The sequence below is a fragment of the Paenirhodobacter populi genome (assembly GCF_004022215.1).
In the GTDB taxonomy this organism is placed as follows: Bacteria; Pseudomonadota; Alphaproteobacteria; order Rhodobacterales; family Rhodobacteraceae; genus Rhodobacter; species Rhodobacter populi.
Map to the genome: position 1 here is coordinate 1 of NZ_SAUZ01000018.1, position 56,840 is coordinate 56,840.

Sequence of the window (56,840 nt, forward strand, 5' to 3'; positions counted from 1 at the left end):
ACCGGGACGGTGAAGCTGCCGGAAGGCACCGAGATGGTGATGCCGGGCGACAACCTGAAGTTCACCGTCGAGCTGATCGCCCCGATCGCGATGGAAGAGAAGCTCCGCTTCGCCATCCGCGAAGGCGGCCGCACCGTCGGCGCCGGCGTGGTCTCCAAGATCCTCAAGTGATCTGAGATCATCGAACCCGAAAAGGCCGCCTCCGGGCGGCCTTTTTCATGTCGGGAAGGCCCCGGCGGGCAGGGCATCGGATATGCGTGCCCTTCCGCCATATCCCCGGACAAGGGAGCAGCGCCGAATCCCCCACGATCCGCGAGAGTGCAGGGGCTGCTCGACGGGAATGTGCGGATCAGCGACCGGCGCGAAGGGCCGGAATGCCCTCAAACGAAGAAGATGCCCGCGATGGCGAGCGCCACCAGCGAGAGCCCAGCCGCCCAGCAGAACGGCTTCCTGTTCACGACGGGCGACGAGATATGACACTTTCCGCATCGGCTGGCGCCGAACCGGATCGGGTGTCCGCAACGTTCGCAGTAGAACAGTCTCAGGGGCATATATTGATTCCATAAGTGTGTGTGAAAAACAGGCACTCATGAAGGACATGCACAAAGAATAAGGCAATTTTTTGAGAGCGGAAAGCATTCCTGTCACATTCGGCCAAACTCCGCCGGGTGATCTGCGCCAGGGAGATGGGACGCAGGGTCAGCCATGATCCTGTGCGTTAAGGGGAGTGACATAAAACCCCAGACAACCACCCGGGTGGCCGCTCAGGGGAACCGGGCATGGTTTTTCCGGTTGTCCCTTCATGGCCGAGGGGACTTTCGCCGATGGGCGGAAAATCTGTCACTACGGCTAATATTAATGATCAATGAATCATGATATAATTCGAGCCTGTATGTAAGATTCTCTGTTGATTGGATCTTGCAGGGTTGTGAGTGATTTTGTTCTCCCCCCGTTTATAAGCTCTCCCGAACATGAGGATCATTCATGAAACTTCGTTTTGCGGCCTCCGTCGCCGGCTTTGCGCTGCTCGCCTCCTCCCTTACCGCCAGCGCCGCGTCCATCATCCTTGGTGATTTCAACGTCGAACAATACGTGGAGGCCAACCCCCGCCAGGGTCAGGTTTCCAGCTCCGAGGTCTATTCGCCCTCCGCCGTGAAGGTGGGTGGCTATCGCAGCCTCAGCGTCACGAATGCGAACGGCCGTACGGGCGGAACCTCCCTGGAGTCCGCAGACGGCTATCTTGACTTCAGCAACTCGGCGCGGACGTCGGGCACCGGAACGGTGCTTTGGGACGGGATCGGCTCGACCGGGCTTGGCGGGGTCGATCTCACCGATGGCGGGACCAACAATGCGCTGTTTCTCGATGTCATTTTTGCCGATGCGAATCTGACGCTCAGCTTCAGCGTGACGGACACGGCGGGTTTCACCTCGACCATTTCAAAGACCGTCGCGGAATCCCTTCTGGAACCGACGAGCCTGTCGTTCCTGTTTTCCGACTTCAGCGGATCTGCGAACTTCAGTAGCCTGAACTCGATCTCGCTGATCCTGACCGGGACCACGCAGGGCCTCGATGCCTCGATCGATACCGTTTATGCGGCGTCGACCCTTCCGGCCGTGCCCCTTCCGGCGGCGGGCTGGCTGATGGTTGGTGGTTTGGCCGCGCTTGGCGTCATGAAACGTCGCAAGAGCTGACCCCCACATCTGCAACGGAAATCCCCCGCAGGAAGGCTCCTTGCGGGGGATTTCTTATATTCTGATGGTTGTCCTGCGAAGAACGCTCATGCGTGCAAGGGGTCAGAACGCCCCTGGATGATCGGATATTGAAATCGGAAAAACTCAACGATTTCAATGGCAGGGGCAGAGGGACTCGAACCCGCGACCCTCGGTTTTGGAGACCGATGCTCTACCAACTGAGCTATACCCCTGCGGTGCCGCCTGATTATGGTTTTCGCAAACGGGCGTCAAGCGTCTATGCGCGGCCGGCGGGCGAATCTTTGATGAATTTCCGCCCCGGACGGGCGCATGAGTCCCCGAAAAGCCGCCATTCCTCCGCCAGATCGCCGCGAAATGCCCGGATATTGGCGCGGGCACCCGACTTCTCCCCAGATTTTGTGGTTCTCCCACGAGTTATCCACGAAATTGCGCTTTACAGACGGTCGAAGCGTCCCCACGATATGGTGTAGAAGAACCGCAGACACCCCAGATATCTGGTTCAGGACGAACTCTGGGGGCGTGCCGCGGCACATGATACGGAACAGGGAGCTTGGGACATGGCGCTGATCGAGGACTACTTCTCCTCCGACGACATCCATCCGATCGACATGGTGGAAACGCTGGCCGAGGCCCATCAGTGGGATTTCGACCGGGTTACCGACGACCAGATCGCGATGATGGTCGAGGGCCAGTGGCGGACCTATTCCCTGACGCTCGCCTGGTCGGATCATGACGAAACGCTGCGGCTGATCTCGACCTTCGAGATCGATCCGCCGGCGGGCCGGGAACCGGCGCTTTACGACCTGCTCAACCGGATCAACGATCAGTGCTGGACCGGCGCCTTCACCTGGTGGCGGGAACAGAAGCTGATGGTCTGGCGGCACGGGCTGGTGCTTGCGGGCGGGCAGATGGCCAGCGCGGCGCAGGTCGACCGGATGATCGCCAATGCGGTTTCCGCCTCGGAACGCTTCTATCCGGCGATGCAGATGGCCTGCTGGGGCGACCAGACGCCTGAGGATGCGATGAAGGTCGCCATTGCAGAGGCCTATGGTCGCGCCTAACCTGTCTTCCCGGAACGGGAGACTTTCATGGATTTCAACGATATCGAAAGCCGCGGCCTGATCCTTCTGGGCGGCGGCAAGATGGGATCGGCGCTGCTGGCCGGCTGGCTGGGGCAGGGGCTGTCGCCGCGCGCGGTGCATGTGGTGACGCCGCATCCCTCGGACTGGCTTGTCTCGACGGGGGTGTCGCTGGCGGGGGACCTGCCCGATGACCCGGCGGTCGTGCTGATCGCCGTCAAGCCGCAGAAGATGGCCGAAGCATTGCCGCAGCTGGCGCGATTCGGGGGCGGGCGGACGCTGTTCGTTTCGGTTGCGGCGGGGCGGACGCTGGCGAGCTATGAGGCGATTCTGGGCGCGGGCACGCCGGTCGTGCGGGCGATGCCCAACACGCCCTCGGCCATCGGGCAGGGAATCACGGCGATCATCGGCAATGCCGCGGCGGGGGCCGTGGATCTGGCGCTGGCCGAGGGGCTTTTGCGCGCGGTGGGCGATGTGGTGCGTCTGGACGCCGAGGATCAGATGGATGCGGTGACCGCCGTTTCCGGATCGGGCCCGGCCTATGTTTTCCACCTGATCGAGACGTTGGCCGCCGCCGGTGAGGCCGAGGGGCTGCCCCCAGATCTCGCGCTGCGGCTGGCCAAGGCGACCGTGGCCGGGGCAGGGGCACTGGCGCTGCAATCCGGTGAAAGCCCGGCGCAGTTGCGGGTGAATGTCACCTCGCCCGGCGGCACGACGGCCGCGGCGCTGAATGTGCTGATGGATGAAAAGGCGGGCTTCCCCGCGCTGTTGCAACGGGCGGTGAAAGCCGCCGCCGACCGGGGACGGGAACTGGGCAAATGACGATAAGCTACGACGATTTCCAGAAGGTCGACATCCGCGTGGGCCGGATCGTGCAGGCCGACCCCTTCCCGCAGGCGCGCAAGCCGGCCTACAAGCTGACGATCGACTTCGGCCCCGAAATCGGCACGAAAAGATCCTCGGCCCAGATCACGAAACACTATGCGCCCGAGGCGCTGATCGGGCGGCAGGTGCTGGCGGTGGTGAACTTTCCGCCGCGCCAGATCGGCCCATTCATGTCCGAGGTCCTGACCCTCGGCCTGCCGGATGCCGAGGGCGAGGTTGTGCTGGTCGCTCCGGGGCAGGAGGTCCCGGACGGGGGGAGGCTGTTTTGATGAAACTTCTGGTAAGCCGGGCGCTGACGCCCCGGGTGGAAAAGCGTCTGGCGGAGGAATTCGACACCACATTCCGCAATGGCGCGACGCCGCTGAGTGAAAACGAGGCGCGCGCGGCGCTGGCGGAGTATGACGCGCTGTTGGTGACGCTGGGGGACAGGCTGACCGCTGCGGCCTTCGCCGGCGCGCCCAAGGCGCGGATCGTGGCCAATTTCGGCGTGGGCTATAACCATATCGACGTGGCGGCGGCGCGGGCGCAGGGGATCGCGGTCACCAACACGCCCGGCGCGGTGACGGATGCGACGGCGGATATCGCGCTGACGCTGATCCTGATGAGCGCGCGGCGCGCGGCGGAGGGGGATCGGTTCGTGCGGACGGGCGCCTGGACCGGCTGGACGCCGACGCAGTTCCTCGGTCAGCATGTGACGGGCAAGACGGTCGGCATCGTCGGGCTTGGCCGGATCGGCAAGGCGATCGCGCGGCGCTGCCATTTCGGTTTCGACATGCGGGTGCTGTTCCACAACCGCTCGACAGTGGCGGAACCGGGGCTGCCGGCGGAGCAGGTGCCGCTCGACGATCTGTTGGCCAAGGCGGATTTCGTGGTGATCGCGGTGCCCGCCTCGCCCGCGACGCATCACCTGATCGGCGCGGATCAGATCGTGCGGATGCAGCCGCATGCGCATCTGGTCAATATCGCGCGGGGCGACATCGTCGATGAAACCGCGCTGATCGCCGCGCTGCAGGCAGGGCAGATCGCGGGCGCCGGGCTCGACGTCTATGAGCACGAACCCGCGGTGCCCGAGGCTCTGCGCGCGTTGGACAACGTCACGCTGTTGCCGCATCTGGGCACGGCGGCGGAAGAGGTGCGCGATGCGATGGGGCTGATGGCGCTCGACAATCTCATCGCGGCACGCGACGGCAAGCCGGTGCCGAACGCGGTCTAGCCTTCCATCGCCGCGCGCCAGTGACGGCGGCAGAGCGAGACATAGGTTTCGTTGCCGCCGATCTGCACCTGCGCGCCCTCGCGCAAAGGCAGCCCGTCGGGGCCGAGCCGCACCACCATCGTCGCCTTGCGCCCGCAATGGCAGATGGTGCGGACCTCGCGCATTTCATCGGCCAGCGCCAGCAGCGCGGCGGAACCGGGGAACAGCTCGCCGCGAAAATCGACGCGCAGGCCGTAGCACATCACCGGCACATGCAGGTCATCGACCGCGCGGGCGAGCTGCCAGACCTGATCGCGCGACAGGAACTGCGCCTCGTCGATGAAGACGCAGGCGCAGGGGCCTTCGTCCAGCCGCGCGGCGATCATCCTGAACATGTCGGTGGTCACGTCGAAACAGGCGGCTTCGGCGGCGATGCCGATGCGGCTGGCGATCCGCCCCGTTCCCGCGCGCTGATCGAATCCGGCGGTGACCAGAAAGGTCCGCATCCCGCGTTCGATATAGTTGTGCGAGGCCTGAAGCAGGATCGTGCTCTTGCCCGCGTTCATCGTCGAATAATGGAAATAGAGCTTGGCCATGCCGTCTCCTAACGCGGAGCCCGGCCAGCGGCAAGAAGGCGCGCCCCCGATGGGGGCGCGCCGGAAATCAGGCGTTCGCCGGGGCGCGCGAACGGCGCGGCGCATTGCTGCCGCCCGGCTTCTTCGCGGCGGGACGGTTGCCCTTGGGCGCGCCCTGCGACTTCGGCGCCGGGCCGCGACGGACGGAGCGGTTGCCGCGCGGCGCGGGCTTCGACGCCGGGGTCCCGGCATGGGGTTCGCCGCCGATCACCGGGATCTTGGCGTTCATCGTCTTTTCGATGGCCTTCAGATCGTCCATCTCCGCCGGGGCGCAGAAGGCGACGGCACGGCCCTTGCGGCCGGCCCGCGCCGTCCGGCCGATGCGGTGGACGTAGTTTTCCGGCACGTTCGGCAGGTCGTAGTTGTAGACATGCGCGACCTCGGGGATATCCAGCCCGCGCGCGGCCACATCGGTCGCGACCAGCACCTGCACCTTGCCGGCGCGGAACTCGGCCAGCGCACGTTCCCGCTGGTTCTGCGACTTGTTGCCGTGGATCGCGGTGACCGAAAAGCCCCAGTTGTCCAGAAGCTTCGTCAGCTTGTCCGATCCATGCTTGGTGCGGTTGAAGACCACCGCCAGCTCGCCCGGATGCTTGCCCAGATATTCCGCCAGCAGCGCGGCCTTGTCGCCCTGATTGGTGAAATGCACCCATTGCTCGATCTTGTCGGCGACCTTGCCGGGGGGCGCGACCTGCACCCGGACCGGATCGGTCAGGTAGCTTTGGGCGAGTTCCTCCATCAGCTTCGGCATGGTGGCGGAAAACAGCATCGTCTGCCGGTCCGCCGGGATCAGCCGGGCGATGCGGCGCAGCGCATGGATGAAGCCGATGTCGAGCATCTGGTCCGCTTCGTCGAGCACAAGGTATTTCGTTTCCGACAGCACCAGCGCCCGACGCTCCAAAAGGTCGAGCAGGCGGCCCGGCGTCGCGATCAGCACATCGGTGCCCTTGGACAGCTTTTCGGTCTGCACGTTGATCGAGGCACCGCCCACGACGCGCTGGATCCGCACCGGCGCGCCGGTCGCGAAAGAGGTGAGGTTGTCAAAGATCTGGTTCGCCAGTTCCCGCGTCGGCGCCAGAACCAGCGCGCGCACGGTTTTCGGCGCCGGACGCTTGCCATAGGCGATGATGCGGGTCAGCATCGGCAGGCCGAAGGCCGCCGTCTTGCCGGTGCCGGTCTGCGCAAGGCCCAGCAGGTCGCGGCCACGCACGATCTGGGGAATGCCCTGCGCCTGGATCGGCGTCGGTTTCGTCAGGCCAAGGCCCGCAAGATTCTGCAAGAGGATCGGCGCAAGGCCGAGGTTGTCGAAGTTTTCCAAAGTAATGTCTTTCCTGGCGCCGAAAGGCGCGCAAACAGGGCCGGACCATCGGTCCGGCGAGGCGGGCGGGTGCGGAGAATTCTCCGCTGCCCCCCCGCGTGATGACAGGGCCGGGATATCCACTCCTTGCGCCGGGATTGCCCGGCCGGGCAACTGGACGCGCGCTGCTCACGCGGCAGCGGATTGCGGACCGGCTACATGTGGCGCAGCGCGGACCCAAAGTCAAGCATAACCGGAATCGGGCCGGATCGGCCTCACGCCCTGTCGGCGGTATCCATCCAGATCGTGACGGGGCCGTCGTTCAGCAGGCTCACCGCCATGTCGGCGCCGAATTCGCCGTTTTCGACCGGCAGGCCCAGATCGCGCAGCGCCTGCGAGAAGTGCAGATACAGCCGCTCGCCCGTTTCCGGCGCGGCGGCGGTGGAAAAGCCCGGACGGTTCCCGGTCGAGGTATCGGCGGCCAGCGTGAACTGGCTGACGACAAGGCAGGCCCCGCCGATATCAAGGACGGAGCGGTTCATCTTGCCCGCCTCATCGCGGAAGATCCGGCATTTCGCCACACGCGCGGCCAGCTTTTCGGCCTGCGTTTCGGTATCGTCCCGCATCGCGCAGACAAGGACCAGAAGACCGGGGCCGATCTCGCCGGTGACACGCCCGTCCACCTCGACTTTCGCGTGGCGGACGCGCTGCAACAGCGCCCTCATGCCAGCGCCTCGAGCTCCTCCGCCCAGGGAGGATTCGCCCCGGCGCGGGACACGGTGATCGAGGCCGCGGCGATGCCGAGCCGCAGGCAGGATTGCAGCAGCGCGGGGTCCGCCCCGGCAACCCCGGCCTTGTCCAGCATCCCCGCCCGCGCCAGCGCCGCCAGCACGCCCGCGTTGAACGTATCCCCGGCCCCCACCGTATCGACGACGGCGACCAGCTGCGCCGGGCAATAGACCCGGTCGGTCGCGGTGAAGGCATGGGCGCCCTTCGCCCCCTCGGTAATGAGCACGAGCTTCGGCCCGCTTGCCAGAATGCCCCGGACCAGCGTGTCGATATCCCCCGGCCCGCAGAGCCAGCGCAGATCCTCGTCCGACAGCTTCACGATATCCGAGGCGGCGATCATCCGCCCGATCCGGGCGCGATAGGTCGCCTCGTCGCGGATGAAGCCGGGGCGGATGTTCGGGTCGATCATCGTCAGGCGGTGCGGCGCCTCGCGCAGCAGCAGCGCCTCATAGGCCTCGGCGCAGGGCTCGACCGCCAGCGAGATCCCGCCAAAGAACATCGCGCGGATGCCCTCGGGCAGGTCGGGCAGCATTTCGGGGCGCAGCATCCGGCCCGCGGTATTCTCGTCGTAAAAGGCATAGCTCGCCTGTCCGCCCCGCAGCGTGACGAAGGCCAGCGTCGTCGGCCGTTCACAGCGGACGGAAAATTCGGTGCTGACGTTGGATTCGGTCAGCGCGGCGACCAGCGCATCGCCGAACAGGTCGGTCGAAATCCCGCACAGAAAGCCCGCCTCGCAGCCAAGCCGGCCAAGCGCGATCGCCGTGTTGAACACGGCACCGCCCGGATAGGGTGCAAAGGCCGCCTCGCCCGACACGCTTTCGCGCGGCAGCATGTCGATCAGCGCTTCACCGTTACACAGGATCATGGGGGCTCTCCGTTGCTCTCGGGCTCCGTTGCTTTCGGGGAACAGCACTACCGGCAGGGGCGGGACGGTGCAATCCCTTGCGGGCCGTCAACGGAAAGCACCGCTTTCATTGAGGTAATATAGCACACCCGCGACCAGCGCCGCCGCCGCGACCGCCGCCGCGATCTTCCACGGCGACCATGGCCGGTCGCCCTGCACCCGCCCGGTCTGGGCGTTGACGACGAACGTATAGGCCCGCCCCTGAAAGCGGTAGGCCGCGGTCCAGATCGGCAGCAGCACATGCTTGAACGTCTCGGCCGAGAATTCCGGATCCATATGGGTGATCTGCTGCGCATCGCCGCCGATGTCGCGGCGCACGTCGGACTGGATGACGCGGATCATTTCCGCCTGCGCGAGGTGGTGGCCCTCGCCCAGATCGACGGTATAGCCCTCGGCGTTGAAGCCTGCGAGGTAGCCCGGGCTGTAGACCGTCATCCCCGACAGGTCCCAGGGTTGCAGCCCGTTGACATGCGCGGGCGACAGCGTCCGCGCCGCATAGACCAGCACATCGTCGAAGGCGCGGCTCACGCGGCCGGAAACCGGCGTCCAGCGGATGCGCTGCACCTGTTCGGTGCGGATCTGCGGGCGGCCGTCGACCATCACCCGCACCTGCCGGGTTTCATAGTAGATCGTGCCGCGCTGCCCCGCGTAGCGGGTGCGGGTTTCCGCGTCGAAGGTCCAGAACGGCGCATAGACCCCGTTCATCCGCCGCCCCTTGCGGGCATATTGCGCAAGGCCCGAGGGGGCGAACCACAGGCTGCCGAGCCAGCGGCTCAGCGACGCGCGGGCGTCTTCCTCGCTCAGCTGAAAGGGCACCACGCCTTGCGGCTTGATCTGCCGCCGCGTGCCGGTGTCGGTGACCACGGGCGTGGCGCAGAACGGACATTCGGTGGCATGGGCGCCGCCCGACAGTTCGAACGAGGCGCCGCAGTTCGGGCACGAAAGGGTGCGGTTTTCCTCGAACTCGCCTTCGGGCAGGCGCGCCGACAGCCCCTGTTCCAGCGGCAGTTCCCGCAGCTGCGCCGCGCCTCGGCCGGTGGCGCGGGGGATGTCCTGCACATGGCCGCAATGGTCGCAGACAAGACGTTCCTGCCCCGGGGCGAATCGCAGATCCGCCCCGCAGGACTCGCAGGGGTAATGGAATTCGGCCCGGGTCCGGTCGACCCCGGATCTGGCGACGGTCGGCACCATGATCCGGCCTCAGGGATCGGTCTTCCCGGTCCCTGAGGCGGCGGGCGGCGGCGGCGGTGGCGCCACGGTGAACAGTTGCGCGAGGTCGGCGATCTCCTCGGCGTGTTTCCAGCCATCCTGACCCGGCGCCCAGACCCAGGAATCGCGGGCGAGGTGCCGTCGGCGGCCTGCCGGCCAAGGCTCGCCTTGCTGAACGGGCCGGTCGTCTGGCCATTCACCGCGACATGCCCGACCTTCTCGACGGCGGGTTGGGGCGGCGGGGGGGGGGGGGCCCCCCCCCCCCCGCCCCCCCCCCCCCCCCGCCCCACGGCGCCTGGCGAGAGCCAGGCGCAACCCCTCCCTGCGCAGACGCCGGAACATTGCCCCACGGCCCCCAGCCCGGCTGTTGCTGCTGGCCCATCTGCTGCGCGGCCATCTGATTGCCCATCGCCAGCCCCATGCCGGCCCCGATCGCGGCGCCCATGCCCTGTCCGGCGGCCGATCCCGGCTGGCCCATCGCCTCGGCGGCATTGTATTGCATGTAGCTGTGCAGATCGCCCACGATCCCCATCGAGGTGCGCTTGTCCAGCACCGCCTCCACTGCCTCGGGCAGCGAGATGTTCTCGATGTAGAATTCCGGGATCGACAGGCCGTAATTCGCCACCACCGGCCCGATCGCCCCGGTGATCAGCTTGCCCAGATCCGCCGTGTTCGCCGCCATGTCCAGCACCGGGATCGGCGAGCCCGCCACCACGCGCGAGAATTCCTGCACGATCACGTTGCGGATCTGATAGCTGATCTCGTCCGAGGTGAACTCGCCATCCGTGCCGACGATCTCGGCCATGAACTTCGCCGGATCCGTGACCCGCATCGAATAGGTGCCGAAGGCGCGCAGCCGCACCATGCCGAATTCGCTGTCGCGGCAGATCACCGGGTTCTTCGTGCCCCATTTCAGGTCGTTGAACCGGGTGGTGTTGACGAAATAGACCTCGGACTTGAAGGGCGATTTGAAGCCGTGGTCCCAATGCTGCAAGGTCGTCAGCACGGGCATGTTGTTGGTTTCGAGCATGTAGAGCCCGGGGCCGAAGACATCGGCGATCTGGCCTTCATGGACGAAGACCGCCGCCTGTCCCTCGCGCACCGTCAGCTTGGCGCCGTATTTGATCGCATGGCCATAGCGCTCGAACCGCCAGACCATCGTGTCGCGGGTATCATCCGTCCATTCGATGACGTCGATGAATTCGCCGGTGAGGAAGTCGAGAATTCCCATCTGGTTCTCCTATGCGTCGGGCCCCATGATCTCGGAGGCGATGGTTTCCACGATCGGGCGCGCCTCTTCCTCGGTCATGCCGGGGCGCAGGCGCGGATCGTAAAGGATTTTCAGCAGCATTTCATCATGCCGCGTGAGGAGCGAGAATTCCTCGTCGTCGTTGAAGATCGAGGGCCGCGCCTTCGGGCTGTCGTTGGCAAGGCCAAGCCCCTGCGCCAGTTCCTCGTGAAAGCAGGACTGCCGCAGGTCGCGCGGATGTTCGCCGCGGATCACCGCGACGGCCCGGTCATAGCGCCACTCGCCGCTGCGCGAAAAGGCGAAGACGACGCAGAAGGTCGAAGGCGCCAGTTCGGTGATCGCGGACACGGTCGCCGGGCTGATGCCGGGCACCAGTTGCGTCAGCCGCGGGCCGATAGCGCGGCGCTCATCCTCGTTCACCACCAGCACGGTGAAATTGCCGCCCGAGCGCGTCACCGACACCGGATGGCCGCTCGCCCGCGCAAGCTGGCCGGCATAGGCCTTGACCATCGCCCGGTCCTCGGCCCGCTGCGCCAGCGGCACCGAGGCGCCGAATTCCAGCGACATGGTCACCGGCGCCTCCCACCGGCGCAGCCGGCTGGGCATGACGCGCGCGATCATGCCGCCCGCCCGGCTGTCGTATTCGTCATAGAGCGCGATGGCGATGAAATCGTTGACCAGTTGCCACTTGGCGAAAGAGGCGTCGCGCGGCGCCACGTCCTTGCGCATCAGACCACGCGCCTTCAGCGTGCTTTCGACCTGCGCGTAATAGGCCTGCATCGCGCGGCTCACCTCGGCGCGCGGGGCGACGGCGCCGTTTTCGCCAAGATCCCCCGGCGCCGGAGGCGGCAGGGGGGAAACCTCGGGCGCGCCTTCGGGGCGCGGCTGCTGCGCCCCCCGGTCGGGCAGGGAAACGCAGCCCGACAGCGCGGCCGAAACCATCGCCGCCGCGCCGCAGGTCCACAGGCTCCGGCCCCGGTTCTGAAGGCAGGGGAACAGGTCCCGGCGCCCCATGATCAGGCCGCACCACCGGGTTGCGCCGACCGCGCCGAGGCAAGCGTGTCGCGCAGCTTCGCCTCCATCTCGATCAGGTCCTTTTCCGCCGCGGCGCGCTTGCGCTTGCCCTCGTCGGCGATGCGCAGGCTGTCCTCGATCGTGCCGATCAGCTCGGCATTCGCGGCCTTCACCGCCTCGATGTCAAAGATGCCGCGTTCCATTTCCGTGCGCACCTTTTCATTCGCCTGCCGCAGGTTTTTCGCATTCGCCGTCAGCAGGTCGTTCGTCAGGTCGGACGCCTGCCGCACCGCCGTCGCCGCCTCGGACGAGCGCTGGATCGTCACCGCCTGCGCCAGCTGCGTTTCCCACAGGGGCACGGTGTTCACCAGCGTCGAATTGATCTTCGTCACCAGCGACTTGTCATTCTCCTGCACCAGCCGGATCGAGGGCAGGGACTGCATCGTCACCTGCCGCGTCAGCTTCAGGTCATGCACCCGCCGTTCCAGATCGTCGCGCGCCGCGCGCAGGTCGCGCAGTTCCTGCGCCCGCAGCACCTTGTCCTGATCCGGGGCTGCATTCACCTCGGCCTCCTTCGCCGGGATCACCGTGGCGTCGACCTCCTTCAGCTTTTCCTCCCCCGCCGCGATATAGAGCGCGAGTTCGTCGTAAAAGCCGAGCGTCTTGTCATAGAGCAGGTCGAGCGACTTGATGTCCTTCAGCAGGCGGTGTTCGTGGCCCAGGAGATCGTCGGTGATCTTGTCGATCTGGGTCTGCACTTCCTCGAACCGCGACAGGAACTTGGCGAAGGGCGCGGTGCGGCCCAAAAGCTTTTCCCACCACGACCGTTCCCGCCGCACGTCAAGCTCGGACACAGAAAAGCCGCGCAGGGTGGTGACGATCTGCCCGAGGCTGTCGCCCGCCGGGCCGACGTCCTTGTTCTTCACATCGGCCAGCATTTCCTGCGAGATGCTTTGCAGTTCATTCTGCGCCTTCGCGCCGAAATAGATCACCGATGAGGTGTTCGACAGGTCGATCTCATTCATCCGGGCGCGGATTTCCGCCGCGACCGGGGCAGGGGCTTCGGCCAGCGGCACGACCTCCTGCGCGGGGGTGGCAAGTGCCGTGTTGGCCACGGTTTCGATTTCGGCGACGGCCTGCTGGGCCTTGTCACGGATGGATTCGGTCATGTCTTCCCCCGTTCGCGGCGCGCCGGTCGCTGCCGGTCGCCCGCCGTTGCATTTTCCGCAGGTCACTGGCCGGCGGATGGTTCCTTGGTCGGGTCGGGCAGTTTCGGCGTCACCACGCCCTCGCGCGCCAGACGGTCGCGCAGGACGTCGATCTCGATCTCCAGCCCCTCGCGGCCGCCTGCGATCAGCGATTGCGTCCGGGCGGTGAAATTCCCTTCCAGATCGGTCAGCAGCGCCTCGTAATCCGAACGCGCCTTGGCATCCCGGGTCGCGGTCCAGAGATCGGCGAACTTCACCGTCGCGTCGCGCGCGCCCATCAGGTAGACGCCCATGTAGCGCCGGGCCGAGGCCAGATCGCCCGGATCCTCCTCGACCGCGCGGAACAGGTCCTGCGCGGTGGCGGCAAAGCGTTCGACCCGCGCCGACAGCAGCGGATCCTGCGCGCGCCGGATCGCGTCGCGCATCTCGGTCAGGTGTTTTTCGCCCTCGGCGACGGCGCGGGCGACGCGGTCCTGCTGGAACCCGTCGATGCCCTCCATCCCCTTGTCCTTCATCGGATCGGGGCCGAAGGCCGCGAGCGACAGCGCCGTCCCCACCGCGCCCACGACGATCGCACCCGCAAGCCCCATCTCGGGCGCCTGCGCGCCAAGCGCGAGCCCCGCGCCGAACACGACCGAGCCAAAGATCTTGCGCGGAATCGCCGGGCGGCGGGCGACCTTGCGCGCCATCCATGCCGCCTCGGCGCGCAGCCCCTCGCGCAGCAGCCACACGCCCCCGCCGATCAGGGCGAAGGCGCCGATGCCGCGCACAAGCGCCTCCGGCCCGCCGCCGAAGGCCTGCCCCAGAAAGGGGAGCGCCGCGACAAGCAGCCAGCCCGTGCGCCGCGCCAGCGGATGCGGCGGCGGCGCACCCACGGGAAGGGCGCGGCCGGGTGCGACGCCGGGATAGCCCTGCGGGGGCGGCCGGCCGTCCTGCGGGCTGTATTTGCCGCCGTAGCGCCGGGCCATCTCAGACCGTTCCCTTCAGCGCCAGCGAAAGGGTCAGGGCGAAGAGCAGCCAGAAAGAGACGGTTTGCACGGTCTTGCGGGACATGGGCTTCCGATGGCTCCTCGGTTCAGCGGGCGGTGATCGCCCGCTTCGAGGTTAGGCATTCCGCGCGGGCGTTTCCAGAGGGAAGCTGCAAAACCGCAATGGAAGGCGGCGGGGATCAGCGCTTCGGGCCGCGGGGGCCGTCGAACTTGCGCCCGCCGGGTTTGGGGCCGGGCTTCGGGCCGTCGAATTTGCGCGGACCGCCCTTCGGTCCATCGAAGCGCGGCTTGGCCGGGCGCGCGGCATCATCCCCGGCGCGGTGGGATTTGAAACCCTCGGTGCGGGGCTTGCCTTTCGCGCCCTGGCTCTTGTAGCCCGCGCTCTGGAAGCCGCCGGGCTTGCGGTCGGCGCCGCTGCGCCCCTCGGCTCCCTCGCGGCGCGGACGGTCGCCCCATTCCGGCTTGCCTTCGCGGCGCGGCGGGCGGGCGTCGTCGTCACGTCCACCGAAGGGGCGCTTGCCCTGCGGTTTGGCGCCGAAACCTGCCTTGCGGTCATCATCAAAGCGCCGGGCCGGGCGGGCATCATCGTCGCGTCCACCGAAGGGGCGCTTGCCTTGCGGTTTCGCACCGAAACCTGTCTTGCGATCGTCGTCGCGCCCGCCATAGGGACGCTTGCCCTGCGGTTTCGCACCGAAGCCAGCCTTGCGGTCGTCATCGAAGCGCCGGGCCGGGCGCGCCTCGCCATCGCGGGCCTCGAACGGGCGCTTGCCGAAGGGCTTCTTGCGATCATCGCCGTCGCGCGCGCCATATCCACGGCGCTCCCCATCTTCACGCGCCGGACGAGGTTTGCGCGCGAAGCCATTGTCACCAATGCCTTTATCGCCAAAGCTCTTGCGCGCCGGACGGTCACCCTCGTCCCGATGCGAACGGAACCCCTCGGCCCTGGGTTTGTCGGCGCGGGGCTTGCCGTCCTTGCTCCAACGGGACTTGCGCTCTTCGCCCGGACCGGCGGTGCGCGGCCCGTCCCCATCGCGCGGGGCGGATCTCATCGGGCGATCGCCGCCCGGTCCGCGCTTCGGCGCATAGGAAACCCGCTCGGCCAGCGGCGCGCGGCCATCCTCGGCCCCGGTCAGCAGCTTGTCGCCCAGCTGGTCGCGGATCACCTTGCGCTTCACCTCGACCACATCGCCGGGCTGCATCTCGTTCAGGCGGAAGGGGCCGTAGCTCACCCGGATCAGCCGGTTCACCGTCAGCCCGACCGCCGCCATGGCGCGGCGGATTTCGCGGTTGCGCCCCTCGCGGATGCCCACGGTCAGCCAGGCGTTCGCGCCCTGCTGACGGTCGAGCGTGATCTCCATCGGCTGGAAATCCTCGCCCTCGATGGTGATGCCCGCGCGCAGGGGGTTGAAGGTGTCGTCCATCGGCCGGCCGTTCACCCGCACGCGATATTTGCGCAGCCAGGCGGTTTCCGGATGTTCCAGCCGCCGCTTGAGCCCGCCATCGTTGGTCAGCAGCAACAGCCCCTCGGAATTGAGGTCGAGCCGCCCGATATTCAGCACCCGCGGCATGCCCGAGGGCATTTCGTCAAAGATCGTGCGGCGGCCCTGTTCGTCCTTCTCGGTCGTCACGAGGCCGAGCGGCTTGTAGTAAAGCCACAGCCGCGTTTCCTGCGGCGCGTCGAGCGGCTTGCCGTCCACCACCACCTTGTCGCCCGGCCGCACGTCGAGCGCGGGCGAGGCGATGGTCTTGCCGTTCACCGACACCCGGCCTTCGAGGATCATCTTCTCGGCATCGCGGCGCGAGGCAACGCCCGAACGCGCGATCACCTTGGCGATGCGTTCGGAGGCGGAACTTGGGGTATCGGTCATGGCGAAATCCTTCTGGGGGAGGGGGCGCGCGAAATGCGGGCAAGCTGCGCTGATACACCCGATGCGGCGCGTTGCAAAGCGGATTGAATGCGGCGAAGAAGGGGGATGCGATTCACCTCCTACATGGATCTGGCGCTGGATGAGGCGCGGGCGGCGGCGGCACGCGGCGAGGTGCCGGTGGGCGCCGTCATCGTCGCGCCCGGCGGCCGGGTCGTCGCGCAGGCGGGAAACCGCACGCGGGAGCTGAAGGACCCGACGGCGCATGCCGAAATCCTCGCGCTCCGGACGGCCTGCGCGGCGGCGGGATCGGAGCGGCTGCCGGGGCATGATCTTTACGTCACGCTGGAACCCTGCCCGATGTGCGCCTCGGCCCTGTCGCAGGCACGGATCGCGCGGATCTATTATGGCGCGGCGGATCCGAAATCCGGCGGGGTGGCGCAGGGCCCGCGCGTCTTCGCCCATCCGCAATGCCATCACGTGCCGGAAGTCTACGACGGAATCGCCGCACGTGAGGCGGAAGAGCTGCTGAAGCGGTTCTTCGCGGACAGGCGCGGCGCCTGAACCAACCGTCGCAGGGGGCGCTGCCCCCGTCTCCTTGCGGAGACTCCCCCGGGATATTTATGGAAGAATGAAGGCAGGGGTGCGTCGGGCAAGGTGCGCAGTCAATCTGCGGCTCTTTCTGCCGGAAAGCGGCCTATGCGCTGTATTCCGGAACGGCCGGAGTGATTCCAAACCATCCGGCGCCCACTTATGCCTTTCATCTTTCCACAAATATCCCGGGGGGTGAGCCGGGAAAAAGCGGCCTTCCGGTGGAAGGCCGTGCCCTAGCGAACGCGCGGCCCGTGGCCGTGCCGGGGCCGCAGGCCAAGAGGGGGTTGGCCCCTTACAGCTCGATCGGGACCAGAACCTCGGGTTCGATCACCGCGACGTCGGGCAGTCCCTCGGCCAGCGCTTTCGCCGATTGTTCCAGAAGCGGGAAGGTCCGGTAATGGCAGGGGACCACCGTCCCGAAATCGAAATATTTCCGCGCGGCGAAGGCGGCGCCTTTCATGTCCATGGTGAAATGGCCGCCCGCGGACAGGATCCCGACATCGGGGCGGTAATATTCGCCGATCCAGCCCATGTCGGCCATGATCGTGGTGTCGCCCGACAGGTAGATCACCCGATCCTCGCCGGCGATGACATAGCCGACCTCGGAGCCCGCGTAGATCGGGCCGTTCGGCGATCCGAGAGAGGAGGAATGGCTTGCAGGAACCATCGACACTTTCGCGCCGCCAAGGTCCACCGTGCCGCCCTTGTTGTAGCCGATGCCCTCAATCCCTTCGCTTTCCTGCCAGAAACTGATCAGGTCGAAAATGCCCACGACGGGAATGCCCAGTTCCTTCGCCAGAGCCAGCGTGTCACCCGAATGGTCGCCATGGCCGTGGGTCAGCAGGATATGCGTGGCGCCGCGGATCGCCTCGTCCCGGCGCGCGGCCGGGAAGACCGGATTGCCCGTCATCCATGGGTCGATCAGGATCACCGCTTTTTCGATTTCAAGGCGAAAGCCCGAATGTCCAAGCCATGTCAGTTTCATCATGCCCTCCTGTGTCATTCCAATCCTAGCGTTCCGCGTCCGAAAGGGAAGCCGCGCTTGCAGCGACGGGCCTTGGGCGTTAAACCCGGCCCGAGAAAACCGGAGACCTGCATGTCCATCGACATCGACACCGCCCGCAAGGTCGCGCATCTGGCGCGGATCAAAGTGGCCGAGGAGGATCTAGCCCGGCTGGCCGAGCAGCTTTCGGGCATCCTGACCTTCATGGAACAGCTCAACGAGGTGGATGTCGAGGGCATCGAGCCGATGACCTCCGTCACGCCGATGCGGCTGAAGCGGCGCGCCGACGTGGTGACGGACGGCGGTTACCCGGAAAAGATCCTGTCGAACGCACCCGACGCCCGCGAGGGCTTCTTTGCCGTGCCGAAGGTGGTGGAATGAGCCTGAACCAACTGACGATTGCCGAGGCCCGCGACGCGCTGCGCAAGGGCGATGCGACCTCTGTCGAGATCACCGAAGCCTGCATCGCCGCCATCGACGGCGCCGATGCGCTGAACGCCTATTGCGCCAAGACGCCCGAGATCGCTCTGGAGCAGGCGAAGGCGGCGGATGCGCGGATCAGGGCGGGCGACGCGCCCGCGATGTGTGGCATCCCGGTGGGGGTGAAGGATCTGTTCTGCACGAAGGGCGTGACCTCGCAGGCGGCGTCGAACATCCTTGCGGGGTTCAGGCCGGAATATGAATCGACCGTGACGCAGAACCTGTGGGATGCGGGCGCGGTGATGCTGGGCAAGCTCGGCATGGATGAATTCGCCATGGGCTCGACCACGGAATCGTCGTGCTACGGGCCGGTGGTGAACCCGTGGAAGGTCGATGACCGCAAGCGGGCACCGGGCGGTTCCTCGGGCGGGTCCGCGGCGGCGGTGTCGGCCGATCTGTGCCTTGCGGCGACGGCGACGGATACCGGCGGCTCGATCCGTCAGCCCGCGGCCTTCACCGGCACGGTGGGGATCAAGCCGACCTATGGGCGCGTCTCCCGCTGGGGGGTGATCGCCTATGCCTCGTCGCTGGATCAGGCGGGGCCGATCACCAAATCGGTGCGCGACGCGGCGATCATGCTGGGCACGATGGCCTCGGTCGATGCGAAGGATTCGACCTCGGCCGATATTCCGGTGCCGGATTTCGAGGCGGCGCTGACCGGCGACATCCGCGGCAAGCGGATCGGCATTCCGCGCGAATACCGGGTCGAGGGCATGTCGGACGAACTGGCGAAGTTCTGGGACGATGGCGCCGCGATGCTGAAGGATGCGGGGGCCGAGATCGTCGATATCTCGCTGCCGCATGCGAAATACGCGCTGCCCGCCTATTACGTGATCGCGCCGGCGGAAGCGTCATCGAACCTCGCGCGGTATGACGGGGTGCGTTATGGCCACCGCGCGCATCTGGCGGCGGGGGATGGCATCGTCGAGATGTATGAAAAGACCCGCGCCGAGGGATTTGGCCCCGAGGTGCAGCGCCGCGTCATGATCGGCACCTATGTGCTGTCGGCGGGCTTCTACGACGCCTATTACAACCGCGCCCGCAAGGTCCGCGCGCTGATCAAGCGCGACTTCGAGCAGGTATTCGCCGCGGGCATCGACGCGATCCTCGCGCCTGCCACGCCGACCTCGGCGCTGGAGCTGGGCGCGCTCAACGATGCCTCGCCGGTCGAGATGTATCTGAACGACGTGTTCACCGTGACGCTGAACCTTGCCGGGCTGCCCGGCGTGTCGGTGCCGGTGGGGCTGGACGGCAAGGGGCTGCCGATGGGGCTGCAACTGATCGGCCGGCCGTGGGAAGAGGGCGATCTGCTCAATCAGGCCCTTGTCTTGGAACGCGCGGCAGGGTTCACTCATAAACCTGCGAAATGGTGGTGACGGGGACGACGATGAAATCGGTTGCGCTTCTTGTTCTGGCAGGTCTGGCGGTGGCGGGCTGTTCCGCGCAGAATACGGCGTCCGGCGACAATTATCAGGCCTATCTGCGCAACCATTCCACCGGCACGCAGGCGCCGGCCGTGACCGGGGATACCGGCTACGGCGAGGCGGCGGGCGGTTTCGGCGCGCCGGATGAGCCGGTGAGCACGGGGTCCATCGGGGCGGATACGCTGGCGGTCCTCAGACAGACGGCACCGGCAGGCGTGTCGAATTTCGTCGATGAGGTGCCGGCGGCGCAGGCCCCGGTCTCGAATGCGCCGGTCTATGGCGGAACGGTCAGCAGCGCGGGCAGCGTGCCGGTGACCGGCACCTCCGGTCCCAATCTGGCGGCCTATGCGCTGTCGGTCGATCATGCGCCGGGGCAGGCGGTCTATCCGCGCGGCGGGTTCCACCTGACCTCGACCGAGCGGGCCTGCGCGAAATTCCCCTCCTCCGACCGGGCGCAGATGGCGTTTCTGGAAAAGGGCGGGCCGCAGAGCGACAGGCTGAACCTCGACCCCGATGGCGACGGTTTCGCCTGCGGCTGGGATCCGCGTCCGTTCCAGCTTGCCCGGCAGTAGGTGTTTCCCTCGCCGAACCACGGCCCGCGCCGGGACGGTGCGCGGCCCGAGTTGATCATTCTGCATTACACAGGCATGACAAGCTGCGCGGCGGCGCGTGCGCGGCTGTGCGATCCCGTGGCCGAGGTTTCCGCCCATTGGCTGATCGCCGAGGATGGCCGAACCGAGGCGCTGGTCCCCGAAGAGATGCGCGCCTGGCATGCGGGCGCGGGAAGCTGGCAGGGGCGGGGGGACGTCAATTCCCGCTCGATCGGGATCGAGATCGCCAATCCCGGTGACCGGCCCTTTCCCGAGCCGCAGATGGCGGCGCTTGAGCGCCTGCTGCCGGCGATCATGCACCGCTGGCGGATCGCGCCCGAAGCGATCATCGCGCATTCCGACATGGCGCCGGGGCGCAAGATCGACCCGGGACCGCGCTTCGACTGGCGCAGGCTGGCGCGGCAGGGGCTGGCGGTCTGGCCCGTGGCGCGGCCGCCGCTGACGCCGGACACCGGGGCGTTCGCGGCGCTGGCGCAGGCCTTCGGCTATCCCGACGCGCCGGTCGAGGTGCTGCTGCCGGCCTTCCGGCTGCGGTTCCGGCCGTGCTGGCAGGGGCCGCTCGACGGCACCGACATGGCGCTGATCGCGGATCTGGCGGGGCGGTTCGGCGCGGATGGCGGAGCGTGGCGCGCCGGATAGGGGGCAGGGGGCCAGCCCCCTCGCGCGTGTCCCCCATTCGGCGGGACGTCCTTCCACTGGAAGGCCGTCTGATCCGCCTCATCCCCGGGATATTTTGGAAAGATGAAAGGCAGAAGGGGCGGTTCGGATGGTCTTGCGATCCGTTCCCGGCGCCGAACTCCGGTTCTGCCTTCGGCTTTACGGAAAAACGCCGGCCGGATGGTTTCGCGATTGACCTTCGCCGGGGCGGGACCTATGTCCCGTGACGCGCGGATGGCTGGATGACCGCGGCTTCCCATAGCTCCGTCTTGCGGACAGCTGGGAGGACGAGGAAAGTCCGGACTCCATGAAGCGACGGTGCCGGATAACGTCCGGCGGGGGTAACCCCAGGGAAAGCGCAACAGAGAACAGACCGCCATGGTCTCGGCCATGGTAAGGGTGAAACGGTGGGGTAAGAGCCCACCGCGGGACTGGCAACAGGACCGGCTTGGCAAGCCCCACCGGGAGCAACGCCGAATAGGGATCGCGCGCCGCCTTGGCGGCAGGGGAGCTTCGCCCCGAGCGGTCCGGGTTGGCGGCTTGAGACGGCGCGTGAGCGTGCGTCCAGAGGAATGGTCATCCAGGGGGCAACCCCGGACAGAATCCGGCTTACAGGCCATCCGCGCAGATTTTGGCTCATGACATTCACCCGCACGGCGATGATGCGAATTTCGTTGCTGAAATCGCCCGTTCCATGCCCATATTGAGGGCACAGAGCGATCATTCACCAAGGGGGACCCGAATGAGCTTCGTCAAGACGCTGGCCACGCTGGCCGTTGGTTTCGCCGCTGCGCGCGGCGTGCAGAAATACCGCGAAGTCGGCGGGATGGGAGGCGTGAAGGACGCGCTGCGCAATGTCGGCGCGCCGGGCGGGGTGGCCGACCAGATGGGCACCTATGCCGAAAAGCTGGGCGTGCCCGGCGGCAAGGAGGCCGTGCGCGACATGTTCACCAAATTCGGCACGCAGGCCGCCACGGCGACCGAGGCGACCGAGGCCGGGTTGAACAACCTGATGGGGGCGATGACCGCCGCTTCCTCGGCCGGGGCCAAGGGGCTGGGCGACCTGTTGCAGGCGGCGACAGCGGGCACGCCGGTCAACACGATCATGGAAGAGCAGGCCAAGCTGATGATCCGCGCGATGATCCAGGCGGCCAAGGCCGACGGCGAAATCGACGCCGAGGAACGCGCGAAGATCATGGACCATCTGGGCGACGCGACCGAGGACGAGCTGGCCTTCGTCAACGCCGAGCTGGAGGCGCCGGTCGACGTGGCGGGGCTGGCGGCCTCGGTGCAGGACAGCGCCAAGGCGCAGGTCTATTCCGCGGCGCTGATGGCGATCACCGTCGACAGCGAGCCGGAGAAGCAATATCTGCGGCAGCTTGCGGCGGCGCTTGGTCTCGATCCGGCGAAAGTGGCGGAGATCCACAAGTCGATGGGCAAGCCCGAGGTCTGATCCCCATATGCGGGGTAGGGATATGAAAAATCCGCCCCGCAACATGGTTTCGCGGTTGACTCCGGGCCTGTTCCCGCTAAAAGGCGGGCAACAAGGAATTCCGGGGGCGATGGTCGTGTCTCCCTCGTCTGTAGGAGATAAGAAATGGCGAAGCCGACGACGATCAAGATCCGTCTGAACTCGACGGCGGGCACCGGGCACTTCTATGTGACCAAGAAGAATGCCCGCACCATGACCGAAAAGATGGCCGTGAACAAATACGATCCGGTTGTCCGCAAGCATGTCGAATACAAGGAAGGCAAGATCAAGTAAGATCTGCCTTTCCGGACGAGACAGAGGCCGCGCGATTGCGCGGCCTTTTTCTTTGGCGGCAAGGTGAGTGCCCTGTCATCAAGATCGACGAAGCCATTGGCCCCATGTCGCCTGAATCTATTGTCACCACTCGCAACGCCCGCACACCCTGAACCGATGTGGCATGCCGGCTTCAGGGGGGCACCCTGCTGATCGGAAAATAGACTTGGCCCCGAGCTGGCCGCCAAAACGTGCTATGCGGTCGCCATGAGGCATCGTGGACGCATATTTTCCTGCCGCCTGACCAGCCATGGCCCCGGAGACGCGCTGGACCATGGCGCGCCGGTTTTTCCCTACTGGAGCTTTACGAAGACCGTAATTGCGATCTGCGCCCTGAAACTTGCGGAGCAGGGCAAGATCGACCTGAACGTGGCTCTGCCGGGACACGGATTCACACTGGTCCAATTGCTGAACCATACTTCCGGATTGCCTGATTACCGCACCCTTCCGGAATATCGGCAATCGGTTGCGGATGATGAAAAGCCGTGGCCACGACACCGACTTATCCACGCCGCGATGAGACAGGGCATGCTGTTCGCGCCCGGGACGGGCTGGTTCTATTCGAACATCGGATACATGCTCGCCCGCGACCTTATCGAGGATGTGGCGCAAACATCATTTTCAGTCCTCTTCCGTCGGTTTGTCGGTGATGAGCTTGGACTGCAAAGTGTTCGCCTTGCGACCACCAGAGAAGAGTTCTCTCAGGTCTTCTGGGAGGCTGCAAAATCATATGATCCGGGATGGGTCGGTCACGGTTGCCTGATCGGAACCGCCCATGATGCGGCGAGGATCCTTCACGGGCTTTTCTCCGGACGGCTGCTGAACGATGAGATGCTGGGCCGGATGATGTCCCGTCATCCTCTGGGACGTGCGATCGAAGGCAGGCCGTGGACGGAATGCGGTTATGCTCTGGGTCTGATGAGCGGTGCCTTCGGCAATCTCGGCAGGGCAATCGGGCATTCTGGCGGCGGGCCCTTTTGCGTGAATGCGGTCTACCACTTTCCCGACCTGAGCGAGCCGGTCACAGTCGCCTGTTTCACGGATGGAGACGATGAAGGAGCAGCCGAATTTGCCGCCCGTGGATGCGTGGCAGGCGAATGACCGGAAAATTCCGGAATCTGTGATCCCGCGACATGGCTTGCCCAAAGAAAAAGCCCCGCATCCGATGCGGGGCTTTTTCCTTTCAGGCCGTTCAGTCCGCAGAGGCGCGGGCGGCGCGTTTGCGTTCGTTCGGATCGAGGTAGCGCTTGCGCAGGCGCACGATCTTGGGCGTGACCTCGACCAGCTCGTCGTCGTTGATATAGGCGATCGCCGCTTCGAGCGACATCCGCACCGGCGGCGTCAGGCGCACGGCCTCGTCCGTGCCCGAGGCGCGGACGTTGGTCAGCTTCTTGCCGCGGATCGGGTTGACCTCAAGGTCGTTCTCACGCGAATGCTCGCCGATGATCATGCCGACATAGACCTGTTCCTGCGCGCCGATGAACAGCTTGCCGCGATCCTCGAGCCCCCAGAGGCCGTAGGCGACGGAAACGCCGTTCTCCATCGACACCAGCACGCCCTGACGACGGCCGGTGATCGTGCCCTTGTAAGGGGCCCAGGAATGGAAGATCCGGTTGAGCACGCCGTTGCCGCGCGTGTCGGTCATGAACTCGCCCTGATAGCCGATCAGCCCGCGCGAGGGGACATGCGCGACGATGCGGGTCTTGCCGACGCCGGCGGGCTTCATCTCGACCAGATCGCCCTTGCGGTTGCCGGTCAGCTTTTCGATCACGACGCCGGAATATTCGTCGTCCACGTCGATGATGACTTCCTCGACGGGTTCCAGCCGTTCGCCGTTCTCTTCGCGGAAGATCACGCGCGGGCGGGAGATCGACAGTTCGAACCCTTCGCGGCGCATGTTCTCGATCAGCACGCCCATCTGCAATTCGCCACGGCCCGAGACGACGAAGGCCTCGCCGCCGGGGGTATCCTCGACGCGGATGGCGACGTTGATCTCGGCTTCCTTCATCAGGCGCTCGCGGATGACGCGCGACTGCACCTTGGTGCCGTCACGGCCGGCGAGCGGCGAATCGTTGATGCCGAAGGTGACGGAGATGGTCGGCGGGTCGATCGGCTGCGCCGGAAGGGCGGTGTCCACCTCGGGCGCGCAGAGCGTGTCGGCCACGGTCGCCTTGGACATGCCGGCGATGGTGACGATGTCGCCCGCCTCGGCCTCGTCGATCGGCTGCTGGCCCAGCCCGCGGAAGGCGAGGATCTTGGTCGCGCGGAACTGTTCGAGCCGCTCGCCGTCGCGGCTCAGCGCCTTGAGCGTGTCGCCGACCTTCAGCTTGCCCGCCTCGACCCGCCCGGTCAGCAGACGGCCAAGGAAGGGATCGGCGCCAAGCGTCGTCGCCAGCATCTGGAAGGGTTCGCCCGCGCGGGCGATCTGCTTCGGCGCCTCGACATGGCGCACGATCAGGTCGAACAGCGCCGACAGATCCTTGCGCGGGCCGTCGAGGCTTTCATCCGCCCAACCGCCGATGCCCGAGGCATAGACATAGGGGAAATCGAGCTGTTCGTCCGTCGCGCCGAGGTTGGCGAACAGGTCGAAGACCTCGTTCAGCGTGCGCTCGGGTTCGGCGGCGGGCTTGTCGACCTTGTTCAGCACGACGATCGGCTTCAGCCCGAGCGCCAGCGCCTTGGAGGTGACGAATTTCGTCTGCGGCATCGGGCCTTCGGCCGCGTCGACCAGCAGGCAGACGCCGTCCACCATCGACAGGATGCGTTCCACCTCGCCGCCGAAATCGGCGTGGCCGGGAGTGTCGACGATGTTGATCCGCGTGCCCTTCCATTCGACCGAGGTGCATTTCGCCAGAATGGTGATGCCGCGTTCGCGTTCGATGTCGTTGCTGTCCATCGCGCGTTCCGCCACCGCCTGGTTTTCGCGGAAGGCGCCCGATTGGCTCAGAAGCTTGTCGACCAGCGTCGTCTTGCCGTGGTCAACGTGTGCGATGATCGCAATATTGCGAATGTCCATGTGTCAGCCTGTTACTGGGTTTGGCCGAGGCCTTAGTCGAATTCCCGGCCCGGCGCCAGTCCGAACCGCCCTTTAGTGCCGCGCCGTCGATGAAAACAGGTTGATGACGACGATTCCGGCGATAATGAGCCCGATCCCCGCCATGGCGGCGGCGTCGAGCTTCTGCCCGAAGAGCAGCCAGCCGGATCCCGCGATCAGCACCATTCCGATCCCGGACCAGAGCGCATAGGTCACGCCAAGGGGCAGGGTCTTCAGCACCAGCGCGAAGAACCAGAAGGCCCCCGCGAAGCCGAAGATCACGCCAAGCGTCGGCCAGAGCCGGGTGAACTGGCGGCTGGCCTGCAGGCAACTGGAACCGAAGGTCTCGAAGGCGACGGCGATCAGGAGGTAGAGATAGGCATGCATCCGGGCACCGCAAGAGGCTCAGGTGACGATATACCAGTCCCGACGATGATTGAAAGCGATGACGAGGTTCAGGATCACCGCCCCCAGAAGCGACCAGATCACCTTGTCGAACGGCATCAGCCACAGCGCGACGGCGAACAGCACGAGGTCGTGGATGGTCTGTGTCCAGCCCGCCCTGAAGCCGAATTTGTCTTGCAGGATCAGCGCGATGATCGACACGCCGCCAAGGCTTCCGGAATGCCGGAAGAGGCCCAGCAGGCCAACCCCGGTCGACACCCCGAACAGCACCGCCGCCGCCGCGGGCTGGATCTGGTCGACATGCATCAGGGGCTTCAGCGCCTCGGCCATCAGCGAGACGAGCGTGACGGACAGCAGGCTCTTGATGCAGAACACCATGCCCCGGGCGCGCCAGGCGAAACCGTAAAAAGGCAGGTTGATGACGAAGAAGACGAGCCCGAAGCTCCATCCCGTCACATAGGAAATGATCAGCGACATTCCCGCCGTGCCGCCGGTGATCAGCCCCGCCGCGCGCAGTAGATGCAACCCCAGAGCCGATTGCACCGAGGCGATCAGGATCCCCTGCGCATCCTCGAAACGGGTGTAGTGTTTTCCGGGCTTAAGGTCAGCATCCATGACCTAGTAATGACCCTGTGGCAGGGGCAGGTCCATTGTATCTATCGCATGGCAGCCATGCGTCATGAGATGTAGCGGTCCTTGCGGTGGTTGAAGGCGATCACGAGGTTCAGCACCAGCGCCCCGACCGCCGACCAGACGACCGGCTGCCAGGGCAGCAATGCGAAGGCGAGGCCGAAGACGCAGGCATCGAAGATCATCTGCGTCCAGCCGGCCTTGAAGCCGGTCCGGTCCTGCAGATACAGCCCCATGATGCCCACGCCGCCAAGGCTCGCCCCATGGCGGAATAGTGCCAGCAATGCCGCGCCGGAGATGAAGCCGTAAAAGACCGCGCCGACGAGCGGGTCGATCCGGCCGAACTGCACGAAATGCGGCAGCACCATCGACAGGCCCGACAGAAGCGCGACGGAAATGAAGGTCTTGAGGACGAAGGCCAGTCCCATCCGTTTGTATCCGAACCAGTAGAAGGGCAGGTTCAGCACGAAGAACACCGGCCCGAACTGCCAGCCGGAAACATAGGAGATGAGCACCGCAAGCCCGGCGATCTGTCCGGTGATGAACCCCATATGGGTCAGCATCGCGATCCCGAAGGCGGCCATCGCCCCGCCGAAAAGCAGCCCCTGCGCATCTTCCAGCGGCGTGTGGTGATGGATGTGATCCGTTCCGGTGCCATCGGTTGCCATACTTTGCATGATGCTCTCCGTTACGTCACTCCGCCGATTCCTCTCTAGCGGCGATGCGGGGAAAGAGAAAGGGCATCCCGCCTGTGGCAGCGGCGCAGGGGGCGCCGCCCCCTCTTTGCCTGCGGCAAATTCACCCCCGGGATATTTATGGAAGAATGAAGGCGAGGAATGGTCTTTCGACCTTCCGGTCATCCCAAAAGACACCTGTCTCCCATCATCTTTCCATAAATATCCCGGGGGAGTCTCTGAAAGAGACGGGGGCAGCGCCCCCCCCAGCAACGAAAAGGGCCGGCGCGCGGCCGGCCCTTCAAGCGATTTCGTTCGGATCAGCCCACGAGGGCCTTGTTCAGGTATTCGTCGACCTTTTCGAGGTAGCCCATCGTGGTCAGCCACTTCTGGTCCGGACCGACGAGCAGGGCGAGGTCCTTGGTCATGTAGCCATCCTCGACCGCCTGCACGGTGACCCGTTCCAGCGTTTCGGCGAATTTCAGCAGCGCCGCGTTGTCGTCCAGCTTGGCGCGATGCTTCAGGCCGCCGGTCCAGGCGAAGATCGACGCGATCGAGTTGGTCGAGGTCTCCTTGCCCTTCTGGTGTTCGCGGTAGTGGCGGGTCACGGTGCCGTGGGCGGCCTCGGCCTCGACCGTCTTGCCATCGGGCGTCATCAGCACCGAGGTCATCAGACCCAGCGAGCCGAAGCCCTGCGCCACGGTATCCGACTGCACGTCGCCGTCGTAGTTCTTGCACGCCCAGACGTAGCCGCCCGACCATTTCAGCGACGAAGCCACCATGTCATCGATCAGGCGGTGCTCATAGGTGATGCCGAGCTTCTTGAACTGGTCTTCGAATTCCGCGGCATAGACCTCGGCGAAGATGTCCTTGAAGCGGCCGTCATAGGCCTTGAGGATGGTGTTCTTGGTCGACAGATAGACCGGCCATTTGCGCAGCAGGCCGTAGTTCAGCGAGGCGCGGGCGAAATCGCGGATCGAGTCGTCGAGGTTATACATCCCCATCGCCACGCCGGCGGCCGGCGCGTCGAACACGTCGTATTCCTGCACGGTGCCGTCTTCGCCGACGAATTTCATCGTGATCTTCCCCTTGCCGGGGAAGCGGAAGTCGGTGGCCTTGTACTGGTCGCCGAAGGCGTGACGGCCGACGACGATCGGGCGGGTCCAGTGCGGAACGAGGCGCGGCACGTTCTTGCAGATGATCGGTTCGCGGAAGATCACGCCGCCGAGGATGTTGCGGATCGTGCCGTTGGGCGACTTCCACATCTTCTTCAGGCCGAATTCCTCGACGCGGGCCTCGTCGGGGGTGATGGTCGCGCATTTCACGCCGACGCCATATTGCTTGATCGCATTGGCGGCATCGATGGTGACCTGGTCGTTCGTCGCGTCGCGATGTTCGATGCCCAGATCGTAATATTTCAGATCGACGTCGAGATAGGGCAGGATCAGCTTCTTCTTGATGAAATCCCAGATGATCCGGGTCATCTCGTCGCCGTCGAGTTCGACGACGGGGTTGGCTACCTTGATCTTCGACATGTGTCCCTCCGCTATGGTGACTCTGTTGGCGTCTTAGCCCATCGGCGCGGGCCTGACTAGTGCTGTATGCCTTGGTATACTAAATCGTCTTCGACTTTTCCGCGGCCTGCGCGGATGCCCGCCCGTGCGCCTGAAACCACGGCAGGACGGCCGCGCGGACGCGCGCCCAGACCCCCGGAAGACCGCGCGCCACCTTGGCGCCGACACGTTCGTCCAGCTGCGCGAGCGTCACATTGTAGTCGATCCACGATCCGCCGCCACCCGCATGGTTCAGCAGCACCGGCTGCACCCGGTCTAGGGATTTCGCATATTGGGCGGTGGGGGTCTCGTTCGCCTCGAACTCTCGCCATGTCGCGTGAAGATCCTCGGCCAGATCCCTGGGAAGAAGGCTGAAAATGCGATCGGCCGCGGCGGCCTCGGCGGCCTGCGTCGCGGCCGAGTCATGCGCCGTGCCGTTCTGCGAATGGATCGGCACGTCGCCCACGTCGATTTCCACGATGTCGTGCAGCAGCAACATCCGGATCGCGCGGTTGACATCCACCCCCGGCACCGCCTGATCCGACAGCACCAGCGCGTAAAGCGCCAGCGTCCAGCTGTGCTCGGCCGAATTTTCCGGCCGGGACAGATCGGCCAGCGGCGTCGCGCGATAGACCGATTTCAGCTTTTCGACCTCCACAAGGAAGCCCAGCTGCCGGTCGAGGCGATCCACCGACGGATGATCCGCGGGCCGATCCTGCGGCACCTAGCGCGTCCCCTCGGTCAGGCGGCGGCGGACATAGGTCTGCACATGGTCGATCATCGGCTTCATATGCGCCTCATCGTCCTTGAAGAAGTGGTCGGCGCCCTCGATCTCCTCATGGGTGATGGTGATACCCTTCTGCTCGCGCAGCTTGGAAACCAGCGACTGGGTATCCTTCGGCGGCGCCACACGGTCGGCGGTGCCGTTGATGATCAGGCCCGACGAAGGGCAGGGCGCGAGGAAGCTGAAATCATACATGTTCGCCGGCGGCGCGACCGAGATGAAGCCGGTGATTTCCGGCCGGCGCATCAGCAACTGCATGCCGATCCAGGCGCCGAAGGAAAAGCCCGCGACCCAGCAATGCTTGGAATTCGGGTTCATCGCCTGCAGATAGTCGAGCGCCGACGCCGCGTCCGACAGCTCGCCGATGCCTTCATCATATTCGCCCTGCGACCGGCCGACACCGCGGAAGTTGAACCGCAGCACTGTGAAGCCCATCTTGTGGAAGGCGTAGTGCAGATTGTAGACGACGCGGTTGTTCATCGTCCCGCCGAATTTCGGATCTGGATGGAGGATGATGGCGATGGGCGCGTCGGGAATGGGTTGGGGATGATAGCGGCCCTCGAGGCGACCTTCGGGACCGGGGAATATGACTTCGGGCATATGTTCTCGCCTGCTCAACGCGTCTGCCCGGATGCGCCCCCGTGCGCCTTGACGCATCGGGAATTGCACCCTAGGACGAAACGGCCCCGGCACGATGCCGGGGTTCGGATGGTTCTGGAGTTAAGGGCCGAAGCGCGCGGCGTCAATGCTTGGACGGGGCATCGGCGGGGATTTCCCTCTGCCTGCATGCCGCGCAGGCGGGTATTCACATCAGGGTGCGTCCCTGCACGGGGGAGGACGGAATGAAGCTGTCGACGAAGGGCCGCTATGCGATGGTCGCGCTGGTCGATCTGGCGACCGTCGGGGCAGGTCAGATGACCTCGCTTTCCGAAATCTCGAAGCGGCAGGACATTTCGCTGCCCTATCTGGAACAGCTTTTCGTGCGGCTGCGGCGGGCGGGGCTTGTCGCCTCGGTGCGCGGTCCGGGGGGCGGCTACCGGCTGGCGAAGGAACCGCGGGAGATCAAGATCTCGGACATTTTCGAGGCGGTCGATGAAACTGTGTCGGCGCTGCATGTGGGCGCAGGGGCGTCGGGCGGGATTTCGGGCAGCCGGGCGCAGTCGCTGACCAACCGGCTGTGGGAAAGCCTGTCGGCGCAGGTCTTCGTCTTCCTGCATCAGACGACGCTGGAAGATGTCGTGAAGAATGCGCTGAAGCCCTGTCCGGCGGTGCCATCCCTGTTTTCCGTGGTGGACGAATAGGCTTTGCGCTATCCCGCGGGCCATGCGGGGGTGACGATGCAAAGACTTTATCTCGACTGGAATGCGACGGCGCCGATCCGGGCCGAGGCGCGCGCGGCGATGATCGCGGCGATGGATCTGGTGGGCAATCCGTCCTCGGTCCACAGCGAGGGGCGCGCGGCCAAGAGCCTGATGGAACGGGCGCGGGCGCAGATCGCCACGGCGATCGGGGCGGATGGTCAGGATATCGTCTTCACCTCCGGCGCGACCGAGGCGGCGGCACTGGCGCTGGAAGGCCGGGGCATCGTCTGTGCCGAGGTGGAACATGACGCGGTGAAGGCCTGGTGCGATCCGTTGCTGCCCGTCGATGGCTATGGGCGGGTGACAGTCGCCGATCCGGCGCAGGCGACGCTGCAACTGGCGAATTCCGAAACCGGAGTGATTCAGGATCTGCCCGAAGGGCTGTGGGCCAGCGATCTGACGCAGGCCTTCGGCAAGATCCCCGTGGCCTTCAACTGGCTTGGCGCGACGGCGGGGATCGTTTCGGCGCACAAACTGGGCGGTCCTAAGGGAATCGGCGCGCTGATCCTGCGCCGGGGCACCGATCTTGCATCGCGACTGAAAGGCGGCGGGCAGGAGATGGGCCGCCGCGCCGGAACTGAAAACCTCATCGGCATCGCCGGTTTCGCCGCCGCCGCCGAGGCCGCGGCCCGCGATCTGGCCAATGGCGTCTGGGATGAGGTGGCGGAAATTAGAGACATTCTAAAATCGGCACTGGAAGATTGCGGCGAGAAGCTCTATTTTCCGGGGTGGGAGTTACCGGAAGGTCAGGCAGGGAACGCGGCGCCACCGCAGATCCTCCCCAACACGCTTTCGGTGATCAGCCCCGGATGGAAGGGCGAAACGCAGGTGATGCGGCTCGATCTTCTGGGTTTCGCGGTTTCCGCGGGATCCGCCTGTTCCTCGGGCAAGGTCCGCGCGAGCCATGTGCTCGGCGCGATGGGCTGGTCCGGGGAGGATGCCGCCTGCGCCTTGCGGGTGTCGATCGGGCCCGGGGTGAGCAGAGAAGATATCTTGCGCTTCGCCGACACATTCGTCGCGGCGCATCGGAAACACCGCATGCGGCGCTGACCGCAAGGAGCGATGGCATTGGAACAGCAAATCGAAGTCCGCGAAGGCGTGGATCGGGAAACGATCGAAACCGTCCAGAACATGGGCTCCTACAAATACGGGTGGGAGACCGAGATCGAGATGGACTATGCCCCGAAGGGGCTTTCCGAAGACATCGTGCGCCTGATCTCGGCCAAGAACGACGAACCGGAATGGATGCTCGACTGGCGGCTGAAGGCCTACCGGCGCTGGATCACCATGACCCCGCCGACCTGGGCGCTGCTGGACATTCCGAAGATCGACTTTCAGGACATCTACTACTACGCCCGGCCGAAGAGCATGGAGACGCGGCCCACCTCGCTCGACGAGGTCGACCCGAAGCTGCTGGCGACCTATGAAAAGCTGGGCATTCCGCTGAAGGAACAGGCGCTGCTGGCCGGCGTCACGGCGCCCGAGGGCGAACGTCAGGTGGCGGTGGATGCGGTGTTCGATTCCGTTTCCGTCGGCACCACCTTCCGCGAAAAGCTGGCCGAGGCGGGGGTGATCTTCTGCTCGATCTCGGAAGCGATCCGCGAACATCCGGAGCTGGTGAAGAAATACCTCGGCTCGGTCGTGCCGCAGTCGGACAATTTCTACGCGACGCTGAATTCGGCGGTCTTTTCGGACGGGTCCTTTGTCTACATCCCGCCGGGGGTGAAATGCCCGATGGAGCTGTCGACCTATTTCCGGATCAATGCGGAAAACACCGGGCAATTCGAGCGCACGCTGATCATCGCCGACAAGGGCGCCTATGTCAGCTATCTCGAAGGCTGCACCGCGCCGAAGCGCGACACCGCGCAGCTGCACGCGGCGGTGGTGGAAATCGTCATCGAGGAAGATTCCGAGGTGAAGTATTCGACCGTGCAAAACTGGTTCCCCGGCGACGAGGACGGCAAGGGCGGCATCTACAACTTCGTCACCAAGCGCGCCGATTGCCGGGGCGACCGGGCGAAGGTGATGTGGACGCAGGTGGAAACCGGCTCGGCCATCACCTGGAAATACCCGTCCTGCCTGCTGCGCGGAAACGACAGCCAGGGCGAGTTCTACTCGATCGCCATCGCCAACAACATGCAGCAGGCGGATACCGGCACCAAGATGGTCCATCTTGGCAAGAACACCCGCTCGCGCATTGTTTCCAAAGGGATTTCGGCGGGCAGGGCGCAGAATACCTATCGCGGGCTGGTGTCGATCCACCCGAAGGCCACCGACAGCCGCAACTATACGCAATGCGACAGCCTGCTGATCGGCGACAAATGCGGGGCGCATACCGTGCCCTATATCGAGGTGAAGAACAATTCGAGCCGCGTCGAGCACGAGGCGACGACCTCGAAGGTCGATGACGACCAGCTGTTCTATTGCCGCACCCGCGGGATGGACGAGGAAGAGGCGGTGGCGCTGGTCGTCAACGGCTTCTGCCGCGAGGTCCTGCAGGCGCTGCCGATGGAATTCGCCATGGAGGCGCAGAGCCTCGTCGCCATTTCGCTTGAAGGCTCGGTCGGCTGAGCTTTTCCGATCCCGGCGCAGCCGCGCCGGGGCCGTTTCCAGACATTCCCGCGCGCCATGCCGCCGCGATCCGAAAGGACCGAAATATGCTTGAAATCAAAAACATGCACGTCAAACTTGAAGAAGAAGACAAGGCGATCCTGAAAGGGGTCGACCTGACCATCGGCTCGGGCGAGGTGCATGCGATCATGGGGCCGAACGGCTCCGGCAAATCGACGCTGTCCTATGTGCTGTCCGGGCGCGACGGCTATGAGGTGACCGAGGGTTCGGCCGTTCTGGACGGTCACGACCTGCTCGACATGGAGCCCGAGGAACGCGCGGCGGCCGGGCTGTTTCTGGCCTTCCAGTATCCGGTGGAAATTCCGGGCGTCGGCAACATGACCTTTCTGCGCACGGCGCTGAACGCGCAGCGCAAGGCGCGTGGGCAGGAAGAACTCTCGGCCGGTGATTTCCTTAAGGTCGTGCGCGCCAAGGCCAAGGCGCTGAAGATCGACGCGGACATGCTGAAGCGGCCGGTCAATGTCGGCTTCTCCGGCGGGGAAAAGAAGCGCAACGAAATCCTGCAGATGGCGATCCTCGAACCGCGGATGTGCATTCTGGACGAGACGGATTCGGGTCTTGACGTCGATGCGATGCGGCTGGTGTCGGATGGCGTGAACGCGCTGCGCGACGCGAACCGCTCTTTCCTCGTCATCACGCACTATCAGCGGCTTCTGGATCATATCAAACCGGATGTGGTGCATATCATGGCCGATGGCCGGATCCTTGAAAGCGGCGGGCCGGAGCTTGCGCTGGTGGTCGAGAAGAACGGCTATGCCGACCTTCTGAAGAAGCATGGAATCGCGGAGGTCGCGTGATGACGATTGTCGAAAAGGCCTCGGCGCTGGATGCGAGGCTGGGGACGCTGCTGGTTCCGGCGGGCGGGTTCGCAGCGCGGGCCCGGCGCGACGCGCTGGAGCGGCTGACGGCGATGGGCCTGCCGGGGCGGCGTGACGAATACTGGCGCTGGACCAATCCGACGGATTTCGCCGCGACCGAGCCGAAACCGGCCAAGGCGCTGGCCGAGGATGAGGCGCCGATCTTCGGCACGCTGGACCGGCTGAAGATCGTCTTTGTCGACGGGGTTTTCGATGCCGCGGCTTCGGACGATCTGGCGCTGGAGGGGATCGAGATCGCACGGCTGGCCGATGCGCCCGATGTCAACTGGGCCAGCGGCTTCTATGGCACGCTGGAAGCCGCGGGGCAGGTGCCGGTGAAGCGTCCTTTCGCGACGCTGAACACGGTTGCCGCGACGGATGGGGTGCTGATCCGGGTGACGGGCAAACCCTCGAAACCCGTCAACGTGATTTACATCCATAAATCAGATCGTTCCGACCCGATCCTGCATCATTGCATCAGGCTCGAACCGGGGGCGGAGCTGACGCTTCTGGAAAACGGGCCGGCGGGCGCGCGGTTCAACGGGGTGATGGAGGTCGATGTTGCCGATGGCGCGCGCTTCCACCATGTCCGGGCGCAGGGGCGCGACCATGACCCCCGCGCGATCACCCATATCTTCGCGCGGATCGGGGCGGAGGCGTTGTTCAAGAGCTTCACCCTCACCGTCAACGGCGTGCTGACCCGCAACGAATGCGTGCTGTCGCTGATCGGCGACGATGCGGTGGCGCATGTCGCCGGGGCGGCGCTTGGCGACGGGGCGAAGGATGCCTTCCATCACGACGACACCGTATTCATCACCCATGACGCGCTGCGCGGCGAAAGCCGGCAGGTGTTCAAGAAGGTGCTGAAGCACGGCGCGCAGGGCATTTTCCAGGGCAAGATCCTTGTGAAACCCGGTGCGCAGAAGACAGACGGCTACCAGATCAGCCAGTCGCTGCTGATGGACGACGACTGCCAGTTCCTCGGCAAGCCGGAGCTGGAGATCTACGCCGATGACGTGAAATGTTCGCATGGCTCGACCACCGGCGCGATCGACGAAACGGCGCTGTTCTATTTGCGGTCTCGCGGGGTTCCGGTCGAGGAGGCGAGGGCGCTTCTGGTCCTGTCCTTCCTCGCCGATGCGATCGAGGAAATCGAGGATGAGGGCCTGAAGGACGAGATCGTCTCGCGGCTCGAATCCTGGCTGGCGCGGCATCGGGACTGATCTGCGCTCCACTGCAAGGGGCATCGCGGGCGAAGGCGGGTTGCGCTTGCCCGGCCGGTGGTGTTCCTTGTCGTCATTCCGATCTGGGCGCCGGGCTGCGGGTCGCAGAATACGAGGTTTTCGATGAATATGGCCGATTTCCGCGCATTCGTGCTGACGTCGTTGCGTTATCCGCAAGAGGCCGCGCGGATGCTGATGGCGCTGAACCTGCCGATGTCGGTGCGCTGGCTGGCGGTCGGCGCGGTGGTCACGCTGTCGGCGGCGCTTGGCACCGCGGCGGAAATCGTCTTCGCCGCCGCGCGGGGGACCGAGGCGGGGCCGAACGTCGCCCCGATGGCCATGGCGGCGCTGCAATTCGGGCTCGTGCTCTACGGAGCCTGGGCGATGAGCTTCTTTGGCCGGATGATGGGCGGACGAGGGACCTTTCCCGACGCGCTGATCCTTGTCGCGTGGATCGAGGCGCTGCTGCTCATCGGTCAGACGCTGCAGATATTCGTGATGCTGCTGATTCCGATCCTGTCCTTCGTCGGATCCATGGCGCTGATCGTGCTGCTGTTCTGGCTGCTGATCCATTTCACCGCCGCGCTCAACGGCTTCACCAATATTGTGAAGGTCGGCGTCGCGGTGATCCTCATCTTCATCGGCAGCGGGATGCTGGCGGGAACCTTGCTGGTCTCGCTCGGCTTCGTGCCGGTGCCGCAGAACATGTGAGAAAGGAAACGGGCATGTATGACGTCCAGCGCATCCGCCAGGATTTTCCGATTCTCGGCCGCGAGGTGAACGGCAAGCCGCTGGTCTATCTGGACAACGGCGCCTCGGCCCAGAAGCCGCAGGTGGTCATCGACGCGATGACGCGCTTCTATCAACATGATTATGCGAATGTTCACCGCGGGTTGCACCATCTTTCGACGGTTGCGACGGAAGAATACGAAAAGGTACGCCACACCATCGCGCGGTTCCTGAACGCGGCCGATCCCGAAGAGATCGTGTTCACCACCGGCTCGACCGAGGCGATCAACATGGTCAGCTATGCCTGGGCCGCGCCGAGGATGCAGCCGGGCGACGAGATCGTGCTGAGCGTCATGGAACATCACGCGAATATCGTGCCGTGGCATTTCCTGCGGGAACGTCAGGGTGTGGTGCTGAAATGGGTGGAGCCCGAGGCCGATGGCAGCCTCGATCCGCAGCGGGTGATCGAGGCCATCGGCCCGCGCACGAAACTGGTTGCCGTGACGCATATGTCGAACGTCCTCGGCACAAGGGTCGACGTCAAGGCGATCGCCGCCGGTGCCCATGCCAAGGGCGTGCCGGTTCTGGTCGACGGATCGCAGGGCGCGGTCCATGCGCCGGTCGATGTGCAGGATCTGGACTGCGATTTCTACGCGATCACCGGCCACAAGCTTTACGGCCCGACGGGCTCCGGCGCGATCCACATCAAGCCAGAGCGGATGGCGGAGATGCGTCCGTTCCTTGGCGGCGGCGACATGATCGACGTGGTGACGCGCGACACCGTGACCTATGCGCCGGCGCCGTTGAAGTTCGAGGCCGGCACGCCCGGAATCGTCCAGCAGATCGGGTTGGGCGTGGCGCTGGACTATCTGATGGGTCTGGGGATGGAAAACATCGCGGCGCATGAGGCCATGCTGCGCGATTACGCCCAATCGCGTTTCAACGGGCTGAACTGGCTGAACATTCAGGGCAACGCACCGGACAAAGGCGCGATCTTCTCGATGACGATCACCGGACCGGGACATGCGCATGACGTCTCGACCATCCTCGACAAGCGCGGGGTCGCAGTGCGCGCAGGCACGCATTGCGCCATGCCGCTCTTGGCGCATTACGGGCTGACGGCCACGGCACGCGCCTCGTTCGGGCTCTACAACACGCGCGAAGAGGTCGATGCGCTGATCTCGGCCCTGGAACTCTGTCACGAGCTGCTGGCCTGACAGGCGGCGGATCCGGTGACGGAACTATCGGCCTGGCGGGCTGTGCGTTAGTATATTTTACATAATACTTATTATTTGACTATTATTTGACTAACGGATATGGCGCATTCCCTTTCGTGAACTCGCAGCCGGAGCCATTCCGGGGCCTTTGGATTAAGGCTTTCCCGCTGCTTGCGTTCACTCAGCCGACAGGAATCTGCGCAGCGAATGAACCCCAGCGTGATGGCGGCCATATCGATCCCTATATCGTGTCGATGAGATTCCAGTTGCGCCAGCGGTGTCAGCGTCAGATCCCTGCGCCGAGGAACGCGATAATCTGATGTGGGCCACGCAGGTTCGCGCGTTGGACTGTTTCGCGGCTTCTGAACTGGTGGAGCTTGGGCGGCCGTTTGATCGTTGCCGTTGATCCACCCGGCGCGACGGGTTTGCAAATGCGCGGCGAAGCTCAGAAACAGCCTGACTGAATGACATACCAGAGCCGAAGCCGCAAGATCACCGCGGCAACAGCCAGACTATTCTAAATCATTGAAAAGATTTGGAGGCGGGTACCGGAATCGAACCGGTCTTCACGGATTTGCAATCCGCTGCGTAACCTCTCCGCCAACCCGCCGGAGCCTTGGCTTCATTAGATTTTTCGGGCGGAGCCGTCAAGCGGTTATCAACCGGGTCATCAGATTCCCCGGTTCATTCCGCGCCGCCTGCCCCCGGTGCCGGCTGGAACCATGCAAGCGTGATCGCCGCCAGCACGACATACCGCCCGGCCTTTGCCAGCAGGACGACCGTCAGGAAGCGCCAGAGCGGCTCGCGCATCGCGCCGGCCACGACCGTCAGCGGATCGCCCACGACGGGCACCCAGCACAGCCACAGGCTCCAGTGGCCGTAGCGTCGATACCATGCCTGCGCGCGTTTCATGCCCGAGGAGGGAAACCAGCGTCTGTCCGCGAACCGCAGCAGAAAGCGTCCGAGCCCGCAGTTCACCACGGAGCCCAGCACATTCCCCGCCGTCGCCACGGCGAGCAGCAGCCAAACGGGATGGTCCCCGGCACGCAGCAGGATCACCAGAACCGCCTCGGACTGCGCCGGAAACACGGTCGCGGCCAGCAGCGCGGCAAGGAACAATCCGGTCAGTGCGATCATGAGGCCCCTGCATCGGCACAAAGAAAAACGGCGCCCACCGGGCGCCGCCTGTCGCTGTGAAGCGATCCTGGAAGCTTACACCGCTTCCGAGATGAATTTCACCGCATCGCCGAAGGTTTGGATGGTTTCGGCGGCGTCGTCCGGGATCTCGATGCCGAACTCCTCCTCGAAGGCCATGACCAGTTCCACGGTGTCAAGGCTGTCCGCGCCCAGATCGTCGATGAACGAGGCGGTTTCAGTCACCTTGTCCTCGTCCACGCCCAGATGCTCCACGACGATCTTTTTAACGCGATCTGCGATGTCGCTCATGTCTCTTCCTCAGTTTGAGGGCCTTGGCCCGTCCCTTATCGGTGCCCGTCTGCGCGAGCGGTTGTTGCCATTTCCTGCGATGCCGGGGCAAAGGTCCCGATCGCAAGACGGCCCGTGACGCGGGGGTAAAGCCCCGCCCTTGCGTCGCCGCCTATAGCACAGTCATGCCCCATGGCAAGCCGTTTCGCAAGTGCGCCCCATCAGACCATCGCCATGCCGCCGTTGACATGCAGCGTGGCGCCGGTGACGTAACCCGCCTCGGGGCTTGCCAGATACAGGACCGCCGCGGCGATGTCATCGGTCGAGCCCATGCGGCCGGCGGGAATCTGCGCGAGGATCTTGGCCTTCTGCTCGTCGTTCAGTTTGTCGGTCATCGCGGTGGCGATGAAGCCGGGCGCCACGCAGTTCACCGTGATGCCGCGACTCGCCACTTCGTAGGCCAGCGATTTCGACATGCCGACAAGGCCGGCCTTGGCCGCGGCGTAGTTCCCCTGCCCCGGATTCCCCGTCGTGCCGACGATGGACGAGATCGAGATGATGCGCCCCCACCGCGCCTTCATCATCGGCCGCAGCACCGCCCGCATCAGCCGGAACGAGGCCGTCAGGTTGACATCCAGAACCGACAGCCATTCCTCGTCCGACATCCGCATGAACAGGTTGTCGCGGGTGATGCCCGCGTTGTTGATCAGGATGTCGAGCCCGCCCATCGCCTCGCTCGCGGCCTTCGGCAGCGCCTCGACCGAGGGGGTGTCCGACAGGTTCGCCGGGCAGACATAGGCGCCCTGCCCCAGATCCGCCGCCAGTTCCTCGAGCGGGCCGACGCGGGTGCCCGAAAGCGCGACCTTCGCCCCGGCCTCGTGCAAGGCCCGCGCGATGCCCGCGCCGATACCGCCCGATGCGCCGGTCACCAGCGCGCATTTTCCCGTCAGGTCAAACATATCCGTCCCTCTTGTGGATTTCCGCCTCCATAACAGCCACCGCGCCGTGGGGCCAGAGGCCCCCGGCGCGCGCCCCTCAGCCCTTCAGCGCGGCGATGTCCTCGGGCGTGCCGACGGCCTTTTGCACCGTATCCTTGGCGATGCGCCGGATCATGCCGGACAGCGCCTTGCCCGCGCCGATTTCCCAGAATTCGGTGACGCCCTGCCCCGCCATCCATTCGACGCTTTCACGCCAGCGCACCGATCCGGTGACCTGCTTCACCAGCAGGGCGCGGATCGTCGCGGGATCGGTCACCGCCTCGGCGACGACATTGGCGACCAGCGGCACCACCGGCGGCTTCACCTCGACATCGGCCAGCGCCTCGGCCATGCGGTCGGCGGCGGGCTGCATCAGCGCGCAGTGGAAGGGGGCCGAGACCGGCAGCATCACCGCCCGTTTCGCGCCTTTCGCCTTGGCGATCTCGACCGCGCGTTCGACCGCGCCCTTGTGGCCCGACACCACGACCTGCGAAGGATCGTTGTCGTTCGCCGCCTGGCAGACCTCGCCCTGCGCGGCCTCGGTCGCCACTTCGGTCGCCGTGGCGAAATCAAGCCCCAGCAGCGCCGCCATCGCGCCGATCCCCACCGGCACGGCGGATTGCATCGCCGCGCCCCGGATCCGCAAAAGCCGCGCCGTATCCGACAGGCTCAGGCTGCCCGCCGCGCACAGCGCCGAATATTCGCCAAGGCTGTGCCCGGCGACGAAAGCCGCATCGGTGACCGCGAAGCCTTCGCTTTCCAGCGCCCGCAGCGCGGCGATCGAGGTCGCCATCAGCGCCGGCTGCGCATTGGCGGTGAGCGTCAGATCCTCGATCGAGCCTTCCCAGATCAGCGCCGAGAGCTTTTCGCCAAGCGCCTCGTCCACCTCGTCGAAGACCGCTTTCGCGGCCGGATAGCTGTCGGCCAGCGCCTTGCCCATGCCGATGGTCTGCGCCCCCTGCCCGGGGAATACGAATGCGCGGCTCATGCCGTCCTCCTTTGGTTTTGGCCATCCTCTAGCGCGGCGGGCGGGCGCGAACAACCGCCCCCCAGGCCCGGGTTCAGCCCAGCTTGCGCAGCCGCGCGATCAGCGAGGAGGTATCCCACCGCCCGCCGCCCATCGACTGCACTTCCTTGTAGAACTGATCGACCAGCGCGGTGACCGGCAGGCTCGCGCCGGTTTCGTTGGCGGTGGTCAGACAGATGTTCAGATCCTTGCGCATCCAGTCAACGGCAAAGCCGAAATCGTATTTCTCCTCGGCCATCGTCTTGTAGCGGTTGGACATCTGCCAGGACCCGGCGGCACCCTGCGAGATCGCCTCGACCACATCGGTGATCGGCAGGCCCGCCTTTTCGGCGAAATGCAGCGCCTCGGACAGACCCTGCACCACCCCCGCGATGGCGATCTGGTTGCACATCTTGGTCAGTTGGCCGGCGCCCACATCGCCCATCCGCAGGCAGGCCTTGGCATAGGCGTCGATGACGGGTTCGGCCTTGGCGTAATCCGCCTCGGACCCACCGCACATGACCGACAGGACGCCGCCCTCGGCCCCCGCCTGCCCGCCCGAAACCGGCGCATCGACATAGCCGAGCCCCTTTTCGCGGGCGATTTCCGCCAGCTCCCGGCTGACTTTCGCCGAGACCGTGGTATGATCGACAAAGATCGCCCCGGGCTTCATCCCGGCGAATGCCCCCGTCTCGCCCAGACAGACGGCCCGCAGGTCGTCGTCATTGCCGACGCAGGCCATGACGAAATCGCAGTCGCGCGCCGCGTCGGCGGGGGTCGCGGCCCATTCGCCCGCATGTTTTTCCACCCAGGCCTCGGCCTTCGCGGCGGTGCGGTTGTAGACCGTCACCTTGTGTCCGGCGGCGGCCAGATGCCCCGCCATCGGAAATCCCATCACCCCAAGTCCCAGAAACGCAACTTTCGCCATCACCCTGCTCCCCTGTTCGTGCGTGAAACGCGCGTTGATCATCGGTCCCGCCTGACTTAGTAACGCGCAGACCGTCTCCGTCAACCTCACCGCCGAGCCTGCCGATGTATAGCCTTTTCCGCTGGATGGTCCGACTCGTTTCGGCGGCGCTAGCACTTCTGGTCCTCGCGGCGGCGGGGGCGTGGTATTTCGCGGCGCGCTCGCTGCCCGATTACGACGCGACCTATACAGTGGCTGGCATCTCCGCCCCGGTGGAGATCGTCCGCTCGACCGAGGACGTGCCGCATATCTTCGGCCAGACGGATGAGGACGTGTTCTTCGCCCTCGGGCTTGCCCATGCGCAGGACCGGCTGTGGCAGATGACCATGCTGCGCCGCACCGTGCAGGGCCGGCTGAGCGAGGTTTTCGGGGCGGAAACGGTCAGGACGGACGAGCTGATGCGGCGGCTTGACCTTTACGGCGCCGCGGTGAAATCGGTGGGCGCGCAGGACGCGCAGACGCAGGCCGCGCTTGCCGCCTATGCGCGCGGGGTGAACGCCTGGATCGCGCAGGTGAACAAGGGTGCGCTTGGCCGGGGCGCGCCGGAATTCTTCCTGTTCGACAATGAGATCGCCTACTGGACCCCGGCGGATTCGATCGCCATCGTCAAGCTGCTGGCCGCGCAACTGTCGAGCCAGATGCAGGACGAGGTGCTGCGCGCCCGCGTTTCGCTTCTGGGGCAGAACTGGGTGCGCGACATCATGCCCGACATGCCCGGCCCCGGCGTGGCGGCGCTGCCCGATTACGCGAGCCTGTTCCCCAAGGTGCCGAAATCCGTGCGGCTCGCCGATGCCGAAGGCGCGATGTCGCCCTTTGCGCCCCGCGATCTGGCGGGCGCCTCGAACGCCTTCGCCGCCGCGCCGCGCCGCTCGGCCGCCGGGGGATCGCTGCTGGCGAACGACCCGCATCTGGGCTTCACCGCGCCGTCGTGGTGGTATCTCGCGCGGCTGGAACTCGGCTCCGGCGGGGTGATCGGCGGGACGATCCCGGGGGTGCCGCTGGTGCTGACGGGGCGGAACGCGCGGCTCGGCTGGGGGATCACCACGGCCTATGTCGACGATCAGGACCTGCATATCGAGGAACTCGACCGCGCCGATCCGAACCGCTACCGCACCCCCGACGGCTGGAAGGAATTCGAGACCCGCCGCACCATCATCAACGTCAAGGATGCGCGCCCCGTCACCCTGACGCTGCGCTGGACGGAAAACGGGCCGGTGCTGCCCTCAGGGCACTTCAACCTTGCCGCCATTACGCCGCCCGGCGATGTCGTCTCGCTCAGCTGGACGGCGCTGAGTTCGGCCGACACCTCGATGAGCGCCGGGCTCGCGCTGATGCGGGCGGGCAATGTGGACGAGGCGGTGGCCGCGGGCGAACGTTTCGTCGCGCCGGCGCAGAACCTGATTCTGGCCGATCAGAGGACGGTGGGCATGGTCACGGTCGGCGCGATCCCGAAACGCGATCCGCGGCACATGACGCAGGGCCGGATGCCCTCGCCCGGCTGGCGGGCGGAGAATCGCTGGCAGGGGATCGAGCCCTATGACAGCAACCCGCGCGTACTCGACCCGGCGGGCGGGATCGTCATCAACACCAACAACAAGACCGTCGACCGCCCCTTCCCCGATCATGTCAGCTTTCACTGGGGCGACAGCCAACGGGTGCAGCGGCTGACCCGGCTGATGGGCGAGCGCGAGGTGCATTCGCGCGAAAGCTTCATCTCGGCGCAGCTCGATACCGTTTCTTCCGCGGCACGGGGGCTGTTGCCGCTGGTCGGCAAGGATCTTTGGTTCACCGGCGAGCCCGCGCCCGAGGGCACGCCCGAGCGGCTGCGGCAGCGCGCGCTGGAACTGCTGGCGGCCTGGGACGGAGACATGAACGAGCATATGCCCGAGCCGCTGATCTACGCCGCCTGGATGCGCAGCCTGCAAAACCGGCTGATCCGCGACGAACTCGGGCCGCTCGCCAACGAATTTTCCCATCTGGAGCCATTGTTCATCGAGCGGGTCTTCCGCGACACAGATGGCGCGGCGCGCTGGTGCGACGTGATGCAATCGGCCCCGGTCGAGACCTGCCCCGATATGGCGCGGATGTCGCTCGATGACGCGCTGATGGAGCTGAAGGCGAAATACGGTGCGAATATCGACAGCTGGCGGTGGGGCGACGCGCATGAGGCGACGCATGACCATCCGGTGCTCGGCCGGACGCCGATCCTGAAATGGATCACCAATATCCGGCAATCGACCTCGGGCGGGGATTTCACGCTGAACCGGGGGGTGACGCTCGGCACCGGGCCGAATCCGTTCCTGAACGTGCATGGCGCGGGCTATCGCGGCGTCTATGATTTCGCCGATCCCGACAGCTCGGTCTTCATCATCGCCACCGGCCAGTCCGGGCATCCGCTGAGCCGCCATTACGACGATCTGTCGGGCCTCTGGCGGCGAGGGGAATATATCCCGATGTCGCTCGACCCGGCGCTGGCACGGGCGGCGGCGGCGGGAATCACCCGGCTGGAACCTGAGCCGGCGGGTGGCGAGTGATCCGGCGGCGAACACGCGCCCGAGGGCGCGTGTTCAGGTCTGTTCTTTTTGTTTTCAGCGGGTTGAAGCGTGGTCTTGAAATGAAGGTCACGGGGCCTGTGGATGGGGTGGCAGGGGGCCAGCCCCCTCGCGCGTGCCGCGCTCACCCCCGGGATATTTATGGAAACACGAATTGGAGAAAGCTTGTTCTGGCAGGTTTGAAGCCGGCGCCAGATGCGCCGTCCGTCGCACAGGCCTTTAAATTCAGACCGTCCGCGAGTGAAGGAGGCTCCGCTGGATGTCGCAGAGCCTCGGTGCAGCTCCTGCCCTTACAGCGCGCGGTAGCGGTGGCGCTGGCTGACCGACCAGTTCACCTCGATCGTCCAGCCGTCCTTCGTCTCGGTCTCGCCGCGCACGACATTCTGGTCGTGCAGCCACGCGCGCTCGCGGCCCGCCGAGAACGGCAGATGCAGGGTGTCGTCGTGGCGTTCCTCGCCGAGCCGGGTTTCGATCGCGCCGAGCAGCGCCTCGAACCCCTCGCCAGTCAGGGCAGAGACGGCCTGCACCTCTGAACGCCGCGCATCCGCGACCAGCAACGCCTCGCGCGAAGTGGGTGATAGCGCGTCGATCTTGTTCCAGACCTCGATCAGCGGCACATCCTCGGACACGCCGAGCGATTCGAGGATCTCACCGACATCCTCTGCCTGTTCCTCGGTCTCGGGGTGGGAAATATCGCGCACATGCAGGATCAGATCGGCTTCCAGCACCTCTTCCAGCGTGGCCCGGAAGGCGGCGACGAGTTCATGCGGCAGATCCGAGATGAACCCCACCGTATCCGACAGGATCACCTTGCGCCCCGAGGGCAGCGTGATCCCGCGCATCGTCGGGTCGAGCGTGGCGAACAGCATGTCCTTCGCCAGCACGTCGGCGCCGGTCATGCGATTGAACAGCGTCGATTTTCCCGCGTTGGTATAGCCCACCAACGCGACGATCGGGAACGGCACCTTGCGGCGTGCGGCGCGGTGCAGCTCGCGCGTTTTCACCACCTTGGCAAGCTGGCGCTTGATGCGGATCACCTGTTCGTCGATGGCGCGCCGGTCCGCCTCGATCTGCGTTTCGCCGGGGCCGCCGACGAAGCCGAAGCCGCCGCGCTGCCGTTCAAGGTGGGTCCAGGCCCGCACCAGCCGCGTGCGCTGATAGCTGAGCGCCGCGAGTTCCACCTGCAGCACGCCTTCGCGCGTCCGCGCCCGGTCGGCGAAAATCTCAAGGATCAGCCCCGTTCGGTCGAGGAGCTTCACCCCCCATTCCTTTTCGAGGTTCCTTTGCTGCACCGGGCTGACCGGACCATCGACCAGCACCAGATCGACCTCCAGCACCTCGAAGCGTGCCTTCAGTTCCTCGACCTTGCCCGAGCCGAACAGATGCCCGGCATGGGGTTTGGCGATGCGCACGACCTCATGCCCGACGACATCGAGGTTCGGCAGCGCCACGGCAAGCGAAACCGCCTCCGCCAGTCGGAGTTCCGGCAGACGGCGGGTATCCGCCGCCTTCAGGTCGGGATGCAGGACATAGGCCCGGGTGGGCCGTTCCGCGGATTGGATGAGATCGGTCAGTCTTCGCCCTCGTACAGAGAGATCGGCTGGCCCGGCATGATGGTGGAAATCGCATGCTTGTAGACAAGTTGCGATTGCCCGTCGCGGCGCAGCAGGACGCAGAAATTGTCGAACCAGGTGATCACGCCTTGCAGTTTCACCCCGTTGATAAGGAAGATCGTCACCGGGACCTTGGTCTTGCGGACGTGGTTCAGGAACGCATCCTGCAGGTTCTGTTTATCGGCAGCCATTTGTTTTTATGCCTATGCAGCTGTTGTTATTCGCGCGACGGACCCGTCCTTGGCATCCGCAGGCCCAGAATATGCGCAACGGCGGGGGAGTTTCCACCCCCAAAATCGCGCGCCGAATCAAGCCATTGCACCGGGGCGGGCTAAGCCGTTCAGCCGCGCCAGAAATCGGGATTGAACAGCGCGACGATCGCCAGCGTTTCCAGTCGCCCCAGAACCATCGCCAGCGCCAGGATGAACTGCGGCGCGGTGTCGAGTTCGGACCAGCGCAGGGGCGTATCCAGAGCGATCGCCGCCAGCGGCCCGGTGTTCGACAGGGCCGAGATGGTCATCACCGCCGCTGGCTCGAACCGCATGCCCGCCAGCGATACCGCCGCCATGATCACCGCGCCCGACAGCATGAACAGCATGAAGAAGATCCACGCCGTATAGGCTCCCTGGCGCCGCAACCAGCGCGCCGTGGGGCCGCCGCCATGCACCGCCGCCGGGTGGACCAGCCGGACCAGTTCGCGTTCGCCATGCCGCAGAAGGGCGTAGATGCGCAACAGCCGGATGCCGCCCGCCGTGGTCGCGATGCCGCCTCCGGTGACCGCCAGCCCCGCAAGGATCAGCCCCGGCGTGCCGAGCCCGGACCACGTCCGCGCCTCGTTCCAGCTGCCCGAGGCGAAGCCCGTGGTGGTGAGGAACGACAGCGAGGTGAACAGCCCGCCCCAGACCGAGCGCAGCACCTGCCCCGGCGCGACCGGCGTGTCGATTTCCAGCGCCGCCAGCCAATGCCGCATGAACAGCACCTGCGTCACCAACAGGACCAGCACCGCCGCAAGGCGCAGTTCGGGATCGTCGCGCAGCCGGGCCGAGGCGCGCAGCTCGCCGCCACCGGGCCAGAGCCGCCGCGACAGCGCCGGGATCAGGAAGAGGAAGATGAACATCTCTCCGGGGATGCCGCCTTCACCCCTTCCCAGCGTCCCCAGCGGCGAGATGCCCGAGGTCGACAGCGTCGACATCGCATGGCACAGCGCCACCAGACCGTCTTCGCCCACCGTCACCAGCAAAAGCCACAGCACCGCCGTCAGCCCGGCATAGGCGGGCAGCAGCACCCGGGCGAAATGGCGGATCCTCTCTCCCGGCTCGGCGATGTCGTCGGTGAAGAAGGTCGGCGCCTCGCCGCCACCAACCGCGCGCACCGGATCCGCGCGCAGATTGGCGCTGTGGGTGGCCGCACCCGAGCCGAAGATCTCGAACCCGCCGAGCCGCAGGGGCGCCAGAACCGCGATCGCCATCACCAGAATGAAATAACCGCCAAGCCAGCCGATCAGCGCCCGCCACAGATGCAGGGACCCGATCAGCCGCTCGGGATCGTAAAGCGTGGCCCCGGTCGTCGTCAGGCAGGACACCATTTCCCACCAGCTGCGGAACAGGGTCGTATCGGGGACCGCCAGATAGAAGGGTGTCGCCAGTTCGAGCGGCAGCAGCAGAAAGCTTGCCAGCATCGTCACCAGATGGGCGCGGCTGGTGCGGCCCTCGGCATTCGCGGCACCGGCAAGACCCAGAAGCAGGCTCAACCCCAGAAACAGGATGCCGGAGTAAAAGAACGACCGCGCCACCGCGTAATGCCCGCCCATCACCGCATGGATCGCCGGCACCTGCATCGCCAGCGCCCCGATGGCGATCAGGACGACGAACAGCGGCGCTTCGGTCAGGGCGCGCATCATCGCTCAGAAGAACTCGACCGAGACCTGCAGCAGCCGCTCGATCACCGGCACGTCCTTGGCCAGCGCGAACAGCAGCACCACATCGCCCTCGTCGATCTTGGTGTCGCCCACCGGCTTGATGATCCGGTCGCCCTTCTGCACCGCGCCGATCAGCGCGCCTTCCGGCAGTTCGATCTCCCGCACCAGCTTGCCCGCCATCGAGGAGGAGCCGAGGATCTGCGCCTCGATCGCCTCGCCTTCCGCATCGCCCACGGAATAGATTGCCCGCACCCGCCCGTGCCGGATATGCCGCAGGATCGAGGACACGGTGGTCGCGCGCGGGTTGATGTAGGCGTCGATGTCGACGGCGGCCATCAGCGGCACCAGCGTCGGGTCATTCACCAGACAGATCGCCATCTTGCAGCCCGCCTGCTTCGCCCGCACGGATACAAGGATATTCGTCTTGTCGTCGTCGGTCACCGCAAGGATCGCGTCGGCCCGTTCGATATTCGCCTCTTCCAGAAGCTCGGCGCTCATCCCGTCGCCGTTCAGCACGATGGTCCGTTCCAGCCCGTCGGCGGCGCGTTCCGCCGTGGCGCGGTCGCGCTCGATGATCTTCGCCCGCATCCGGTCGGTCCGCGCCTCAAGCTCGCGCGCCACCGCAAGGCCGACGTTGCCGCCGCCGACGATGATGATACGTTCCTGCTTTTTCGTCGTCTTGCCAAAGATTTCCAGCGTTCTGTTCACATCCTCGCTGAAGGCGAAGACATAGATCTGATCCTCGGCGAAAAGCTGATCGCCGGGTTCCGGCGCGAACAGCCGCCCGTCGCGGCGCACCCCCACGACCATCGCGCGCAGCGTCGAAAACAGGTCGGTCAGCTGCCGCAGCGGCGTGTTCAGCACCGGGCAATCCTGTTCCAGCGCGATGCCCAGCAACTGCACCTTGCCGCCAAGAAAGCTTTCGGTGTCAAAGGTCGAGGGCGCCGAAAGCCGTTGCAGCGCGGCCTCCGCCACCTCGCGCTCGGGGCTGATGACGACATCGATGGGCAACTGGTCGCGGCGGAACAGGCTTTCGTATTTCGGCGCCAGATAGGATTGCGCCCGCAGCCGCGCGATCTTGCGCGTCACGCCGAAGATCGAATGGGCGACATGGCAGGTGACCATGTTCACCTCGTCCGAATAGGTCGCGGCGATGATCAGATCGGCATCCCGCGCGCCCGCGCGTTCCAGCACATCGGGGTGCGAGGCAAAGCCCACGACGCCCTGCACATCCAGCGTATCGGCGGCGCGGCGCACCAGTTCGGCGTTGGAATCGACGACGGTGACATCGTTGCGTTCGCCCGCAAGATGGCGCGCGATCTGCCAGCCGACCTGCCCCGCACCACAGATGATGACCTTCATACTGCCCTCCGCCGCCGCGCGCGGTCAGGTGCCCGTTCTATGTCCGCCGCCCGGAAGGGTCAATCAGACCTCTTCGTCCTCGTCTTCCTCATCCTCGATATGGGCGATCCGCCCGCCCGACTTGGACGAGGTGACGACGCCGAGCGATTTCAGCTTGCGGTGCAGGGCCGAGCGTTCCATGCCGACGAAATTCGCCGTGCGCGAGATGTTGCCGCCAAAGCGGTTGATCTGCGTCAGCAGATATTCGCGCTCGAACAGCTCGCGCGCCTCGCGCAGCGGCAGGGTCGCCAGTTGCCCGCCAAGGACGATGCGGTCGTCATCGCCCGGCTGCGCGTTGCCGGGCAGCTCGCGCGCCTCGATCGGGCCGGTGCCCTCGCCCAGGATCAGCAGCCGCTCGATCACGTTGCGCAGCTGGCGGATGTTGCCGGGCCATTCCATCGTCTGCATCGCCGCCGCCGCCTCGTCCGACAGCTCGCGCAGCGGCAGGCCCTGGGTGCGGTTGAAGACCTCGATGAAATGGCGGGCGAGCAGCGGTACATCCTCGCGCCGGTCGGCGAGGGCCGGGACCGCGATCGGCACCACGTTCAGCCGGTCATAGAGTTCCTGCCGGAAGCGGCCCGCCGCGATTTCCGCCGCAAGATCCCGCGTGGTCGAGGAAATCACCCGCAGGTCCACCCGCACCTTGTCGACCCCGCCGACCCGGGTGAACTGCTGTTCGGTCAGCACGCGCAGGATCTTCGACTGGGTGCCGGTCGGCATCTCGGCCACCTCGTCGAAATAGATCACCCCGCCATGCGCCTGTTCCAGCAGCCCCTTTTCGGTGCCGCGTTCCGGGCTGTCACGGCCGAAGAGCACCTCTTCCATCCGGTCGGGCGCGATCGAGGCGGAGTTGACCGTGATGAACGGGGCCGAGGCGCGGCTCGAATTGCCGTGGATATAGCGCGCGGCGGTTTCCTTGCCCGAGCCGGGCTCGCCCGCCAGCATGACGCGGCCGTTCGACTTGGTGACCTTCTCAAGCTGGTCCTTCAGCCGCCGGAAGGCCGCCGACTGGCCCAGCATCTCGCCCGAATGCAGATCGCGCCGCCGCAGCGTGGAATTTTCCCGCCGCAGCCGCGCGGTTTCCATCGCGCGCGAGATCACCACCATCAACTGGTCGATATTGAAGGGCTTTTCGATGAAGTCATAGGCGCCCTGCTTGATCGCGGCCACCGCGATCTCGATATTGCCGTGGCCCGAGATGATGATGACCGGGATATCCGGATTGTCGCGCTTGACCGACTTGAGGATGTCGATCCCGTCCATCCGGCTGTCCTTCAGCCAGATGTCCAGCACCATCAGCGCCGGAGCCTCGGCATTGATCTGTTCCATGCATTCGTCGGAATTGCCGGCAAGCCGCGTGGCGAAACCTTCGTCCTTGAGAATGTCGGCGATCAGTTCGCGGATGTCCTTTTCATCGTCGACGATCAGAATGTCACTCATGGGTCACAGTATCCTTGTTGGCGCGTTGCGCGGCACGGGGGCCGGAGCGGGCGCGGGGCAGTCGGATTTCGGCAAGGGCGCCGCGATGGGCGCCGGGGTGGAATTCGGGCGCATCGGTCAGGATCAGCACCCCGCCGTGTTCCTCGATGATCTTCTTGACGATCGGCAGGCCAAGGCCGGTGCCCTTGGCCCGGGTCGTCACATAGGGCTCGAACAGGCGCGAGCGATCCTCGGGCAGGCCGATGCCATTGTCGGCGATGCGGATGGTGACGGCCTCGGGGCCGGTTTCCATGCTGACGCGGATTTCCGGCCGCCATCCTTCGGGCGCGCCCATTTCCTCAAGACTCTCAATCGCTTCCCCCGCATTCTTGATAAGATTGGTGACCGCTTGCGAAATCATCGTGGCGTCGAGTTCGACCACCACCGGCCCCTCGGGCAGATCGGCCAGCAGCGTCGCGCCATGCAGCGCGCCTTCCTGCAACAGCACCGCATCATGCATCAGCCGCACCAGATCATGGTCGCGCCGGTCCGGCTCCGGCATCCGGGCGAAGCGCGAAAATTCGTCAACGATGCGCCGCAAGTCATTGGTCTGGCGCACGATCACGCCGGTCAGCTGTTCAAGCGTCGCGGCATCCTCGCCCTGCACCAGACGTGTATATTTCCGCTTGATCCGTTCCGCCGACAGCTGGATCGGCGTCAGCGGGTTCTTGATCTCATGCGCGATGCGGCGCGCGACATCGCCCCAGGCGGCCATGCGCTGCGCGGACACCAGATCCGTCACATCGTCGAAGGCGACGACGAAGCCTTCGCGCGTGCCGTCCCCCGCGCGCCGTTCCGCCATCCGCACCAGCAGGCTTTCCAGCCGCCCGCCGCGCGAAATGCGGATCTCGTCCTGAACCACGGGATGAATAACGTCCTGCAAACGACCGAAAAGGGACGCGAATTCCGGAACGCAATCGCAGATGTCGCGGCCCTGTTCCTGCCCGGACAGGTCCAGCAGCTTCACCGCCGAACGGTTGAGGAAATCGATCCGCCCCTCGGCATCCAGCCCGATCACCCCCGAGGTGACCGAAGACAGCACCGAATCGAACATCCGCCGGCGTTCCTCGGTGCTCTGGTTGACGGAGATCAGGGCATCATGCTGGCCCTTGAGCTGCTTCGTCATGCGGTTGAACACCGAGCCGAGCGTGGCGATTTCGTCATCGCCCTTTTCCTCGATCACCTGCACGTCGAGGTCACCCGCCCCCACCCGCTCCGCCGCCGAGGCGAGCCGCCCTATCGGCCGAGACAGCCGTTCCGCGAACCACAGCCCGACCCAGACCGCCGCAAGGATCAGGATCAGCGCGAAGCCGACATAGACCAGACCGAATTCGAACAGCACCCGCCCGCGCGTGCGTTCGAGTTGTTGATACAGCCCCACCGTCGCCCGTGTGTCGTCCAGCAGCGACAGGATTTCCCCGTCCACCTTGCGCGAGACATACAGATAGCGGTCGACGAAACTGTCCAGATGCACCAGCGCCCGCAGTTCCGAATTGGGCCAGTCCTCGATCAGGATGGTGCCGCCCTTGCTGGCGGCGACGATGCGGTCGGGGGCCGGTTTCTCGAAATCGAACAGGTAGCTGCGCTCGCCCCGCGCGACGATCTGGCCGGTGCCGTCGATCACATAGGCTTCCTTCAGGCCGCGCTGGATGCCCGCCTGCCCGGCCACCAGCAATTCCCGCAGATCGCCATCCGACATGAAGACCGAAGCCTGCCGCCGCGCATTGAGGAAATTCGCCAGCGCCTGCGCATCCTGCACCAGATCCTGCCGGTGTTCCTCCTGATAGGCTTCGGCCGCGGCGAGCGAGGTGCCCAGAACCGACCGCACCCGGTCCGAGAACCAGCCCTCCAGCCCGATGTTCACCGTCAGCCCGGCGAACAGCGCCACCAGCACCGTCGGCACCAGCGCGATCCCGGCGAACACCGCCGTCAGCCGCAGCGCCAGCCGCGAGCCCGAGGCCCGCGCCCGCCGCGCCGCCAGCATCTGCATCAGCCGCATCACGATCATGCCGGCGAGCAGCAGGAAATAGATGAAATCCGCCAGCAGGATCAGCCGCAGCGCATTGGAATCCGCGCCCTGCTGCAATGGCCCCATGACCAGAAAGGTCAGCAGGGCCAGCAACGGACCAAGCAGCGTCAACCCGATTGTCAGGGTGTTCTGCACTCTGCGCTGTCGGCGCAATCGGGACAACCTGTCCCACGCCGTGCGTTCTGCCGCTGTCGTCAAGCCTTCCCCCGGTCGCCGGGCCGCCGATCCTGCGTCGGATCGGCAACAATGCCCTGTGACCAATTTACATCAGTTTGCGACGGCGTGTCACCTGAATATCAAGGTCGGTGATCTTTTTGCGCAAGGTATTGCGGTTGATCCCAAGCAGATCGGCACATTTGGCCTGATTTCCGCCGGTCGCATCCAGCGCGATCTCGATCAGCGGGGCCTCCATCTCGCGCAGGATCCGGTCGTATAGCCCCGGCGCGGGCAGGTTGCCGCCATGCAGGTCGAAATACCGCCGCAGGTGGCGGGCGATCGAGGCGGACAGCTTCTCCCCCTCGCCGCCCGAGCGCAGCGGCTCGATCGCCGGCTGGTTGCCGAGGACGAATTCCACCTCGGCGCGGGTGATCTCTTCCTCGGACGAGGTGACGACCAGCCGCCGCACGGTGTTTTCCAGCTGCCGCACATTGCCCGGCCAGGCGTAGGCCCGCACCAGCGCCAGCGCATCGCCGGAAAAGCGCCGCGTGCCCAGCCCGTCGCGTTCCGCCCGCGTCAGGAAGTGATCGGCGAGCAGCGGGATATCCTCGACCCTCTCGCGCAGCGCGGGAACCGCCAGCGTGACGCCGCCCAGACGGTAGAACAGGTCCTGCCGGAACTTGCCAGCCTCCATCAGCGAGGACAGGTCCACCTGCGTCGTCGCCATGATCCGCGGCGCCGGATCAGGCAGCGCGTCGAGCATCCGCACGATCCGGCCCTGCGTCTCGTCGTCGTAATCGCCGACCTCGTCAAAGACCAGCGATCCGCCCCGCGCCTTGGCCAACAGCGACGAAGGCCCGTCCGCCCCTTGCAGATCCGCCGCCTGCGCGACGACGAAGGGCAGCGTACGGCGATCCGAGAAATCATGGATCGCACGCGCGATCAGTGACTTGCCCGTGCCGCTCTCGCCCAGAATGAGCACCGGAAGATCGGCGTTCATCACCCGCGCGACCAGCCGATACAGCGCCTGCATCGCCGCCGTGCGGCCGACGAGGGGCAGATCCGTGCCCTCGGTCCGGGTCTCGACGATCTTGGGCGTGATCTGCGCCTTGCGCTTCTGTTCCAGCGCGCGCGCGGCTCGCTTCATCAGGTCGGGCAGGTCGAAGGGCTTCGGCAGATAGTCGAAGGCATCGGCCTCCGCCGCCTGAATGGCGGTCATGATCGTGTTTTGCGCCGAGATCACGATCACCGGCAGGCCCGGGCGTTCATGGGCGATGCGCGGCAGGGCCTCCAGCCCGTTGCCATCGGGCATGACGACATCGGAAATGACCAGATCGCCCTTCCCTTCCTCGACCCACCGCATCAGCGTCATCAGCGAGGCGGTGGCATGCACCTTGCACCCGGCGCGGGTCAGCGCCTGCGTCAGCACGGTGCGGATGGTGCGATCGTCATCTGCAACAAGAACAGTGCCGTCCATGGTCAGGTCTCCTTGGGCGCGATAGGCAGGGAAATGCGGAACACGGTGCGGCCGGGCACAGAATCGACGCTGATCCAGCCATCGTGTTCGGAAATGATCTTGGACACGAGCGCGAGGCCAAGCCCCGTGCCGTTTTCGCGCCCCGAGACGAAGGGTTCGAAGATCGAGCTGGCGATGTCGGGCGGGATGCCCGGGCCGTCGTCGATGATCTCGATCTGCAGGGGCAGCGCCTGCCCCTTGCCATCCGCGCGCCGCAGCCGCAGCGAAAAGTCGTAGAAGGTGCGCAGACGGATCTTGCCCTCGCCCTTCTGCGCCTCGGAGGCGTTCTTCAGCAGGTTCAGGAACACCTGCGTCAGTTGGTCTGCATCGCCCAGCGTCGATGGCAGCGAGGGGTCGTAGTTTTCCTCGATCGTCATGTGCATGCCAAAGCCCACGGCGGCGGATTTCCGCGCCCGGTCCAGCACGTCATGGATGTTTACCGCACGCTTTTCCGGCGGGCGGACATTGCCGAATTGCTCGACCTGTTCCAGCAGTTTCACGATCCGCCGCGTTTCATCGACGATCAGATCGGTCAGCTCCAGATCGTCGCCCGACAGGTTCATCGACAAAAGCTGCGCCGCCCCGGCGATGCCCGCCAGCGGGTTCTTGATCTCATGCGCCAGCATCTCGGCCATGCCGATGGCCGAGCGGGCGGCGGATTTCACCATGCTCGCCCTGCCTAGCCGGTCGGCCAGCTCGCGCGGCAGGATCAGCAGCAGCACCGTGAACGGGTCGTCGCCCATCGGCGCAGCCTGAAGGTTGCACTGCACCGGGGCCTTTTCGCCGGTCGTCAGGTCGACATCGTTGACGAACAGCGCCGAGCGGTTCTTGCGCACCCGCTCGAAAATCTCTTCCAGCGGGGCCGAGATCACCAGCCGTTCCAGCACCGGCTGACCCTTGAGCATCTTGGTCGACAGGTTGAGGAAGGCTTCGGCGGCGGGATTGATCTCGACCACGCGATCCGCCTTGTCGATCAGCAGCGCGGGAGTGGGGAGCGAGGACCAGATGGCCTCTGGGGCGGGCAGATTCATGCTGCGATCCTTTCGCCGAACGCCGCCCGGATCAGCCCGAGCGTCGCTTCCGGCGTGGTGGAAACCATCATCCCGGCTCGCAGTTCGGACGGCGCACCCGCCGCGTCGCAATACCAGCCAAGATGCTTGCGGGCGAGGCGCAGCCCGACATGCGCACCGTAGAACGACAAAATCGCCTCGTAATGTTCCGCGACCAGATCGGCGAGCGCATCGCCCGCGGGAATCCGGGGCGCGGGCGTGCCGTATAGGGCATGGGCGATCTCGGCCAGACGCCATGGCGCACCCTGCGCGCCGCGCCCGACCATCACCCCCGCCGCGCCGCTCTCGTCCAGCGCCTGCCGCGCCGTGGCCGTGTCCACGATGTCGCCATTCGCGATCACCGGGACCCGCACCGCCTCGCAAACCGCGCGGATCGCCGCCCAGTCGGCACGTCCCTTGTAGAACTGCATCCGGGTGCGGCCGTGGATGGCGATCATCCGCACCCCCGCCGCCTCCGCCCGCCGGGCGATCTCGGGCGCATTCAGGCAATCCGAATCCCAGCCGAGCCGCATCTTCAGCGTCACCGGCACATCGACCGCACCCACCACCGCCTCGATCAGGCTCAGCGCATGATCGGGCGCGCGCATCAGCGCGGATCCGGACCAGCCGCCCGTCACCTTCTTCGCCGGGCAGCCCATGTTGATGTCGATGATCTGCGCGCCCATGTCGGCCACGATCCGCGCGGCCTCGGCCATCGGCTGCGCCTCCCGCCCGGCAAGCTGCACCGAGCAGGGCAGGTCGAGACCCAGCTCCGTCCGCGCCTTCGCCCGGACCGAGGGCTTCGCCGTCAGCATCTCGCCCGAGGCGACCATTTCCGACACCACCAGCCCCGCGCCAAAACGCGCGACGATCCGCCGGAACGGCAGATCGGTGATCCCCGCCATGGGGGCCAGCAGGACCGGGGGGTCGATCCGCAGATGAGTCAGGGCCAATGTCACGTGAACTTCCATGCCAGTTTCCTCTGAGCTATCCATTCGCACAGGGAATCACAATTCCGGCGCAGCATTCAGGGCGGTAAAAATCGGCATATGC

The 56,840-nt window shown here is 65.6% G+C and carries 54 protein-coding genes, 2 tRNA genes, 1 other RNA gene and 1 pseudogene; 24 read left to right on the top strand and 34 right to left on the bottom strand.

What is annotated here, in order from left to right; translation table 11 throughout:
* The 3 genes from D2T30_RS15120 to D2T30_RS15125 form a co-directional block, all read left to right on the top strand.
* A partial coding sequence (locus D2T30_RS15120) for an EF-Tu C-terminal domain-related protein (RefSeq protein WP_455627603.1) occupies positions 1–171 on the top strand: 171 nt, incomplete at its 5' end.
* Between the two features lie 147 nt (positions 172–318).
* The gene (locus D2T30_RS23115; RefSeq protein WP_164884319.1) at positions 319–477 is read left to right on the top strand and encodes a hypothetical protein; all 159 of its coding nucleotides are present in this window, start codon (positions 319–321) and stop codon (positions 475–477) included.
* A 507-nt stretch (positions 478–984) separates the two neighbouring features.
* Positions 985–1,692 carry a VPLPA-CTERM sorting domain-containing protein gene (locus D2T30_RS15125; RefSeq protein WP_128185768.1) on the top strand — a complete coding sequence of 236 codons (708 nt, stop codon included), beginning with the start codon at positions 985–987 and terminating at the stop codon, positions 1,690–1,692.
* Positions 1,693–1,849: 157 nt separating this feature from the next.
* Here the strand turns inward: D2T30_RS15125 and D2T30_RS15130 are convergent.
* Positions 1,850–1,925, bottom strand: a tRNA-Trp gene (locus D2T30_RS15130).
* 345 nt (positions 1,926–2,270) lie between these two features.
* Between D2T30_RS15130 and D2T30_RS15135 the strand changes: the two genes are divergently transcribed.
* Genes D2T30_RS15135 through D2T30_RS15150 form a run of 4 tightly spaced genes read left to right on the top strand, consistent with a single transcriptional unit; the run spans position 2,271 to position 4,890 of the window.
* Positions 2,271–2,774 carry a type III secretion system chaperone family protein gene (locus D2T30_RS15135; RefSeq protein WP_128185766.1) on the top strand — a complete coding sequence of 168 codons (504 nt, stop codon included), beginning with the start codon at positions 2,271–2,273 and terminating at the stop codon, positions 2,772–2,774.
* Positions 2,775–2,801: 27 nt separating this feature from the next.
* On the top strand, positions 2,802–3,614 hold the full coding sequence (gene proC, locus D2T30_RS15140; protein WP_128209572.1) for a pyrroline-5-carboxylate reductase: 813 nt from the start codon (positions 2,802–2,804) through the stop codon (positions 3,612–3,614).
* A complete protein-coding gene (locus D2T30_RS15145; protein ID WP_128209573.1) occupies positions 3,611–3,946 on the top strand; it encodes a tRNA-binding protein in 336 nt (111 codons plus the stop codon). Before proC ends, D2T30_RS15145 begins: the two co-directional genes overlap by 4 nt.
* On the top strand, positions 3,946–4,890 hold the full coding sequence (locus D2T30_RS15150; RefSeq protein ID WP_128209574.1) for a 2-hydroxyacid dehydrogenase: 945 nt from the start codon (positions 3,946–3,948) through the stop codon (positions 4,888–4,890). The genes D2T30_RS15145 and D2T30_RS15150 overlap by 1 nt, the downstream gene beginning before the upstream one ends.
* Here D2T30_RS15150 and D2T30_RS15155 read toward each other — a convergent pair.
* The 10 genes and pseudogenes from D2T30_RS15155 to D2T30_RS15200 form a co-directional block, all read right to left on the bottom strand.
* Positions 4,887–5,465: a thymidine kinase gene (locus tag D2T30_RS15155; protein ID WP_128209575.1), complete on the bottom strand. Its 579-nt coding sequence runs from the start codon at positions 5,463–5,465 to the stop codon at positions 4,887–4,889. The genes D2T30_RS15150 and D2T30_RS15155 overlap by 4 nt on opposite strands.
* A 67-nt stretch (positions 5,466–5,532) precedes the next feature.
* Entirely contained in the window at positions 5,533–6,822 is a 1,290-nt protein-coding gene (locus D2T30_RS15160) for a DEAD/DEAH box helicase (protein ID WP_128209576.1), read from the bottom strand.
* A gap of 254 nt (positions 6,823–7,076) precedes the next feature.
* The gene (gene dtd / locus D2T30_RS15165; protein WP_128209577.1) at positions 7,077–7,526 is read right to left on the bottom strand and encodes a D-aminoacyl-tRNA deacylase; all 450 of its coding nucleotides are present in this window, start codon (positions 7,524–7,526) and stop codon (positions 7,077–7,079) included.
* A complete protein-coding gene (locus tag D2T30_RS15170; protein ID WP_128209578.1) occupies positions 7,523–8,455 on the bottom strand; it encodes a carbohydrate kinase family protein in 933 nt (310 codons plus the stop codon). Before D2T30_RS15170 ends, dtd begins: the two co-directional genes overlap by 4 nt.
* 87 nt (positions 8,456–8,542) lie before the next feature.
* Positions 8,543–9,685: a TFIIB-type zinc ribbon-containing protein gene (locus D2T30_RS15175; protein ID WP_128209579.1), complete on the bottom strand. Its 1,143-nt coding sequence runs from the start codon at positions 9,683–9,685 to the stop codon at positions 8,543–8,545.
* A 9-nt stretch (positions 9,686–9,694) separates the two neighbouring features.
* A pseudogene (locus tag D2T30_RS15180) lies at positions 9,695–10,934 on the bottom strand (SPFH domain-containing protein).
* Positions 10,935–10,943: 9 nt separating this feature from the next.
* Positions 10,944–11,966, bottom strand: coding sequence for a DUF2927 domain-containing protein (locus D2T30_RS15185; protein ID WP_241651302.1), 1,023 nt, complete (start codon positions 11,964–11,966; stop codon positions 10,944–10,946).
* A gap of 2 nt (positions 11,967–11,968) precedes the next feature.
* On the bottom strand, positions 11,969–13,135 hold the full coding sequence (locus D2T30_RS15190; protein WP_128185748.1) for a toxic anion resistance protein: 1,167 nt from the start codon (positions 13,133–13,135) through the stop codon (positions 11,969–11,971).
* A 62-nt stretch (positions 13,136–13,197) separates the two neighbouring features.
* Complete coding sequence (locus D2T30_RS15195; RefSeq protein WP_128209581.1) at positions 13,198–14,142, bottom strand: 5-bromo-4-chloroindolyl phosphate hydrolysis family protein; 945 nt, start codon at positions 14,140–14,142, stop codon at positions 13,198–13,200.
* A gap of 200 nt (positions 14,143–14,342) precedes the next feature.
* Positions 14,343–16,031 carry a pseudouridine synthase gene (locus D2T30_RS15200; protein ID WP_206612981.1) on the bottom strand — a complete coding sequence of 563 codons (1,689 nt, stop codon included), beginning with the start codon at positions 16,029–16,031 and terminating at the stop codon, positions 14,343–14,345.
* Between the two features lie 105 nt (positions 16,032–16,136).
* On the opposite strand from D2T30_RS15200, the gene D2T30_RS15205 reads away from it, so the two are divergent.
* Entirely contained in the window at positions 16,137–16,592 is a 456-nt protein-coding gene (locus D2T30_RS15205; RefSeq protein WP_128185744.1) for a nucleoside deaminase, read from the top strand.
* 322 nt (positions 16,593–16,914) lie between these two features.
* Here D2T30_RS15205 and D2T30_RS15210 read toward each other — a convergent pair whose 3' ends face one another.
* Positions 16,915–17,607: a metal-dependent hydrolase gene (locus D2T30_RS15210; RefSeq protein ID WP_128209582.1), complete on the bottom strand. Its 693-nt coding sequence runs from the start codon at positions 17,605–17,607 to the stop codon at positions 16,915–16,917.
* Between the two features lie 111 nt (positions 17,608–17,718).
* On the opposite strand from D2T30_RS15210, the gene gatC reads away from it, so the two are divergent.
* The 8 genes from gatC to D2T30_RS15250 all read left to right on the top strand — a co-directional run bounded on the left by gatC (position 17,719) and on the right by D2T30_RS15250 (position 23,702).
* Positions 17,719–18,006, top strand: coding sequence for an Asp-tRNA(Asn)/Glu-tRNA(Gln) amidotransferase subunit GatC (gene gatC, locus D2T30_RS15215; RefSeq protein WP_128185740.1), 288 nt, complete (start codon positions 17,719–17,721; stop codon positions 18,004–18,006).
* Complete coding sequence (gene gatA / locus D2T30_RS15220; protein ID WP_128185738.1) at positions 18,003–19,481, top strand: Asp-tRNA(Asn)/Glu-tRNA(Gln) amidotransferase subunit GatA; 1,479 nt, start codon at positions 18,003–18,005, stop codon at positions 19,479–19,481. The genes gatC and gatA overlap by 4 nt, the downstream gene beginning before the upstream one ends.
* Before the next feature lie 11 nt (positions 19,482–19,492).
* Entirely contained in the window at positions 19,493–20,101 is a 609-nt protein-coding gene (locus D2T30_RS15225; protein ID WP_128209583.1) for a hypothetical protein, read from the top strand.
* Positions 20,102–20,779, top strand: a complete 678-nt coding sequence (locus D2T30_RS15230) for an N-acetylmuramoyl-L-alanine amidase (protein ID WP_128209584.1) — start codon at positions 20,102–20,104, stop codon at positions 20,777–20,779.
* A gap of 248 nt (positions 20,780–21,027) precedes the next feature.
* Positions 21,028–21,425, top strand: an RNA gene (gene rnpB, locus D2T30_RS15235) — RNase P RNA component class A.
* 114 nt (positions 21,426–21,539) lie between these two features.
* Positions 21,540–22,250, top strand: coding sequence for a DUF533 domain-containing protein (locus tag D2T30_RS15240; protein WP_128209585.1), 711 nt, complete (start codon positions 21,540–21,542; stop codon positions 22,248–22,250).
* A gap of 144 nt (positions 22,251–22,394) precedes the next feature.
* A complete protein-coding gene (rpmG, locus tag D2T30_RS15245; RefSeq protein WP_028719409.1) occupies positions 22,395–22,562 on the top strand; it encodes a 50S ribosomal protein L33 in 168 nt (55 codons plus the stop codon).
* A 246-nt stretch (positions 22,563–22,808) separates the two neighbouring features.
* Entirely contained in the window at positions 22,809–23,702 is an 894-nt protein-coding gene (locus tag D2T30_RS15250) for a serine hydrolase domain-containing protein (protein ID WP_128209586.1), read from the top strand.
* 91 nt (positions 23,703–23,793) lie between these two features.
* Here D2T30_RS15250 and typA read toward each other — a convergent pair whose 3' ends face one another.
* From typA to D2T30_RS15285, 7 genes are all read right to left on the bottom strand, one after another.
* Complete coding sequence (gene typA, locus D2T30_RS15255; protein ID WP_128185728.1) at positions 23,794–25,617, bottom strand: translational GTPase TypA; 1,824 nt, start codon at positions 25,615–25,617, stop codon at positions 23,794–23,796.
* Between the two features lie 72 nt (positions 25,618–25,689).
* Entirely contained in the window at positions 25,690–26,022 is a 333-nt protein-coding gene (locus tag D2T30_RS15260; protein ID WP_128209587.1) for a DMT family transporter, read from the bottom strand.
* Between the two features lie 18 nt (positions 26,023–26,040).
* Complete coding sequence (locus D2T30_RS15265) at positions 26,041–26,655, bottom strand: YitT family protein (RefSeq protein WP_128209588.1); 615 nt, start codon at positions 26,653–26,655, stop codon at positions 26,041–26,043.
* A 62-nt stretch (positions 26,656–26,717) separates the two neighbouring features.
* Positions 26,718–27,347, bottom strand: coding sequence for a YitT family protein (locus tag D2T30_RS15270; RefSeq protein ID WP_241651303.1), 630 nt, complete (start codon positions 27,345–27,347; stop codon positions 26,718–26,720).
* Between the two features lie 317 nt (positions 27,348–27,664).
* On the bottom strand, positions 27,665–28,879 hold the full coding sequence (locus D2T30_RS15275) for an NADP-dependent isocitrate dehydrogenase (protein WP_128185722.1): 1,215 nt from the start codon (positions 28,877–28,879) through the stop codon (positions 27,665–27,667).
* Between the two features lie 79 nt (positions 28,880–28,958).
* Positions 28,959–29,621, bottom strand: coding sequence for an HD domain-containing protein (locus D2T30_RS15280; protein WP_241651304.1), 663 nt, complete (start codon positions 29,619–29,621; stop codon positions 28,959–28,961).
* Positions 29,622–30,281 (bottom strand): alpha/beta hydrolase, encoded by a 660-nt coding sequence (locus tag D2T30_RS15285; protein WP_128185718.1) that lies wholly within the window; start codon positions 30,279–30,281, stop codon positions 29,622–29,624.
* 242 nt (positions 30,282–30,523) lie between these two features.
* Between D2T30_RS15285 and iscR the strand changes: the two genes are divergently transcribed.
* The 7 genes from iscR (at position 30,524) to D2T30_RS15320 (ending at position 37,699) form a co-directional block, all read left to right on the top strand.
* Positions 30,524–30,982 carry a Fe-S cluster assembly transcriptional regulator IscR gene (gene iscR, locus D2T30_RS15290; protein ID WP_128185716.1) on the top strand — a complete coding sequence of 153 codons (459 nt, stop codon included), beginning with the start codon at positions 30,524–30,526 and terminating at the stop codon, positions 30,980–30,982.
* Between the two features lie 36 nt (positions 30,983–31,018).
* Entirely contained in the window at positions 31,019–32,092 is a 1,074-nt protein-coding gene (locus D2T30_RS15295) for a cysteine desulfurase family protein (protein WP_128209590.1), read from the top strand.
* A gap of 18 nt (positions 32,093–32,110) precedes the next feature.
* Positions 32,111–33,613 carry a Fe-S cluster assembly protein SufB gene (gene sufB, locus D2T30_RS15300; protein ID WP_380728845.1) on the top strand — a complete coding sequence of 501 codons (1,503 nt, stop codon included), beginning with the start codon at positions 32,111–32,113 and terminating at the stop codon, positions 33,611–33,613.
* 86 nt (positions 33,614–33,699) lie between these two features.
* A complete protein-coding gene (gene sufC, locus D2T30_RS15305) occupies positions 33,700–34,470 on the top strand; it encodes a Fe-S cluster assembly ATPase SufC (RefSeq protein ID WP_128209591.1) in 771 nt (256 codons plus the stop codon).
* Complete coding sequence (locus tag D2T30_RS15310; protein WP_128209592.1) at positions 34,470–35,753, top strand: SufB/SufD family protein; 1,284 nt, start codon at positions 34,470–34,472, stop codon at positions 35,751–35,753. The genes sufC and D2T30_RS15310 overlap by 1 nt, the downstream gene beginning before the upstream one ends.
* 123 nt (positions 35,754–35,876) lie before the next feature.
* Positions 35,877–36,464, top strand: a complete 588-nt coding sequence (locus D2T30_RS15315; RefSeq protein WP_128209593.1) for a YIP1 family protein — start codon at positions 35,877–35,879, stop codon at positions 36,462–36,464.
* A 14-nt stretch (positions 36,465–36,478) separates the two neighbouring features.
* A complete protein-coding gene (locus tag D2T30_RS15320) occupies positions 36,479–37,699 on the top strand; it encodes a cysteine desulfurase (protein WP_128209594.1) in 1,221 nt (406 codons plus the stop codon).
* 536 nt (positions 37,700–38,235) lie between these two features.
* Here the strand turns inward: D2T30_RS15320 and D2T30_RS15325 are convergent.
* The 6 genes from D2T30_RS15325 to D2T30_RS15350 form a co-directional block, all read right to left on the bottom strand.
* A tRNA-Cys gene (locus D2T30_RS15325) sits at positions 38,236–38,309 on the bottom strand.
* A 74-nt stretch (positions 38,310–38,383) separates the two neighbouring features.
* Positions 38,384–38,836 (bottom strand): YqaA family protein, encoded by a 453-nt coding sequence (locus tag D2T30_RS15330; protein WP_128209595.1) that lies wholly within the window; start codon positions 38,834–38,836, stop codon positions 38,384–38,386.
* Positions 38,837–38,911: 75 nt separating this feature from the next.
* Complete coding sequence (locus tag D2T30_RS15335) at positions 38,912–39,145, bottom strand: acyl carrier protein (protein ID WP_128185700.1); 234 nt, start codon at positions 39,143–39,145, stop codon at positions 38,912–38,914.
* Positions 39,146–39,345: 200 nt separating this feature from the next.
* A complete protein-coding gene (gene fabG, locus D2T30_RS15340) occupies positions 39,346–40,083 on the bottom strand; it encodes a 3-oxoacyl-[acyl-carrier-protein] reductase (RefSeq protein WP_128209596.1) in 738 nt (245 codons plus the stop codon).
* A 76-nt stretch (positions 40,084–40,159) separates the two neighbouring features.
* Positions 40,160–41,089 (bottom strand): ACP S-malonyltransferase, encoded by a 930-nt coding sequence (fabD, locus tag D2T30_RS15345; protein ID WP_128209597.1) that lies wholly within the window; start codon positions 41,087–41,089, stop codon positions 40,160–40,162.
* 73 nt (positions 41,090–41,162) lie between these two features.
* The gene (locus D2T30_RS15350; protein ID WP_128209598.1) at positions 41,163–42,035 is read right to left on the bottom strand and encodes an NAD(P)-dependent oxidoreductase; all 873 of its coding nucleotides are present in this window, start codon (positions 42,033–42,035) and stop codon (positions 41,163–41,165) included.
* A gap of 104 nt (positions 42,036–42,139) precedes the next feature.
* On the opposite strand from D2T30_RS15350, the gene D2T30_RS15355 reads away from it, so the two are divergent.
* A complete protein-coding gene (locus tag D2T30_RS15355; protein WP_128209599.1) occupies positions 42,140–44,608 on the top strand; it encodes a penicillin acylase family protein in 2,469 nt (822 codons plus the stop codon).
* A 308-nt stretch (positions 44,609–44,916) separates the two neighbouring features.
* Here D2T30_RS15355 and hflX read toward each other — a convergent pair whose 3' ends face one another.
* From hflX to dusB, 9 genes are all read right to left on the bottom strand, one after another.
* On the bottom strand, positions 44,917–46,200 hold the full coding sequence (gene hflX / locus D2T30_RS15360; protein WP_128209600.1) for a GTPase HflX: 1,284 nt from the start codon (positions 46,198–46,200) through the stop codon (positions 44,917–44,919).
* The gene (gene hfq / locus D2T30_RS15365; RefSeq protein ID WP_107323454.1) at positions 46,197–46,430 is read right to left on the bottom strand and encodes an RNA chaperone Hfq; all 234 of its coding nucleotides are present in this window, start codon (positions 46,428–46,430) and stop codon (positions 46,197–46,199) included. Before hfq ends, hflX begins: the two co-directional genes overlap by 4 nt.
* Before the next feature lie 149 nt (positions 46,431–46,579).
* Positions 46,580–48,136: a potassium transporter TrkG gene (locus D2T30_RS15370; RefSeq protein WP_128209601.1), complete on the bottom strand. Its 1,557-nt coding sequence runs from the start codon at positions 48,134–48,136 to the stop codon at positions 46,580–46,582.
* Between the two features lie 6 nt (positions 48,137–48,142).
* Positions 48,143–49,519, bottom strand: a complete 1,377-nt coding sequence (gene trkA, locus D2T30_RS15375) for a Trk system potassium transporter TrkA (protein ID WP_128209602.1) — start codon at positions 49,517–49,519, stop codon at positions 48,143–48,145.
* A 63-nt stretch (positions 49,520–49,582) separates the two neighbouring features.
* Positions 49,583–50,998, bottom strand: coding sequence for a nitrogen assimilation response regulator NtrX (gene ntrX, locus D2T30_RS15380; protein ID WP_128209603.1), 1,416 nt, complete (start codon positions 50,996–50,998; stop codon positions 49,583–49,585).
* The gene (locus D2T30_RS15385; protein ID WP_128185682.1) at positions 50,991–53,264 is read right to left on the bottom strand and encodes a sensor histidine kinase NtrY-like; all 2,274 of its coding nucleotides are present in this window, start codon (positions 53,262–53,264) and stop codon (positions 50,991–50,993) included. Before D2T30_RS15385 ends, ntrX begins: the two co-directional genes overlap by 8 nt.
* Before the next feature lie 64 nt (positions 53,265–53,328).
* Positions 53,329–54,699, bottom strand: coding sequence for a response regulator (locus D2T30_RS15390; RefSeq protein ID WP_128209604.1), 1,371 nt, complete (start codon positions 54,697–54,699; stop codon positions 53,329–53,331).
* A 2-nt stretch (positions 54,700–54,701) separates the two neighbouring features.
* Positions 54,702–55,769 (bottom strand): two-component system sensor histidine kinase NtrB, encoded by a 1,068-nt coding sequence (locus D2T30_RS15395; protein WP_128209605.1) that lies wholly within the window; start codon positions 55,767–55,769, stop codon positions 54,702–54,704.
* A complete protein-coding gene (dusB, locus tag D2T30_RS15400) occupies positions 55,766–56,758 on the bottom strand; it encodes a tRNA dihydrouridine synthase DusB (RefSeq protein WP_128209606.1) in 993 nt (330 codons plus the stop codon). The genes D2T30_RS15395 and dusB overlap by 4 nt, the downstream gene beginning before the upstream one ends.
* Positions 56,759–56,840 lie beyond the last annotated feature (82 nt).

Bases quoted from the DNA above. Each gene is read 5' to 3' on its own strand.
- D2T30_RS15190 (WP_128185748.1), bottom strand. From the start codon at position 13,135: ATGACCGAATCCATCCGTGACAAGGCCCAGCAGGCCGTCGCCGAAATC.
- D2T30_RS15355 (WP_128209599.1), top strand. From the start codon at position 42,140: ATGTATAGCCTTTTCCGCTGGATGGTCCGACTCGTTTCGGCGGCGCTA.
- proC (WP_128209572.1), top strand. From the start codon at position 2,802: ATGGATTTCAACGATATCGAAAGCCGCGGCCTGATCCTTCTGGGCGGC.
- D2T30_RS15135 (WP_128185766.1), top strand. From the start codon at position 2,271: ATGGCGCTGATCGAGGACTACTTCTCCTCCGACGACATCCATCCGATC.
- gatA (WP_128185738.1), top strand. From the start codon at position 18,003: ATGAGCCTGAACCAACTGACGATTGCCGAGGCCCGCGACGCGCTGCGC.
- D2T30_RS15200 (WP_206612981.1), bottom strand. From the start codon at position 16,031: ATGACCGATACCCCAAGTTCCGCCTCCGAACGCATCGCCAAGGTGATC.
- ntrX (WP_128209603.1), bottom strand. From the start codon at position 50,998: ATGAGTGACATTCTGATCGTCGACGATGAAAAGGACATCCGCGAACTG.
- D2T30_RS15390 (WP_128209604.1), bottom strand. From the start codon at position 54,699: ATGGACGGCACTGTTCTTGTTGCAGATGACGATCGCACCATCCGCACC.
- D2T30_RS15370 (WP_128209601.1), bottom strand. From the start codon at position 48,136: ATGCGCGCCCTGACCGAAGCGCCGCTGTTCGTCGTCCTGATCGCCATC.
- dtd (WP_128209577.1), bottom strand. From the start codon at position 7,526: ATGAGGGCGCTGTTGCAGCGCGTCCGCCACGCGAAAGTCGAGGTGGAC.
- D2T30_RS15330 (WP_128209595.1), bottom strand. From the start codon at position 38,836: ATGATCGCACTGACCGGATTGTTCCTTGCCGCGCTGCTGGCCGCGACC.
- dusB (WP_128209606.1), bottom strand. From the start codon at position 56,758: ATGGAAGTTCACGTGACATTGGCCCTGACTCATCTGCGGATCGACCCC.
- fabG (WP_128209596.1), bottom strand. From the start codon at position 40,083: ATGTTTGACCTGACGGGAAAATGCGCGCTGGTGACCGGCGCATCGGGC.
- D2T30_RS15170 (WP_128209578.1), bottom strand. From the start codon at position 8,455: ATGATCCTGTGTAACGGTGAAGCGCTGATCGACATGCTGCCGCGCGAA.
- hfq (WP_107323454.1), bottom strand. From the start codon at position 46,430: ATGGCTGCCGATAAACAGAACCTGCAGGATGCGTTCCTGAACCACGTC.
- trkA (WP_128209602.1), bottom strand. From the start codon at position 49,519: ATGAAGGTCATCATCTGTGGTGCGGGGCAGGTCGGCTGGCAGATCGCG.
- D2T30_RS15185 (WP_241651302.1), bottom strand. From the start codon at position 11,966: ATGGGGCGCCGGGACCTGTTCCCCTGCCTTCAGAACCGGGGCCGGAGC.
- typA (WP_128185728.1), bottom strand. From the start codon at position 25,617: ATGGACATTCGCAATATTGCGATCATCGCACACGTTGACCACGGCAAG.
- D2T30_RS15150 (WP_128209574.1), top strand. From the start codon at position 3,946: ATGAAACTTCTGGTAAGCCGGGCGCTGACGCCCCGGGTGGAAAAGCGT.
- rpmG (WP_028719409.1), top strand. From the start codon at position 22,395: ATGGCGAAGCCGACGACGATCAAGATCCGTCTGAACTCGACGGCGGGC.
- fabD (WP_128209597.1), bottom strand. From the start codon at position 41,089: ATGAGCCGCGCATTCGTATTCCCCGGGCAGGGGGCGCAGACCATCGGC.
- D2T30_RS15395 (WP_128209605.1), bottom strand. From the start codon at position 55,769: ATGAATCTGCCCGCCCCAGAGGCCATCTGGTCCTCGCTCCCCACTCCC.
- D2T30_RS15320 (WP_128209594.1), top strand. From the start codon at position 36,479: ATGTATGACGTCCAGCGCATCCGCCAGGATTTTCCGATTCTCGGCCGC.
- gatC (WP_128185740.1), top strand. From the start codon at position 17,719: ATGTCCATCGACATCGACACCGCCCGCAAGGTCGCGCATCTGGCGCGG.
- D2T30_RS15295 (WP_128209590.1), top strand. From the start codon at position 31,019: ATGCAAAGACTTTATCTCGACTGGAATGCGACGGCGCCGATCCGGGCC.
- D2T30_RS15310 (WP_128209592.1), top strand. From the start codon at position 34,470: ATGACGATTGTCGAAAAGGCCTCGGCGCTGGATGCGAGGCTGGGGACG.
- D2T30_RS15285 (WP_128185718.1), bottom strand. From the start codon at position 30,281: ATGCCCGAAGTCATATTCCCCGGTCCCGAAGGTCGCCTCGAGGGCCGC.
- D2T30_RS15205 (WP_128185744.1), top strand. From the start codon at position 16,137: ATGCGATTCACCTCCTACATGGATCTGGCGCTGGATGAGGCGCGGGCG.
- D2T30_RS15155 (WP_128209575.1), bottom strand. From the start codon at position 5,465: ATGGCCAAGCTCTATTTCCATTATTCGACGATGAACGCGGGCAAGAGC.
- D2T30_RS15270 (WP_241651303.1), bottom strand. From the start codon at position 27,347: ATGCAAAGTATGGCAACCGATGGCACCGGAACGGATCACATCCATCAC.
- iscR (WP_128185716.1), top strand. From the start codon at position 30,524: ATGAAGCTGTCGACGAAGGGCCGCTATGCGATGGTCGCGCTGGTCGAT.
- D2T30_RS15260 (WP_128209587.1), bottom strand. From the start codon at position 26,022: ATGCATGCCTATCTCTACCTCCTGATCGCCGTCGCCTTCGAGACCTTC.
- D2T30_RS15125 (WP_128185768.1), top strand. From the start codon at position 985: ATGAAACTTCGTTTTGCGGCCTCCGTCGCCGGCTTTGCGCTGCTCGCC.
- D2T30_RS15275 (WP_128185722.1), bottom strand. From the start codon at position 28,879: ATGTCGAAGATCAAGGTAGCCAACCCCGTCGTCGAACTCGACGGCGAC.
- D2T30_RS15350 (WP_128209598.1), bottom strand. From the start codon at position 42,035: ATGGCGAAAGTTGCGTTTCTGGGACTTGGGGTGATGGGATTTCCGATG.
- D2T30_RS15210 (WP_128209582.1), bottom strand. From the start codon at position 17,607: ATGAAACTGACATGGCTTGGACATTCGGGCTTTCGCCTTGAAATCGAA.
- D2T30_RS15240 (WP_128209585.1), top strand. From the start codon at position 21,540: ATGAGCTTCGTCAAGACGCTGGCCACGCTGGCCGTTGGTTTCGCCGCT.
- D2T30_RS15335 (WP_128185700.1), bottom strand. From the start codon at position 39,145: ATGAGCGACATCGCAGATCGCGTTAAAAAGATCGTCGTGGAGCATCTG.
- D2T30_RS15145 (WP_128209573.1), top strand. From the start codon at position 3,611: ATGACGATAAGCTACGACGATTTCCAGAAGGTCGACATCCGCGTGGGC.
- D2T30_RS15225 (WP_128209583.1), top strand. From the start codon at position 19,493: ATGAAATCGGTTGCGCTTCTTGTTCTGGCAGGTCTGGCGGTGGCGGGC.
- D2T30_RS15265 (WP_128209588.1), bottom strand. From the start codon at position 26,655: ATGGATGCTGACCTTAAGCCCGGAAAACACTACACCCGTTTCGAGGAT.
- D2T30_RS15195 (WP_128209581.1), bottom strand. From the start codon at position 14,142: ATGGCCCGGCGCTACGGCGGCAAATACAGCCCGCAGGACGGCCGGCCG.
- D2T30_RS15250 (WP_128209586.1), top strand. From the start codon at position 22,809: ATGAGGCATCGTGGACGCATATTTTCCTGCCGCCTGACCAGCCATGGC.
- D2T30_RS15315 (WP_128209593.1), top strand. From the start codon at position 35,877: ATGAATATGGCCGATTTCCGCGCATTCGTGCTGACGTCGTTGCGTTAT.
- sufC (WP_128209591.1), top strand. From the start codon at position 33,700: ATGCTTGAAATCAAAAACATGCACGTCAAACTTGAAGAAGAAGACAAG.
- D2T30_RS15175 (WP_128209579.1), bottom strand. From the start codon at position 9,685: ATGGTGCCGACCGTCGCCAGATCCGGGGTCGACCGGACCCGGGCCGAA.